This window comes from Enterobacter sp. UPMP2052 (assembly GCF_053709675.1).
The window spans coordinates 1-57,671 of record NZ_JBSKJR010000012.1 but is presented as its reverse complement, the minus strand read 5'-3'; the positions used below and the strand labels follow the sequence as shown (position 1 = coordinate 57,671).

Sequence of the window (57,671 nt, the reverse complement as noted above, 5' to 3'; positions counted from 1 at the left end):
ATAATGGCCATAAAGATCGTTTTAACCAATCAATGTGAATATATCGATCGATAATAGTTATGTATTTTTTCCAAAAAAATCATGATTGATTTCATCGATCAATATTTATTATTCGATCGACTTTGACAATCAAAAAGTGAGCAGGTACCCTTTGTCTTCAGCGTTATTTTTACTCGTTGTTAACTGTTTGTAGTTCAGAGCCATTATCCCAACGCATTTAAACATTTCCTCAACGAGTTGCCATTATCCCGCTAAGTACATACCTCTTGTTTGGTATAACGAGAATGATCCGGAGTTATCAGTGATCGACAGTTTGAATTTCAGAAGGCCGTTAAATATTTGTTTCGCCGTACTTGCTGTGACGTTTATTGTGGTCGGTACGCTGGTTGCCCTTTCGCAATGGACCGCCACGCAGGAAGCGAATAAAAGACATAACCGTCTATATATCAGCAATGTCGCATCTTTCCTTGATAAATATCTGGATGGTTACGAGCGTATCGTGCGGGAAATGACGCGCATCGCCGCCGATCAGCATAAATTCGACAAAATACACGAAAACGACAGGACGCTGCGCAACTGGATGATCGAACGCCTGCGCATTATGCCGGACGCCCTCTCAATCATTCACGTGGACAATAATGGCAGCTATATCCGCCTTCCTTATGTCCCGCTTAGCGACGATCAAGAGCAGAAATGGGACCCACGCAAAGAGTCGTGGTTTTCGATTTCCATCGAAGACTCGGACGAGGCGCACTACAGCGTCAGCCGGGACCCTTTCGCTCACAGAGAGCGCGTAATTACCATTTCGTTGCCCATCATTAACGGCTCGGACGGGTCGAATACGGGCGTTCTGGCGCTGAATCTGGACATGGAAAAAAGCACCGAGATCCTCAGCACCGCGCTGCCCCCCATGAAGAGCCGGACCTTTGTGATGAACCGTCAGGGCGAGCTGGTGATCAATCCGGGCTACCAGTTCGACCCGCAGAGGCTTAAAGCTATCGCGCTGAACGCCCGGGAGCATCGCGGCGACTTTGTGATGGACGACCGCTACTACACCTACCGCACGGTCGGCTCCCAGTCCTGGCTGCTGGTGCACGAAGTGGAGCAGAGCGAGCTAAACAACCTTGCCTTTCAACAGTGCCTGAGCACGCTCTGGGGAACGCTGTGCGCGCTTATTGCCCTGCTCTTCTGCTGGTGGTCGACCCGAGCCGCGCTTAACGCCATCTTTATGCGCATTGCGGCGAGCATCCGCGGCGGCACGATCAAGCCCGCCAGCGTGGAGGAGCTGATTTTCGAAGAGATCCACAGCTCGCAGCAGCGGCAGGAGAAAACGGCGCACGAGGCGCTGACCGACGGGCTTACCGGGCTGAAAAACCGTCGCGCGTTTGATGCCGATGCGGCGCGCTGTAACAGTGAGCCGAACACCCATCTGGCGATGGTGGATATCGATAACTTCAAGATGATTAACGATACCTGGGGGCATACGGTAGGCGATCTGGTGCTGAAAACCGTGGCTGAACTGGGCTCGCGGCTGCGCGGTCTGGAAAATATCACCCTCTACCGCTACGGCGGAGAAGAGTTTGCGGTTCTGTTCCAGGGAATTAGCGCTGAAAAAGCATTAAGCTACCTCGAAAAGTGGCGAATTACGGTGAATACGCGGTCTTTCAGAGAACACGATCTCAACGTCTCGTTTAGCGCGGGGCTGTGCAAGATGGGAGGCACCTCGTTGCCGGATACCCTGGGCCGTGCCGATAAACTGCTCTATCAGGCCAAGAAAAGCGGTAAAAATAAAATCATCGCCAGCTGATCGCCCGGTTAAGTTGGGCGGCGTTTGTGTCGTTTAAGGCTGTATTGTTGTGGCTACGAGGCTGGCATGGAAAAGAGTACGCATTTTGTCGTGCAGTGTGTCGAAAAAAATAAACTCGACTCGGGTATCGATTTCGTTATCCAGCCGATTTTCGATCTCTCACGGTTTGTCTGCATCGGCGGCGAAGTGCTGGTGCGAGGCACGCACAGGCGCAATATTGTGCCGCCTCATCTGTTCATCAGCGAGCTGGAAAAAACCGGCGGTATTCTGCCGATGGGGGATTACATCCTGGCGCAGGCGTTTAAATTTCTTGCCGGCCAGCCGCGCGAGCATCTTGATAACCGGCTTTTTACGTTCAATATCTCCTGGGTGCAACTTCAGGACAGCCACTTTGCTGCCCGCGTGCTTGCGCTGATTGCTGCGCACCCGCTCGCGCCACGCAATCTGGTGTTTGAGATCACCGATGGCGCTGACCAGCTTGATGAGACGGTGAAGCAGAACCTCGATATGTTGCACGATGCGGGGATCAACCTGGCCTGGGACGGGATTGATTGTCTGGAAAAGCTCCGGTCGCGGCTGGCGCTCTATTTGCCCGACTACATCAAGCTCGACAGAAGCTGTCTGGCCGCAAACCGCCTCGACAATACCTTCGCCATGCTGGCGTACGTGGAGGATGTCGACGTGGACGTGGTCATTGAAGGCATCGAAAACTACACCCATGTCTCCACCATGCTGCGTCACGGCGTGAAATACGGCCAGGGTTTCCTGTTCTCTCGCCCGGTGAGCAAAGAGGCCTTCCATCAGCAGTATATGCAGCCGGAACGCGCGTAAGGCGCACCACCATGTATCAGCAAAATTTTTTGCGTAAGACCAAAAACCGCGTACTGGCCGCCGGTATCGCATTTTTGCTTACGCTGGTGGTCACCACTACGCTGGCGATGATTAACGGGCTGGATAACCATCAAAAGCGCATGGCGGAGCAGGCGCGCTACGTGCAGTCGATTCTGGACAGCATGCTGCGGGATGCGCATGAAGCCTCCCGCCAGGCGTCTGCGCTGCTGGGCAAAGTCTGCAATTTTAACGTCGAGAAAGCGCTGAATATGCTGCCGGGCCGCTATATGCATATTTACTCGATAAACTTCGTTCACAATCAGCACATTAGCTGTTCTTCTCTGTTAGCGAATAAACACGCCAGCGTCACTTCCCGGCTTCCGCTGGATAAAACGGTGTGGATGTCGAACGCCCTTAGTGCCTCCGACATTAGCGTTATTTCACTGATAAGCCATTTTCCTCAGGGAACGCTTTACGTCGCGTCCGACCTGCGCTTTCTGCTGGAGGTAATGGGCAACGATCTGATTATTCAGGTATCAGGTAAAACGCTGAACGCCGCCGGGCTGCAAAAAGGGTCGCTCGCGACGGCACAATTTGCCGACTATGAACCGTTTCCGGCCCACTCCTCCTTGTACTCGCTGGCATGGAGAAGGCCGGAGATGGGTGAAATTATTGGGTTCGTGACCGCCTCATGGCTCTCTATCGCCTTTATTTTGTCGATGTCGACCATCATGGCGACCCTAACCTGGCTGCTGGCGCTCCGCCGCCATTCTCTGTACGCGCAGCTGGCCAGCGCCATCAGACAGCATCAAATTCACCCGCACTATCAGCCGCTGATTTGCGCCAGAACCAACACGGTGGCGGGCGCAGAGGTACTGGCAAGGTGGCATCACGCCGAGCTGGGCTTTATTCCTCCTGACGTTTTCATCCCGGTGGCGGAAAGCACCGGGCTGATTATCGACCTGACGGAAAGTTTGCTGGAACAGGTAGTTCACGACCTGCGGCAGGGTGATGCCACCTTTCAGCCGGGCTTTAAGCTCAACCTGAACATCAGCCATGCGCATGTGGTGGACAATTCCTTTGATCGGTTTATCGATGACTGGGCAGCCACGTTTGCGGAGCTTGGCATCACCCTGGTGTTTGAGATTACCGAGCGCGAAAACATTGATATCAGCGATGCGCTTGTGGCGAAGATTGCCCACATTAAGCGCAGCGGCATTAAAATCGCGCTGGATGATTTTGGCACGGGGTTTTCCAACCTGGCGTTTATCACCAACCTTAATCCTGACAGCATTAAGATTGACCGCATGTTTACCCGGCAGATTTCCCAGGACACCGCGACGCCGCTGATTGACTGCGTGATTGATATGGCAAAGCGGATGAATATCCTGACGACGGCGGAAGGCGTTGAGTATGACTATCAGGTGGCCTATCTCAAGGCGAATGAGATTGACTGTTTGCAGGGCTACTTTTTCTCGAAACCGCTCAGCTTTAGCGACTTCACCCGGTTTTTACAACGCTACGCGAGCCAGAAATAAAAAAGCCCCTTTCGGGGCTTTTTTTACGACTAAGCGCGAAAGGCTTAGAACGGGATGTCGTCGTCGAAGTCCATTGGCGGTTCGTTAGACGGTGCCGGTGCGGACTGCTGCTGCGGACGAGACTGCGCGCCGCCGCTAAACTGGTTGCCACCCTGTGGCTGCTGAGGCTGACCCCAACCGCCCTGCTGCTGGTTCTGGCCGCCACCTGCCGGTGCGCCACCGCCCTGACGGCCACCCAGCATCTGCATGGTGCCACCAACGTTTACCACCACTTCAGTGGTGTACTTCTCGGCACCGGACTGATCGGTCCATTTGCGGGTACGCAGCTGGCCTTCGATATAGACCTGAGAACCCTTACGCAGATATTCACCAGCCACTTCAGCCAGTTTGCCAAACAGCACAACGCGGTGCCATTCAGTCTGCTCTTTCATCTCACCGGTCGCTTTATCACGCCAGGATTCGGACGTAGCCAGCGTAATGTTGGCAACTGCGCCACCACTCGGCATGTAGCGTACTTCCGGGTCCTGGCCCAGATTACCGACGAGAATCACCTTGTTTACGCCTCTGCTGGCCATGTTCGTGTCTCCTGAATACGTTTCTTAATAGTGTAAACGCGCGAGTGTACCATTTCCATACGCTACTTTGATAGTTGCGTAGCACGTTCCAGAGTTCTCACGCTAACGCGACATTGTTACACAGTGAATCAGAAATTGCATTCCAATACTGTATATCCAGACAGGTTAAATTGTGTCATAATTAGCCGTTTCTGCCGGTTGTCCTTCAAACATACCAGGCATCCGAGTTTCTACCGGGAAAGGTGAATGGATAAGATCGAAGTACGGGGCGCTCGCACCCACAATCTCAAAAATATCAACCTCGTCATCCCTCGCGACAAACTCATCGTCGTGACCGGGCTTTCGGGGTCTGGCAAATCCTCACTGGCTTTCGACACCCTGTATGCCGAAGGGCAGCGTCGCTACGTTGAATCACTCTCCGCGTACGCGCGCCAGTTTCTGTCGCTGATGGAAAAACCGGACGTTGACCATATTGAAGGGTTATCACCGGCTATCTCCATCGAGCAAAAATCGACCTCGCATAACCCGCGTTCAACGGTCGGTACCATTACTGAAATTCATGACTACCTGCGTCTGCTGTATGCCCGCGTGGGTGAGCCGCGCTGTCCGGATCACGACGTGCCGCTGGCGGCGCAAACCGTCAGCCAGATGGTCGATAACGTGCTGTCTCAGCCGGAAGGCAAACGCCTGATGCTGCTTGCGCCCATCATCAAAGAGCGTAAGGGCGAGCACACCAAAACGCTGGAGAACCTGGCAAGCCAGGGCTATATCCGCGCCCGTATCGATGGCGAAGTGTGCGATCTGTCCGATCCACCGAAGCTGGAACTGCAGAAGAAACACACCATCGAAGTGGTGATTGACCGCTTTAAAGTGCGTGAAGATCTGGCAACACGTCTGGCGGAGTCGTTTGAAACCGCGCTGGAGCTTTCCGGCGGTACGGCGGTGGTCTCCGATATGGACGACACCAAAGCGGAAGAGCTGCTCTTCTCCGCCAACTTTGCCTGCCCGATCTGCGGCTACAGCATGCGCGAACTGGAACCGCGCCTGTTCTCCTTCAACAACCCGGCGGGCGCGTGCCCGACGTGTGACGGCCTGGGCGTGCAGCAGTATTTCGACCCGGACCGCGTGATCCAGAACCCGGAGCTGTCCCTGGCGGGCGGTGCGATTCGCGGCTGGGATAAGCGTAACTTTTACTACTTCCAGATGCTGAAATCGCTGGCAGAGCACTATAAGTTCGACGTTGAAGCCCCCTGGGCCAGCCTGAGCGCAAACGTGCACAAAGTGATCCTGTTCGGTTCCGCTAAAGAGAACATCGAGTTCAAGTACATGAACGATCGCGGTGATACCTCCGTGCGCCGCCATCCGTTCGAAGGGGTACTGCACAACATGGAGCGCCGCTACAAAGAGACCGAATCCAGCGCGGTACGCGAGGAGCTGGCGAAGTTCATCAGCAACCGCTCCTGTGCAACCTGTGAAGGCACCCGTCTGCGTCGCGAGGCGCGCCACGTGTTTGTCGAAAACACGGCGCTGCCGACCATCTCAGACATGAGCATCGGTCACGCGATGGACTTCTTCACCAACCTGAAACTCTCCGGCCAGCGGGCGAAAATCGCTGAAAAAGTGCTGAAAGAGATTGGCGATCGTCTGAAATTCCTGGTGAACGTCGGCCTGAACTACCTGACGCTTTCCCGCTCTGCGGAAACGCTCTCCGGTGGTGAAGCGCAGCGTATCCGTCTGGCAAGCCAGATTGGCGCGGGCCTGGTGGGCGTAATGTACGTGCTGGATGAGCCGTCCATCGGCCTGCACCAGCGCGACAACGAGCGACTGCTTGGCACGCTGGTTCACCTGCGCGACCTCGGCAACACGGTGATTGTGGTCGAGCACGACGAAGACGCTATCCGCGCCGCTGACCACGTTATCGATATTGGTCCGGGTGCGGGTGTGCACGGCGGCCAGGTCGTGGCTGAAGGGACGCTGAAAGACATTATGGCGGTACCGGACTCGCTGACCGGCCAGTACATGAGCGGCAAGCGCAAAATTGAAGTGCCGAAACAGCGCGTGCCTGCCAACCCGGAAAAAGTGCTGAAACTGACCGGCGCGCGCGGGAACAACCTGAAAGACGTGACCCTGACGCTGCCGGTTGGCCTGTTTACCTGTATTACCGGCGTGTCCGGTTCCGGTAAATCGACGCTTATCAACGATACGCTGTTCCCGATTGCGCAGACGCAGCTCAACGGCGCGACGCTCGCTGAGCCTGCACCGTATCGCGAGATTCACGGGCTGGAGCATTTCGACAAGGTTATCGACATTGACCAGAGCCCGATTGGACGCACACCGCGTTCCAACCCGGCGACCTATACTGGCGTGTTCACGCCCGTACGTGAGCTGTTTGCTGGCGTGCCGGAATCACGCTCGCGCGGGTATACGCCAGGACGTTTCAGCTTTAACGTTCGCGGTGGTCGCTGTGAGGCCTGTCAGGGCGACGGCGTGATCAAGGTCGAGATGCACTTCCTGCCGGATATCTACGTGCCGTGCGACCAGTGCAAAGGCAAGCGCTATAACCGCGAAACGCTGGAGATTAAGTACAAGGGCAAAACCATCCACGAAGTGCTGGATATGACCATCGAAGAGGCGCGCGAGTTCTTTGACGCCGTCCCTGCGCTGGCGCGTAAGCTGCAAACGTTGATGGACGTGGGCCTGACCTATATTCGCCTTGGGCAGTCTGCCACCACGCTCTCCGGCGGTGAGGCGCAGCGCGTGAAGCTGGCGCGCGAGCTGTCCAAGCGCGGCACCGGCCAGACGCTGTACATTCTCGATGAGCCAACCACCGGCCTGCATTTTGCGGATATTCAGCAACTGCTCGACGTTCTGCATCAGCTTCGCGATCAGGGCAACACCATCGTGGTGATTGAGCACAACCTGGACGTGATTAAGACGGCAGACTGGATCGTCGATCTGGGTCCGGAAGGCGGCAGCGGCGGCGGTGAAATCCTCGTCTCCGGCACGCCAGAGACCGTTGCTGAGTGCGAAGCCTCGCACACCGCGCGCTTCCTCAAGCCGTTGTTGAAGTAATCATACCGACAGCTGCTGTCTGACCTGTTCAGGCAGCAGCTCTATTGCCTGCTGATAAGAGGCATCCACCAGGTAGTAAATCTGTGAATCGGGAATCGAACCGTCGAGATACACGGTGCTCCAGTGTGCCTTATTGAGATGCTGGCTCGGCCTCACATCATGATGCTGCTGACGCAGCAGATCGGCCAGTTCCGGGCTGGTTTTCAGCGCTGCCGCCGGGCGGCCTTCAACCTCTTTGACCATAGCAAAAAGCACGTCGCCGACCTTTATCTGCGTGGCTTTCCAGTCGTTGTGGACGCTTTGCTCCGCGCCTGATTTGTTCATGCAATACTGAAGTATCTCCGAAATTGTCATCTTTATTCCCCTTGTAGCGTAGCGATAATTTTACGCGGACCACCGTGAATGCGATGCTCTCCCAGCCAGATCCCTTGCCACGTGCCCAGCATCAGCCGCCCCTGGTGTACCGGCAACATCAGCGATACCCCCAGCAAAGAGGATTTGATATGCGAAGGCATATCGTCCGCCCCCTCATAGTCATGCTCATAGGCGGCGTTGTCGGGCACGGTTTTGAGAAAATGCCGTTCCATATCAGACCGGACGGTGGGATCGCAGTTTTCGTTTAACGTGAGAGAGGCGGACGTGTGCTGAAGCAGCAGGTGCAGCAAACCCGTTTTGACGCGCGATAAATCGCGGATTTGCCCGACGACTTCGTCCGTCACCAGGTGAAATCCGCGCGATTTTGCGCTCAGGGTCAGGGTCTGTTGATACCACATTGGCTGCTCCGTTAAGAAAGATGAATCTTTCTAAGTGTGCAGCAAGAAGGCGAAAGGTAAAACCCGCGGCGGCAAGATTTGATTAAAAAAGGATCCGGTCCGCCGCGCGGCCATTAATACTCTGAGTTAACAATCACCTCTTCGCCAAACTTTCCGGCCATCGGAAGCGGGCGATAGGTTGAGTTCGAGGCGCGTAACACCCGAATCCCTCTGGCCCCCACGTCGTGCGCGGCGGTGATGTCATTGTCAGAATCCCCGTAGAACACTTTGATATTTTTCTGCTCAAGCCACTGGGTTTTAGTGTTTTGCCCCTCTTTATCACCCGCAAAAATCACCGGGTTCATGCTGGCCGCCGGGATCAAAAAATCGTCCTGCAGGGTTTTAGAGACGGTCTCGGTTTTGGTCTGGCTACGACCGGTGACGAAGTAGATGCTGTCGCCGCGCTTAACGTGCATGGCGATCAGCGCCCGGGCAACCTCTTTCGGAATGCTGAACTCGTCCCAGCCGTTATTCATTTTTTCCCAGAACTCCGGGTTTTGCAGATAGGCTTCGCTGTCCGGCGAGAAGGTTTTCTTGCCGCGCCAGAAGCCGGGGCTGGAGAACAGCACGGTGTCGTCGATGTCGAAGCCGACGGCCATGGGTGCCCGGCCCATCAGGCTGTTTTCAATTTGTGCCACGGAGACCCAGTGAATGGGGGCTTGCTCGGCCAGGATGGCGGCGGTGGTGCCGGTGTAAAGCGGCGTCGGCGCAGATGCGCGTGCAACTACGACACTGTTAAGTGAGAACAATAAGCAGGCGGCGCTGAGCGCCAGTGTGATCTTGCGCATATTTCCCCTGAATATTCAGTTTGTTATCGTTTTATTTTGTGTGAGTGGTCAAAAAACTATCCGACCATAACCCCAGCGGCAGGGGAAGAAAAGGAGTTTTTGCTTATCAATCTGAAGAAAAAGAAGACGATCACAAAGCGAGACATCGACCTGAGTAGCCTGATGCCCTCACCCCGGCCCTCTCCCACAGGGAGAGGGAGAACACCCAGCCCATAGGCCCGGTAAGCGGAGCGCCACCGGGCGATCAGGCTGCACGGCGGCCTGATACCCTCTCCCACAGGGAGAGGGAGAAACGGTAGTGAGTGCTTACATTACAGCAGCAAACGCCTGCGCCACGCGCTGGACGTTATTGGCGTTCAGGCCCGCCACGCACATGCGGCCACTGGCGATCAGGTAGACGCCGAACTCCTCGCGCAGACGATCGACCTGTGCGGCGCTCAGGCCGGTATAACTGAACATGCCGCGCTGTTTCAGCAGGTAGTCGAAATTATGCCCCGGCACCGCCTCTTTCAGCACGTTCACCAGCTCCTGGCGCATCGACAGGATACGCTTGCGCATCGCTTCCACTTCCGCAAGCCAGTTGGCTTTCAGCTGTTCGTCACCGAGCACCGTTGCGACGACCTGCGCCCCAAAGTTCGGCGGGCTGGAGTAGATGCGGCGCACCGTGGCTTTCAGCTGCCCAAGCACGCGCCCGGCCGCTTCGGCATCTTCACACACGACCGACAGGCCGCCCACGCGCTCGCCGTACAGGGAGAAGATTTTAGAGAAGGAGTTGCTGATAAGTGCAGGCAGCCCGGCGTGGGCCACGGCGCGAATGGCGTACGCATCGTCTTCCATCCCTGCGCCAAAGCCCTGATAGGCGATGTCGAGGAACGGGATGAGATCGCGCGCCTTCAGCACCTCAATGACCGCATCCCACTCAGAATGGGTCAGGTCCGCCCCCGTTGGATTGTGGCAGCACGGATGCAGCAGAACAATGCTGCGCGCCGGCAGGGTGTTCAGTTTTTCAAGCAGGGCATTCACGCGCACGCCGTTGGTTTCGCTGTCGAACCACGGATAGGTCTCGACCTTAAAGCCTGCGCCTTCGAAAATGGCCACGTGGTTTTCCCACGTCGGGTCGCTGACCCATACGCCGGAATCCGGGAAGTATTTTTTCAGGAAGTCCGCCCCGACCTTCAGCGCGCCCGAGCCGCCCAGCGTCTGGATCGTCGCCACGCGCTTTTGCGCCAGCACCGGATGATCGTCGCCAAACAACAGCGGAGCGACGGTGTTACGGTAGCTGTTCAGCCCTTCCATCGGCAGGTAAAGCGAGGCGCCATGCGGTGTCGCGTTAAGACGCGCTTCGGCGTCGGCTACCGCCTGCAGCTGAGGAATAATGCCCTCCTCGTTGTAATAAAGGCCAATGCTGAGGTTCACTTTATCGCTGCGGGGATCTTCTTTGAAACGCTCCATCAAGGAGAGAATGGGGTCGCCAGCGTAGGCGTCTACTTTCTGAAACACGCGATGGTTCTCCGGATTATTATCAGGCAGGGAATTCAACAATAAACCGGAAGCAGAATAAGATCGAGGGGATGTTATCGTTGCGGGGGAGGCGCGCCGGGTCTCCCCCCTGAGGGTGTCAGTCTATGTACTTCATCGCGACGCGTGACGTCAGGCGCGTAATAAGTTCGTAAGCACTTACTCCCGTCATTTCCGCGATGCGCTCGACGGGCAGACCCTCGCCCCACATCACCACGTCGTCGCCCGCTTTGTCCTGGGCATCTGGCCCAAGGTCAACGCAGATCATGTCCATCGCCACGCGGCCTACCAGCTTCACTTCGCGGCCATTAACCAGTACAGGCGTGCCGGACGGCGCGGCGCGCGGGTAGCCATCGCCGTAGCCCATCGCCACCACACCCAGACGGGTATCGCGCTCGCTGGTCCAGGTGCCGCCGTAGCCCACCGGCTCCCCGGCTTTGTGCTCGCGCACGGCGATCAGGTTAGAGACCAGCGACATCACCGGCTGGAAGCCAAAATCAGGCCCCCACGGCTTATGCTCCAGCGGCGATACGCCGTAAAGAATAATCCCCGGACGCGCCCAGTCGAAATGGGACTGCGGCCACAGCAGAATGCCGCCGGAAGCCGCAATAGAGCGCGCGCCGGGCTTGCCTTCGCAGAAGGTGTTGAAGATATCAAGCTGCTGCTCGGTTGCGCCGCATTCAGGTTCGTCGGCGCGGGCAAAGTGGCTGACGATGTTCACCGGCTGGCGGACGTTTTTGCACTGGCACAGGCGCTGGTAGAACGTTTCTGCATCTTCCGGGCGCACGCCGAGGCGGTGCATACCGGTATCAAGCTTCATCCACACGGTGACCGGCTCGCTCAGCTTGGCCGTTTCAAGCGCCACCAGCTGTTCTTCGTTATGAACCGAAGTATGCAGATGCTGTTCGGCAATGGTCGGCAGATCGGCGGCTTCAAAAAAGCCTTCGAGCAGTAAAATCGGCTGGGTAATCCCGCCCGCGCGCAGGCGGAGTGCTTCTTCGAGACGGGCAACGCCAAAAGCGTCGGCATCGGGGAGCGTTCGCGCGGTCTCCAGAAGACCGTGTCCGTAAGCGTTCGCTTTCACGACTGCAACGAGCTTGCTGGCAGGTGCCAGTTCACGCAGACGTTGCAGGTTGTGTCGCAGAGCGCGGCGGTTAATAACAACAGTTGCCGCTTGCATTTGAATTCCTTATTCGTCGTCGTACTGCGGTCCCGCATAGTTATCAAAGCGTGACCATTGTCCATTAAAGGTCAGACGTACCGTACCGATTGGGCCGTTACGTTGCTTACCAATAATAATTTCAGCGATCCCCTTCAGGTCGCTGTTCTCGTGATACACCTCATCACGATAGATAAACATGATTAAGTCGGCATCCTGCTCGATGGAGCCGGATTCACGCAGGTCGGAGTTGACCGGGCGCTTGTCAGCACGCTGCTCCAGAGAGCGGTTAAGCTGGGAAAGCGCCACCACCGGCACCTGCAACTCTTTGGCTAACGCCTTAAGCGATCGGGAAATTTCAGCGATCTCCAGCGTACGGTTGTCGGAGAGCGACGGCACGCGCATCAGCTGGAGGTAGTCGATCATGATGAGGCCGATCCCGCCATGTTCACGCGCGATACGGCGCGCGCGGGAGCGCACTTCCGTTGGCGTCAGCCCGGAGGAGTCATCGATATAGATGTTACGTTTTTCCAGCAGTATGCCCATGGTGCCGGAGATACGCGCCCAGTCCTCGTCGTCAAGCTGGCCGGTACGGATGCGGGTCTGGTCCACGCGGGACAGCGATGCCAGGGAACGCATCATGATCTGTTCCGAGGGCATCTCAAGACTAAAGATAAGCACCGGTTTATCCTGCAACATCGCCGCGTTTTCGACGAGGTTCATCGCAAATGTCGTTTTACCCATCGACGGACGCGCGGCAACGATAATCAAATCCGACGGCTGCAGGCCAGCGGTTTTCTTATTGAGATCGTCATAGCCCGTGTTGACGCCGGTTACGCCATCGTGCGGCTGCTGGAAAAGCTGTTCAATACGCGCGACGGTGGCATCGAGCACCTCGGCGATGTTCTTCGGGCCTTCGTCTTTATTGGCGCGGCTTTCGGCGATTTTAAAAACGCGAGACTCGGCGAGATCGAGCAGGTCTTCGCTGGTGCGCCCCTGCGGATCGAAACCGGCCTCGGCGATTTCATTCGCCACCGAGATCATCTCGCGCACGACCGCACGTTCGCGCACAATGTCTGCATATGCGCTGATGTTGGCCGCACTTGGCGTGTTTTTCGAGAGTTCTGCCAGATAAGCAAAGCCGCCGACGCTGTCCAGCTGCCCCAGGCGCTCCAGCGATTCCGCGAGCGTGATCAGGTCAATCGGGCTGCCGGACTCCTGCAGGCGCGCCATTTCAGTGAAGATATGGCGGTGCGGGCGGGTATAGAAATCCTCTGCGACGACGCGCTCGGCGACATCGTCCCAGCGCTCGTTATCCAGCATTAAACCGCCCAACACCGACTGTTCCGCTTCAATCGAGTGCGGCGGGACTTTTAACCCGGCTACCTGAAAATCACGGTCGCGGGGTTCAGTCTGTTTGTTGAAGGGTTTGTTTCCTGCCATAGTGAATGGAGTTACCGAGATAAAGAGTGGGTCGAAAGATTACCATATTTTTCTGACGGAGGGAGCATGGCAACGCGCATTGAATTCCAGAAACATGGCGGACCAGAGGTGCTTAAAGCGGTGGAGTTTACCCCCGGCGCGCCTGGCGAAAATGAAGTCCAGGTTGAAAACAAAGCTATCGGTATTAACTACATCGATACCTACATTCGCGGCGGTCTCTATCCGCCACCGTCCATGCCGAGCGGGCTGGGAACCGAAGCGGCGGGCGTGGTCATCGGCGTCGGCAGCGCGGTTAAGCATCTTAAAGAGGGCGATCGCGTGGTGTACGCCCAGTCGGCGCTCGGCGCGTACAGCTCTGTCCACAACGTTCCGGCGGATAAAGCCGCCCTGCTGCCGAATGCGATCTCCTTTGAACAGGCCGCGGCCTCATTCCTGAAAGGGCTGACGGTCTATTACCTGCTGCGCAAAACCTACGAAATCAAACCGGACGAGCAGTTCCTGTTCCACGCCGCCGCCGGGGGCGTAGGGTTAATCGCCTGTCAGTGGGCGAAGGCGTTAGGTGCGAAGCTGATTGGCACCGTAGGCAGCGCGCAAAAAGCCCAGCGCGCAAAAGAGGCGGGCGCGTGGCAGATCATTAACTACCGTGAAGAGAGCCTCGTCGAGCGTTTAAAAGAGATCACCGGCGGCAAAAAAGTGCGCGTGGTGTATGACTCGGTAGGCAAAGACACCTGGGAATCGTCGCTGGACTGCCTGCAGCGCCGCGGCCTGATGGTCAGCTTCGGTAACGCCTCCGGGGCCGTGACCGGCGTTAACCTTGGGATTTTGAACCAGAAAGGGTCGCTGTACGTGACGCGTCCTTCCCTGCAGGGCTACATCACCAACCGGGAGGAGCTGGAGGAAGCCAGCAACGAATTGTTCTCGTTGATCGCCAGCGGCGTGATTAAGGTGGATGTGGCAGAAGCGCAGAAATATCCGCTGGCCGATGCGCAGCGTGCGCACGAGGTGCTGGAGAGTCGGGCGACACAGGGGTCAAGTCTGCTTATTCCCTGATCCCTGAAAAGAAATTGGGCTTCCCGTGGGAAGCCCTTTCTTTTTTTAGTTCGGCTGTATGTAGGGTACAGCTCGATGAATTCTGTAGCGGCAGCCATAGTGACAGATTCGATAAGTAAATCCTATTCTGTTCTAAGCCCCGTCGCCGGAAAAGTTGCAGGTATGTGACGAACCCCTCAATACCTTAGTAACGGAACCGGTTATTACGCTGATAAGTGGGGAGTTTTGGCGATTTAATGGCCCGTATAGCCCACACGACGGCAACCGCCAGCAGCAGCCACGGCAGCAGCTTGATCGTCAGGGCAAACAACCCGCCGATAAACATCACCACCGTTGCGACGACCAGCGCCGCGAGAATGCCGAGTAACGAGACGCCCGTCACCATCAGCATGACAAAAAAGCCAATCACAAAAAGTAGTTCCAGCATGGTGCTCTCCCACGAGTTCCCGAATAATGCGTTAACCATTACAAGAAACGTGCCAAAACTAACCCGTTGTTCTGAAAGCAAAACGCCCCGCAGGATTTTGCGAGGCGTAGTGAATTTGACTATCTTTTAGCGAAATTTATCGCTTATCGGCAACCAGACGCAGGGCGTGCTCAAGCACGTCAATATCGGCCCCCGCTTTGTGCGCATTTTCACTGAGATAGCGTCGCCACTGGCGCGCCCCCGGAATCCCCTGGAACAGGCCGAGCATGTGACGCGTAATGTGGCCGAGCCAGGTTCCGTTGCTCAGCTCGCGTTCAATGTAAGGGTACATTGCGCGTACGACGGATACGGGGTCAGTATCAGCACCCTCGACGCCAAAGATTTCGCGATCGACCGTCGCCAGGATGCCAGGGTTTTGATACGCCTCGCGACCAACCATCACGCCGTCCATATGCGCCAGATGCGTTTTGGCCTCTTCAAGCGATTTTATGCCGCCGTTAATCGACATCGTCAGATGCGGGAAGTCACGCTTCAGCTGGTATACGCGCGGGTAGTCCAGCGGGGGGATTTCACGGTTCTCTTTCGGGCTAAGGCCGGAGAGCCAGGCTTTACGCGCGTGGATGATGAACATCTCGCACTCCCCTTTGCCTGAGACCGTGTCGATGAAATCGCACAGGAATTCGTAGCTGTCCTGGTCGTCAATGCCGATACGCGTTTTCACCGTGACCGGAATCGAAACCACGTCGCGCATGGCTTTGATACTGTCGGCAACCAGCTGCGCGTTCCCCATCAGGCATGCGCCAAACATACCGTTTTGCACGCGATCGGACGGGCAGCCTACGTTGAGGTTGATCTCGTCGTAACCGCGCGCTTCGGCAAGCTTCGCGCACTGCGCCAGCGCCGCCGGATCGCTCCCGCCCAGCTGCAGCGCAACCGGATGCTCTTCGTCGCTGTAGGCCAGATAGTCCCCTTTTCCGTGGATAATCGCCCCGGTGGTCACCATTTCGGTGTACAGCAGCGTATGGCGGGAGAGCTGGCGCAGGAAGTAGCGGCAGTGTCTGTCCGTCCAGTCAAGCATCGGCGCTATGGAGAAACGGTGAGCGGGGAAAGCAGTCTGTAATTCTGACGACATGGCGAAGTTTTAAGCATCTGGTGGAAAAGGGGCGCTACTATAGCACAAAGAAACACCGGAGGCGGAGTGCCTCCGGTGCACTTTAGAAGGTCATGCTGAGCTGCGCGCCTGCGCCCCAGGTTTCATCTTCCCCATACAGTCCCATCAGGTCTACGTGGACCGTGTTGAACGGCGCAAAGCCCAGACCGCCGGTAAAGACATTGCTGTCGTTACCCTTCACGTCGGCACGGTAACCCGCACGCACCGCCAGCCAACTCAGCGGCGTGACTTCAGCACCTACGCCGACGTACTGAGAGGTATCTTCACTCTTAAAGCCTTTGGTTTCGGTCAAGTCACCGTCGGCGGTCAGCGTCACCAGATCGTTATGCCAGGCGGCACCGGCGGTGACCAGCGGGCGGATCTGATAGGTATCTTTGTAGCTCACCACTTCACCCGTGCGGCCATTGCGGATGCGAACATCTTTGGTGTCGATATCGCGCGACATCAGGTTCTGCCCGCTCACGCCCACCGTCCAGTGTTCACCGAAATCGGCGGCAATACCCGCATCAACGTTAAAACCGGTGTCGTCCGTACGGTAGCGGCTATCATTCCACTTGTTGCTGTCGTAATCGTAAATCGATGTGGTGTAGTTATAGACCCAGGTTTTCTGCAATTTTGGCGTCACGCCCACGGAGACCGGTACGCCGCCCAGGTCGAACTGACGGGCAACGGCGATACCGTAGTCGGAGACAATCGCCGCGCGGCCAGAGGCCGTGGAGTTGAGGTTTTTGGTGATTTGGTCAGTACCGTTCAGCGCAGCATCCAGCGCCACGCCTGCGGCCACCGCATCACTTCGTTGGATCCCGCGCAGGTAATCAATATCCTGCTGATCGATAGAGGAGCTGACGCGCCCGTGGGCATAACCTTTAGCCATAAACGCCACGGAGAGCACGTCGTTAGGAATGCTGACGGCAATCCCTGCACCGGCTGAAGCACGGGCGGTTTTGCCTTTAAGGTAATCCAGCTCGTCAGCGAGATCTTTCGCCGCGCCCTGGAACTGATTAATTGAGCCTAACGGATTGGTAATGATGTCGATGGGGGTGAGATTATCAATAACATCCTGATAGCGATTGATCTTATCGTTGATGTTATCAATTTCGTCCTGAAGGTTGTCTTTATCCGTAATTTGCGCGCCAACGGACGGTAATATTACCGTAACATCGTCCTCGGGTTTTGCCTTTGCTAATAACGCCGGGTTGATTAACGCCCCGCTGCCATAGCTCCCCGCCGCGACGCCCGTTCCACCCATTGCGTCGCTTCTCGCCTCCGCCCAGGTATTGGCTGCTCCCGCCTGATTTGCCATAAACAGGGAGACAGCGATGCTAACCACCGAAAATTTAAAATGTTTTTTCACAGTATGCTCGTCTTATAGTCTGTTATGAAATAACTCCCGTCTGTTATCACCCAAACAGGAACGAACTATTGCTGTGAATAAGAACGAAAAGACCCGCTATTTCTTTCCCTAAATAAAATTCCGTGAGGGCCTGTTGTTATGTGTGACGGCCCTCAATATTTATAGAAGAGGAAATTATTTTCGCCCAACTTTTCCATCGTGCGGGCCAAAAAACTGCGGAGGATGGTCAACCCAGCGGTCTTCACGCGTGGCGGCATACACCGGGTTGAGCGGATAGTAGATGCGGTTGTGCTTTTTATTGGCCTCTCCCACCACCAGTAACCGTACCTCCTCCTCGGTATTGTTGATAAAGGTATGGCAAACGCCGGTTCCGGCAGGAAAACCCACGCTGTCGCCCGGTTCCAGCTTCCACAGATAACCGTTGATCCAGGCTTCCGGGTAGCCTTCCAGCACGTAAACAAACTCCTCTTCATCGCTTTCCGCATGCGGATAAGAGGTGCGTCGGCCCGGCGGTAAACGCTCATGATGAATACCCATGCGGCTCAGCCCAAGCCTGCGGGCCAGCGGTGCGCCGATGGAAAACAGTTCGTTGCTATCGGGATAGGTTGCGTCGTCCGGGCCTTCAACGTCGCGCCAGTGTCGAATGCAGTCAGGTCTTTTCATGGTTAATGTCCGCTGTTGCAATGCGACAGGTATAGCACAGCCTGGGGAAACTCGGTGTTTTTAACAGAACATGATAAAGTGAGGGTTTTCCGCCCTATTACACCCGAGGTGCTTCATGGATAAGTCCACAACAGAGCTGTTAGTGCAGGCTGAAAAGCTGTGCGCGCAACGCAATGTGCGCCTGACTCCGCAGCGCCTTGAGGTACTGCGTCTGATGAGCCTGCAACAAGGTGCCATCAGCGCGTACGATCTGCTTGACCTGCTGCGTGAAAGCGAACCGCAGGCAAAACCGCCCACCGTCTATCGCGCGCTGGATTTTCTGCTTGAGCAGGGCTTTGTGCATAAGGTGGAATCGACCAACAGCTACGTGCTGTGTCACCTGTTCGATCAGCCCACCCACACGTCCGCAATGTTTATCTGCGATCGCTGTGGCGCGGTGAAAGAAGAAGGTGCGGAAGGGGTTGAAGACATCATGCATACGCTGGCGGCCAAAATGGGCTTCGCGCTGCGCCATAACGTCATTGAAGCACACGGGTTATGCTCCGCCTGCGTGGAAGTGGAATCCTGCAGCCATCAGGACGCATGTCAGCATGACCACTCCATCCTGGTGAAGAAAAAACCCCGCTAGCGGCAAAAGAAAAGGCGGCTCATGGCCGCCCTCAGGAGTACTTCCGTGTTCGCACGGGTGGTAATCAATTACCAGCGATAGTCGTTACGGGTTTCCCAGTCTTTGACTTCGGTTTCCGCCTGATCTTTCTCGTAACCGTAACGCTCCTGGATTTTACCTACCAGCTGGTCACGTTTACCTTCGATGACGGTCATGTCGTCATCGGTGAGTTTACCCCACTGTTCTTTCGCTTTACCTTTGAATTGCTTCCAGTTGCCGCCGATTTCGTCTTTATTCATAATCGTGTCCTCGTATTAAGCGTAAATTCGTATCGTCCGGTACGTGCATTTCTGCTGGACGTGATAATTATTATAGTCAGGGATTCGGCAGCCCGATTTATATTCAGAATCTTTAACCGTCACGATATATCAGAACGGGCAGGAAACCAGGTGTTGTTTCGCCAGTGACGGTGCCAGATAAAGGCCAGCGAGAGGCCCCGCAGGGAGAGGAATACCGCGAGCGCCAGCCACAAACCATGGTTACCCAGGTACGGCAGCGTAAAGAGCGTCAGACCAAAACCGGCCGCCGCAACTGCCATGCTGTTGCGCATTTCCGCGCCTCGCGTTGCACCAATAAACATACCGTCCAGCAGATAACACCAGACCCCCACCACCGGCAGGATCACCTGCCAGATGAGGTAATGGCTGGCCAGTTCACGCAGCGCCGGGAGTGAGGTGAGCTGCGCGATGATGTGCCCACCGAAACAGGCGTAGATCAGTGCAAATGCCAGTGCGACCAAACCCGACTGACGACACGCCGCCCGCCATACTTCGCGAAGCTGGCCGCTTTCACGCGCACCGTATGCCTGCCCGGAATGGGCTTCAACCGCATAGGCAAAACCATCCAGCGCGTAGGCGGTAAAGGTCAGGAGCGTCATTAACACCGCATTGACGGCAACAATTTCTGGCCCAAGGCGCGCCCCGAAGACCGTCAGCGCACCGAAGCAGAGCTGTAACAGCAGCGAGCGCAGCATGATATCCCGATTGAGCGCCAGCAGCTTACGCATATTGCCCCGCCAGGCGGTTTTGAGCAGCGCAACCGAGATCCCGCGCATCGCCAGAGCGCGCCAGACCATCCACAAGCCAATCAAAAATGTCCCGTACTCGGCGATTGCGGTTGCCAGCGCCGCCCCCCGCACGTTCATATGCAGGCCCATGACCAGCCAGAGATCGAGCACAATGTTGAGCAGGTTACCGACCACCAGCAGGATCACCGGCGCGCGGGCGTACTGCACGCCCAGCAGCCAGCCAAGCAGAACCAGGTTTGCCAGCGAAGCGGGCGCACTCAGCCAGCGGATTTCGAGGAAACGCCGCGCCTGCTCCAGCACTGCTTCGCTGCCGCCCACGATATGCAGCGCCAGGTCTATCAGCGGCGTGCGCAGCAAAACGATCAGCGCGCCTGCACCGAGCGCCAGGAATAAAGGTTGAACCAGCGCACGCGCCAGCCGCAGCGGATCTTTCGCGCCGTAGGCCTGGGCCGTCAGCCCTGTGGTGCTCATGCGTAAAAAGAGCAGCAGCATAAAGAGGAAGCTGGTTGCCGTGGCGCCAATCGCCACGCCGCCCAGATAGACGGGGGAATCCAGATGACCAATAACCGCCGTGTCCACCAGGCCGAGCAGAGGAACGGTAATATTGGAAAAAATCATCGGCAGCGCGAGACGCCAGAGTGCCTTATCAGAAGCAGTCAGCAGTGACATGGGAGAATACCGGGGACGATAAAACGAGACGGGCCGCGGAGAAACCGCAGCCCGTCAGGAAGAGATTACAGCCATTCGCCGTTGCGGATAACGCCAACGGCCAGCCCTTCAATGGAGAAGCTGTGTTCTCGCAGGTCTACCACAATAGGCGTGAATTCGTTGTTTTCCGGCAGCAGCTGCACGGTATTGCCTTGTTTCTTCAGGCGCTTAACGGTCACTTCATCATCAATGCGCGCAACCACAACCTGGCCGTTGCGTACGTCCTGCGTTTTGTGAACCGCCAGCAGATCGCCATCGAGAATACCGATGTCTTTCATCGACATCCCGCTAACGCGCAGCAGGAAATCAGCGCTCGGCTTAAACATACCGGGGTCCACCTGATAGTGGCTTTCGATATGCTGCTGTGCCAGCAGCGGTTCACCCGCCGCAACACGGCCAATCAGCGGAATACCCGTCTCTTCTTCAACAAGCAGGCGAATACCGCGTGATGCGCCAGAAACAATCTCAATGACGCCTTTACGCGCCAGCGCTTTGAGGTGTTCCTCAGCCGCGTTTGGAGAGCGGAAACCCAGACGCTGCGCGATTTCTGCACGCGTGGGTGGCATACCCGTCTGGCCGATATGATCCCGAATGAGATCAAACACCTCTTGCTGCCTGGTCGTTAACGCTTTCATTCCGCCCCCTGGGTGTATATACAGTTATGCTGTGAGTATATACAGTCAAAGGCGATTTTGGAACCAAAAACTGCACAAAAAACCAGGGACTTAATTATTCCTCGAGGCTCATCGGAAATGTGACCAAAGCAGCGTGACCCAGGTGATGGCTGCGATGATAATCGCCAGCAGCACGGCAGCCGATCCCATATCTTTAGCGCGACCCGAAAGCTCATGAAATTCTGAACCAATTCGGTCTACCACTGCCTCAATAGCGCTATTGATAATTTCCACTATCATCACCAGAAGTACGGAACCAATGAGGAGTACGCGGGTTATGGCATCAACATCAAGGAAACACGCGATGATAACCGCGACAATCGCGGCAACCGCTTCCTGGCGGAAAGCAGCTTCATTGATCCATGCGGCGCGGAAACCTTTCCATGAATAGCCTGCAGCTTTGATGATTCGGGTTAACCCAGTGGTATTATTGGCCATTAAAAGAACCTTATAGTGGAAATAGCGTCAGTAACTATACACAAAATCATTCATGCTGCCTCAGGCGAGCCTGAAGGATGCAGTGTATATAGCCGCAGCGCGTTTTGCTGCAGCCTGAAGTATGACGGGTAACAACAGAAATCTTGCGCGCTTTCTGTTATCCTTGCGCCGCAATTGCATTATTAACCAGAGGCTTTACATCGTTTATGTCCGGCTGGCCACGAATTTACTACAAGTTACTTAATTTACCATTAAGCGTCCTGGTAAAAAGTAAGTCTATCCCAGCAGAACCCGCGCTGGAATTAGGGCTCGATACGTCGCGCCCTATTATGTACGTTTTGCCTTATAACTCGAAGGCTGACCTACTGACGCTTCGCGCCCAGTGTCTGGCGCATGACCTTCCCGACCCGCTAGAACCGCTGGAAGTTGATGGCACATTGCTGCCACGCTATGTGTTTATCCACGGCGGGCCGCGCGTGTTCACCTATTACACGCCGAAAGAAGAGTCCATCAAGCTGTTCCATGACTATCTTGACCTGCACCGCAGCAATCCTGGCCTGGATGTGCAGATGGTGCCGGTCTCCGTGATGTTTGGTCGTCGTCCGGGCCGCGAAAAAGGCGAGGAGAACCCGCCGCTGCGCATGCTCAACGGCATCCAGAAATTCTTCGCCGTCTCATGGCTGGGGCGCGACAGCTTTGTCCGTTTCTCCCCTTCCGTTTCGTTGCGCCGCATGGCAGACGAACACGGCACCGACAAAATCATTGCGCAAAAACTGGCGCGCGTGGCGCGTATGCACTTTGCGCGTCAGCGTCTGGCCGCGGTTGGCCCGCGTCTCCCGGCGCGTCAGGATCTGTTCAACAAGCTTCTGGCGTCAAAAGCCATTGCTCGCGCCGTCGAAGACGAAGCGCGCAGCAAGAAAATCTCGCATGAGAAAGCCCAGCAAAACGCCATTGCACTGATGGAAGAGATCGCCGCGAACTTCTCTTACGAGATGATCCGGCTTTCTGACCGTATTCTCAGCTTCACGTGGAACCGCCTCTATCAGGGGATTAACGTCCACAACGCCGAGCGCGTGCGTCAGCTGGCACACGACGGCCACGAGATTGTTTATGTGCCCTGCCACCGCAGCCACATGGACTACCTGCTGCTTTCCTACGTGCTTTATCATCAGGGCCTGGTGCCGCCGCACATCGCGGCCGGTATCAACCTGAACTTCTGGCCAGCAGGGCCGATCTTCCGCCGTCTGGGTGCGTTCTTTATTCGCCGTACCTTTAAGGGCAACAAGCTTTACTCCACCGTGTTCCGTGAATATCTGGGCGAGCTGTTCAGCCGCGGTTATTCCGTTGAGTACTTTGTCGAAGGCGGACGCTCCCGAACCGGTCGCCTGCTCGATCCGAAGACCGGCACGCTGTCGATGACCATTCAGGCGATGCTGCGTGGCGGCACGCGTCCGATTACGCTGGTGCCTATCTACATCGGCTATGAGCACGTCATGGAAGTGGGCACCTACGCAAAAGAGCTGCGCGGTGCGACCAAAGAGAAAGAGAGCCTGCCGCAGATGCTGCGTGGGCTGAGCAAACTGCGCAACCTCGGTCAGGGCTACGTGAACTTCGGCGAACCAATGCCGCTGATGACCTACCTTAACCACCACGTTCCGGAGTGGCGCGAATCTATCGACCCCATCGAAGCGGTACGCCCGGCCTGGCTGACGCCAACGGTAAACGGCATCGCCTCGGAGCTGATGGTGCGCATTAACAACGCAGGTGCGGCGAACGCCATGAACCTGTGCTGTACGGCGCTTCTGGCCTCGCGCCAGCGTTCTCTGACTCGTGAACAATTGACCGAGCAGCTCGATTGCTACCTCGACATTATGCGTAATGTTCCGTACTCCACCGACTCTACCGTGCCTTCTGCCACCGCCAGCGAGCTTATCGACCATGCGCTGCAGATGAACAAGTTTGAAGTCGAAAAAGATACGATCGGCGATATCATCATTCTGCCGCGCGAGCAGGCCGTGCTGATGACCTACTATCGCAACAACATCACGCATATGCTGATGCTGCCGTCGCTGATGGCTGCCATCATTACCCAGCATCGTCGTATTTCTCGCCAGGAACTGCTGCGCCATATTGCGGCCATCTACCCGATGCTGAAAGCGGAGCTGTTCCTGCGCTGGAGCAAAGATGAGCTGGCGGCAGAGCTGGATAAATTAACGGAAGAGATGCGTCGTCAGGGGCTGGTGACCGTCACCGAAGACGAGCTGAACATCAACCCATCACGTTCCCGGACGCTGCAACTGCTGGCGGCAGGCGCGCGTGAGACGCTTCAGCGCTACGCTATTACCTTCTGGCTGCTGAGCGCGAACCCGTCCATCAACCGCGGTACGCTGGAAAAAGAGAGCCGGACGCTGGCCCAGCGCCTGTCCGTTCTGCACGGCATTAACGCGCCGGAATTCTTCGACAAGGCCGTGTTCAGCTCTCTGGTGCTGACGCTGCGTGATGAAGGGTTTATCAGCGACACGGGCGATGCCGAGCCGGAAGAGACGATGAAGATCTACCAGATGCTGGCAGACCTGATTACCTCAGACGTGCGTTTAACGATCGAGAGTGCGACGCAGGGCGAATGATGTTAAAGCCGGGTGGCGCTAACGCTTACCCGGCCTACATGTTCCGCTAAATCGTAGGCCGGGTAAGGCGAAGCCGCCACCCGGCTTTTTTATGACCAGTAACTCATCGCCAGCCCGATAAACAGCACCAGGCCAACGTAGTTATTGTTCAAAAACGCCTTAAAGCAGGCTTCACGTTCACGCTTCGCAATCAGCTTTTGCTGGTACGCAAACAGCAGTCCGGCCACCAGCACGGACCAGTAAAACTCCCAGTTCAGCCCGTTCAGGCGACCAATGGCGACCATCAGGGCCACAACCGCGACCTGCATAATGCCGATGATCAGCTTGTCATGACGGCCAAACAGGATCGCCGTTGATTTGATGCCAATCTTGAGGTCATCGTCACGGTCGACCATCGCATATTGCGTATCGTACGCCACGGCCCAGAGAATATTGGCCAGGAACATGAGCCAGCAGCTGAGCGGTACGGATTCGCTCACCGCCGCAAACGCCATCGGGATCGACCAGCCAAACGCCGCGCCCAGCACCACCTGCGGAAGATGGGTATAGCGCTTCATAAACGGATAGACCCACGCCAGTGCCAGTGCGGCCACGGAGAGCAGGATCGTCATGGTGTTCAGGGTTAACACCAGCAGGAAGGAGAGCGCAATCAGCACCACGAACAGCGTGCGGGCCTCTTTCTCGGTAACCTGACCACTCGGCAGCGGGCGGTTGGCCGTACGCTTAACGTGGCCGTCAAATTTTCTGTCGGCATAATCGTTGACCACGCAGCCTGCGGCGCGCATCAGCCAGACACCTGCCACAAACACCGCCAGGATCCACAGCGGCGGTAAGCCCGGGGTGGCTACCCACAGCGCCCATAACGTTGGCCACAGCAGCAGCAACGCGCCAATGGGCTTATCGGTACGCATCAAGCGGTGATAGGCCAGCAGCTTGTCCTGCGTCAGACTCCACTCCATTTTTTTCTTCCTCTTAGTACAACGGCGATGCGGGTAGAAACAGCTCCGTCAGTATTAACGGTTTACCACTCAGGCGAAGACGGGAACGGCGTCCCCACAGATCGGCATCGCGACCAATCTCAATAAAATCTCGGGTTAACTCGGACGAAGTAAAAAGATAGCGCCCCAGCGGCGTTTTTCCCAGTCGTTGCAGTGCGAGCTCAGGCCCGGAAAGCGTTGATTCAGGCACCACTGTCCGCCCGGCAAGCCACGGCTCGCCGTCGGCACACAGTAAAATTTCACGTAACCAGTAGCGTTCTTCACGCGGCAGCAGCGGCAGTTCATCGGCAATCTCATCAGATGAGACAAATCCTTCCTGAATCAGCGTCACCGTGACCGTTTTTCCCTGTTGTTCAAAACGTTTTGTCATGGAATCTTCCAGCAGCAGCCAGTCAAGCTGCGCCGGGTCAAGCGCGGGTATGTGGTCTAAATAGCGCAGCGCACGCAGGTGCATAAGCGCAGGGTGTGACATGCCAGACTCTCCGATACATAACGTTATCGCATTGTATCGCAGAAAAGCAGATTGAGGGCGGCCAAACGATATTTAGCGATCACTATCGCAACAATGGCGCAACAGCACGGGCGGTACGAAAAAAAGTGCGCCCACTCAGGCGCACTAAAACGAACAAATCAGCACTGTGGGGAGACGGTCACCCCTTGCCTTTTACACTGCTGATAAAGGTGGAACGGGCAGTGGTCGAACCTAAACGCTCGGCTTCATCAAGCAGTTTCAGCGCTTTGTCGACGTCGCCATTTTTCACCGCCTGCTTAATGGCGTTGTTGAAATAGGTTTCGGTATCGTTCAGTACTGGCTCAGCTTTTTTCGCCGGTGCCGGCGCTGGCGCAGCGGCCGCTGGTGCTGCCGCGACAGGCGCTGCGTATACCGGCGCCGCGGTGTTACCTACCGTCACCGGACCTGGTCCAGACGAGCCGAACAATGGGCCAACGAGCACGCTGGACGCGCTGTTCGTAGACACTTTCAGTTTGACCAGGCCATCGGTGGTGTGGCGGGCAAGCGGGTCCGGAATATCAGGAACCGCGTTTCCGGTACCTTTTGCATAGGCTTTTGCCGGGTCAACCAGCTTCGTGGTTTGCTGGAGATCGTTGTCGGTGGTAAAGACCAACACGTAAATTTTTTGCTGCCCCAGCGCTGGCGTCAGGCGCATAACCCCTTCCAGGCGGTCCGCGCTCATTACGCCCGGTTCCTGATAGTTAAAGTAATTGCTTGGGAAGAACGCTGACGGCGTCATGTTTTGGTCGAGGATCAGCACGTTAGGGGCAAAAACGCTGGTCTGCTTGTTCACTTCGCTGGTCAGCGTCAGGGTTAATTCACCGATGTTGGCCGGCACGCTAAACGCGGCAACCGGGCCGCTGATGCCCGGCACGTTCAGTGACTGACCGCCAGCGGAAAGCTGTGTGGTTTGTACTTTCGATTGATCAACCGGCGTCCACACCAGCTGCTGAAGTGCCGCCGCCGGGATCGCTGGCGCAGCACTGGTATTCTGAGGAACGAAATTGACATCTGCAAAGGTGATGGCTGGCGCACTAGCCAGCAGGCCCGCAGAGAGGCACAGCGCGACGAGACTTTTCTTCATTTTCATTGTTATTACCTCTGATAGCGTGAACGCTGCGGTGGCCAGGCAATAGCGCGCAGCGCCCTAAGGAGAGAGGGGTTTGCGCCCCTCTTTTCGGTCATTACGTCAGGTCTTGCGAATTACCACCAGATTTCCATCTGGGCACCGAAGGTCCACTCGTCGTTATCACCACGACTGAAGGTCTTCGCGGAAGTATCGTTATACGCCACGCCAGAGGTGTAACCAGCGTCGTCGTTGGTTGCATAACCCCACTTCTCATCCCACTTCGCGTAGGTTGCGAAGACGCGGATTGCCGGACGAGACCAGATGCTGTCGCCTGCCTGCCACTGCTGGGCAAGGGTGATTTTGTACTGGCTGTTTCGGTCGTCGGTTTTCTGCGATTTAACGTTGTCGTAGCCCACTTCCAGCAAGGTGCTCATGATCGGCGTCCATTTGTACATTGGACGAACACCCACGGTCCACCACTCGGTACCGTTGTTATTGTCACGGTCGATATTCTGATACATACCGACGTACATCAGGTCCCAACGCTCAGCCAGGGTGATTGCACCGTGGTCCAGCACACGCCACATGGAACCATCGTTATCAATGCTTCCGCCTTGCGGGATGCCTTTACCGTTAGAGGTCATGGAGTCCGTACCGTACTGCAGAACGAACTTGTTGAAGCCTTTCATCATGCTCTGGGTATGTTCGGCGGTTAAGAGCCAACCATCTTTAGAAGCGCCAGGCTGCAGGTAGTAGTCATCAGGAATGTTGGTGTGACCGTAGTCAACACCCAACTCCAGCGTACCGCCTGGGTTGATTTCCATACCGGCTAAACGCACGTCGAACACGTCGTTTGGTACAACGTTGTCATAAACACGGTCACCGTTCGCGTCACGATCGGCGAAGGTTGCAGAACCGCCTGCTTCAGAAGAGCGGGTGGCTGCCAGAGAGAGTTTACCGAAGCCCAGATCGATGTTTTCGATACCCGCACCAGGACCTGAGATATCCCAGTAGTAGAAGTCGATCATGTGAACGTCATGACGCTGATAGAAACGCTTACCGGCCCAGATGGTGGAGCCTGGCAGCCATTCAATCAGGTTTTTACCCTGCACGTTTGCTTCACGGAAGGCCGGACTGGTGGATTCCCAGTCGTTCTGCTGAGACACGGAATAGGCAACGTTAGTGTCGAAGTAGAAGCTCTTGTCGCCTTCTTTCCACACTTCCTGACCCAGTTTCAGTTCCGCATAGGTTTCACATTCGTTACCGAGACGGTATTTACTTTGAGCACCGGTTGCCTGGAAACACTGTTGTTCACCGCCACTTCCGGTCCAGCCAATGCCGGAACGAGCATAACCTTTAAAGTCTACGGCACCCGCCTGGGCAGACAGGATGCCTGCCGCAATGGCGACTGCCAGGGGGACTTTGCGCAGAGTAATCATCGTTCTATCTCCTGAGATCATTGCTTTTCTTTGAACACTTCACCTGTCGGTTTCGTGCTTATTATTGGGATTGCTTAGACGCCTGGCTCTTTATGCAGCCGACGACATGCGGTGCCATCTTCACGGAACAGATGACAGCGCTCTGGCGGCAAACCGATAGCGAATGTGGCACCCTCTTCTACCAACACCACGTCATTCTGGCGGTAAACCAGGTTCTGACGGATGGCGGGGATCTGGATATGAATCTGTGTTTCGTGACCAAGTTGTTCGACGACCTGAACAATCCCTTCCAGCGTCACATCGGCGATGTGGCTTGGCAGTAAATGCTCAGGACGAATGCCGAGGGACATATTTGCCCCGACCTGTACGTTAGCGCTGTCGACCGGCAGCCACACTTGCTGACGGTTTGGCAGCTCCACCTGTACCTGTTCAATCGCCGTGGCGGTCACTTTAACGGGCAGGAAGTTCATCTTCGGCGAGCCAATAAAGCCCGCGACGAAGCGGTCTGCCGGGTAGTGATACAGCTCCAGCGGTTTGCCCACCTGCGCGACGCGACCGGCGTCCAGCACCACAATTTTGTCGGCCAGCGTCATCGCTTCGACCTGATCGTGGGTGACGTAAATCATCGTGCGGCCAAGGCGCTTGTGCAGACGGGAGATTTCGATACGCATCTGGACGCGCAGGGCGGCATCCAGGTTAGAAAGTGGTTCATCCAGCAGGAACACGCGCGGTTCCGCCACCAGCGTACGGCCAATTGCCACGCGCTGACGCTGACCACCGGAGAGCGCTTTTGGTTTACGCTCCAGCAGGTGCGCCAGCTGTAATACTTCGGCGACCTGGGTCACGCGCTGGTTGATGATCTCTTTTTTCGCCCCTGCCAGCTTCAGGCCAAAGGACATGTTTTCGGCAACGGACAGATGGGGATAAAGCGCATAGGACTGGAAGACCATGCCGACGCCACGTTCGGCGGGCGGGATGTCGTTCATCCGGCTTTCACCAATAAACAAATCACCGCTGGTGATGGTTTCAAGACCGGCAATCATACGCAGCAGAGTCGATTTACCACAGCCAGATGGACCGACGAACACCACGAACTCGCCCTCGTTGATGTCCAGATTGATGTCTTTTGACACCACTACGTCGCCCCAGGCTTTCGTTACATTACGCAGCTGTACGCTCGCCATGCCCTTCTCCCTTCGTTACAACCTGTCACCGACAGAAACATTCAAGATAAGTTCACTATGCGTCTTCCATTACTTTCGTGAATCCTCCACCCCCCACCTTTTTCATGGGGGAGGAGGCGGGAGGATGAGAGAGCAGGCTCTGCGACCAGCGCCGGTGGGCTTAGGCGAAAATCGTGAAGCAGCCTGCAAAAATCAGTGGGCTTTTGTGTGCGCCAGCACTCATAACTTAAATTTATGCAACGGAGATCACATTAACAGGGGGTGGGGCGTAGGGCTCAGGAGGATGGAAAGAGGATGTCAAATAAGGAGACTGAGTCACGTTGAACCACTGCAGACGTACCCTGAGCACATCACCAAAAAGGATGGCAGATATGAAGATCAAGACTGGCGCACGCGTTTTCGCATTGTCCGCCCTGGCAGCAATGATGATTTCCGCACCGGCTCTCGCCAAAATTGAAGAAGGTAAGCTGGTTATCTGGATTAACGGCGACAAAGGCTATAACGGCCTGGCCGAAGTGGGTAAAAAATTCGAGAAAGACACCGGCATCAAAGTGACCGTTGAACACCCGGACAAGCTGGAAGAGAAATTCCCGCAGGTTGCGGCGACCGGCGACGGCCCGGACATCATCTTCTGGGCGCATGACCGTTTCGGTGGTTACGCCCAATCAGGCCTGCTGGCTGAAGTGACGCCAGACAAAGCCTTCCAGGACAAACTGTTCCCGTTCACCTGGGACGCGGTTCGTTATAACGGCAAACTGATCGCCTACCCTGTTTCGGTTGAAGCGCTCTCGCTGATTTACAACAAAGACCTGGTGCCAAACCCACCGAAAACCTGGGAAGAGATCCCTGCCCTGGATAAAGAACTGAAGGCGAAAGGTAAGAGCGCCCTGATGTTCAATCTGCAAGAGCCGTACTTCACCTGGCCGCTGATTGCTGCCGACGGCGGTTACGCGTTCAAGTTTGAAAACGGCAAGTACGACGTGAAAGACGTGGGCGTGGACAACGCCGGCGCGAAAGCTGGTCTGGGCTTCCTGGTTGATCTGATCAAGAACAAACACATGAACGCGGATACCGACTACTCCATCGCGGAAGCGGCGTTCAACAAAGGCGAAACCGCAATGACCATCAACGGTCCGTGGGCCTGGAGCAACATCGACAAGAGCAAAATCAACTACGGCGTCACGCTGCTGCCAACCTTCAAAGGCAAGCCGTCTAAACCGTTCGTTGGCGTGCTGAGCGCGGGCATCAACGCCGCCAGTCCGAATAAAGAACTGGCGAAAGAGTTCCTGGAAAACTACCTGCTGACCGATCAGGGTCTGGAGGAAGTGAACAAGGACAAACCGCTGGGCGCCGTGGCACTGAAATCGTTCCAGGACACGCTGGCGAAGGATCCGCGTATCGCGGCAACGATGGATAATGCCCAGAAAGGCGAAATCATGCCGAACATCCCTCAGATGGCCGCATTCTGGTACGCCACCCGTACCGCGGTAATCAACGCCGCAAGCGGTCGCCAGACCGTCGACGCAGCACTGAAAGATGCGCAGGGTCGTATTACTAAGTAATGCCGTAGTTCCCTCTCCCTTTGGGAGAGGGTTAGGGTGAGGGTTGTCGCGATCCGCGCGCCCTCACCCCGGCCCTCTCCCCCAGGAGAGGGAGAAAAGATCACACGCTGTAGAGGAAGAACCCCATGGATGTCATTAAAAAGAAACGCTGGTGGCAAAGCGACGCGCTGAAGTGGTCAGTGATTGGTCTGCTCTGTCTGCTGGTGGGTTACCTTGTTGTTTTAATGTACGTACAAGGGGAGTACCTGTTCGCCATCATGACGCTGATTTTAAGCTCTGCTGGCCTGTATATTTTCGCCAACCGTAAAGCTTACGCCTGGCGCTATGTCTATCCGGGCGTGGCCGGGATGGGGCTGTTCGTACTGTTCCCGCTGATCTGCACCATCGCCATCGCCTTCACCAACTACAGCAGTACCAACCAGCTCGCGCAGGAACGCGCGGTGCAGGTGCTGATGGACCGTTCTTATCAGGCGGGTAAAACCTTTAACTTCGGCCTGTATCCTGAAGGCAATAAGTGGAAGTTAGCGCTCACTGACCAGGAAACCCAAAAGGTCTTTATCTCCGACGCGTTCACATTTGGCGGCGAACAAAAGCTGCCCCTGAAAGAGGCCGCAGCCCTGCCGGAAGGTGAACGTGCAAACCTGCGTATCATCACCCAGAATCGTCAGGCGCTGACCCAGCTCACCGCCGAACTGCCGGATGAAAGCAAAGTGACCATGAGCTCGCTGCGCCAGTTCTCCGGCACCCAGCCGCTTTATACCAAAGAGGATGACGGCACGCTGACCAACAACCAGAGCGGCGTGAAGTACCGTCCGAACAACGATATCGGTTTTTATCAGTCGGTGAATGCCGACGGCAGCTGGGGCGACGACAAACTCAGCCCGGGCTACACCGTGACCATCGGCTGGGATAACTTCACCCGCGTCTTTACCGACGAAGGGATCCAGAAACCGTTCTTCGCCATCTTCGTCTGGACAGTGGTCTTCTCGGTGCTGACCGTGATCCTGACCGTCGCCGTGGGCATGGTACTGGCGTGCCTGGTGCAGTGGGAATCCCTGAAGGGCAAAGCGATTTACCGCGTGCTGCTGATCCTGCCCTACGCCGTGCCGTCGTTTATTTCAATTCTGATTTTCAAAGGGCTGTTTAACCAGAGCTTCGGTGAAATCAACATGATGCTGAGCGCGCTGTTTGGCATCAAACCGGCCTGGTTCAGCGACCCGACGACCGCCCGATCGATGATTATCATCGTCAACACCTGGCTGGGCTATCCGTACATGATGATCCTGTGCATGGGGCTGCTGAAGGCTATCCCGGACGACCTGTACGAAGCCTCGGCGATGGACGGCGCAGGCCCGTTCCAGAACTTCTTCAGAATTACGCTGCCGCTGCTCATCAAGCCGCTGACCCCGCTGATGATCGCCAGCTTTGCCTTTAACTTTAACAACTTCGTGCTGATTCAGCTGTTGACCAACGGTGGGCCGGACCGCCTGGGCACTACCACCCCGGCAGGCTATACCGACCTGCTGGTGAGCTACACCTACCGCATCGCCTTTGAGGGCGGCGGCGGTCAGGACTTCGGCCTGGCGGCGGCAATTGCCACGCTGATCTTCCTGCTGGTGGGCGCGCTGGCGATTGTGAACCTGAAAGCCACACGCATGAAATTCGACTAAGGAGGGCACAGAATATGTCTATGGTCCAACCCAAATCTCAAAAGCTGCGCCTCTTCGCAACGCACTTAGGCCTGCTGATATTTATCGCGGCAATTATGTTCCCGCTGCTGATGGTCATCGCGATTTCCCTGCGTTCGGGCAACTTCGCAACCGGCAGCCTGATCCCGGATGAAATCTCCTGGGAGCACTGGAAGCTCGCGCTGGGCTTTAGCGTCGAGCACGCGGATGGCCGCGTCACGCCGCCGCCGTTCCCGGTGCTGCTGTGGCTGTGGAACTCCGTGAAAGTGGCGACCATCACCGCAATCGGTATTGTGACGCTGTCCACCACCTGTGCTTACGCCTTTGCCCGCATGCGTTTCCCGGGCAAAGCAACGCTGCTGAAAGGGATGCTGATTTTCCAGATGTTCCCCGCGGTGCTTTCGCTGGTGGCGTTGTACGCCCTGTTTGACCGCCTGGGCCAGTACGTGCCGTTTATCGGTCTTAACACCCACGGCGGCGTGATCTTCGCCTATCTCGGCGGTATCGCCCTGCACGTGTGGACCATCAAAGGGTATTTCGAAACCATCGACGGCTCGCTGGAAGAAGCGGCGGCGCTGGATGGCGCAACCCCGTGGCAGGCGTTCCGCCTCGTGCTTCTGCCGCTGTCGGTGCCGATTCTGGCGGTGGTGTTTATTCTGTCGTTTATCGCCGCGATCACCGAAGTTCCGGTCGCTTCCCTGCTGCTGCGTGATGTTAACAGCTACACGCTGGCGGTCGGGATGCAGCAATACCTCAACCCGCAAAACTACCTGTGGGGCGACTTTGCCGCTGCGGCCGTCCTTTCCGCTATCCCGATTACCGTCGTGTTCCTGCTGGCACAGCGCTGGCTGGTTAACGGCCTGACGGCGGGCGGTGTGAAAGGTTAAGTTTCAATGTGTTATGCCACTGCAACCCTCAACTTTGACGTATTGTATTGAACCAACTTGTGACTGTTAGGCGCTCCCCGGAGCGCCCTTTTTTTATTCGCGTTTCAGCCGCTTCGAGTTGCACAGCCAGAGGGTGATCACCAGCAGCAGGATCGCCGCCGAGTAGATCAGCACGTCGAGCGGGGATTTGTGATCGACGATGATCAGCCGCACTATCGCGGTGATCCCGATATAGACAAAGTAGCGCAGCGGGAAGTGAAAGCCGGACTGAAAATACTTCACAATCAGGGCGATAAATTCAAAGTAGAGAAAGTAGACCACCAGGCCTTCCACCAGCGCATACTTGCTGGTTTGCTCAGGGGCGAAGAGCACATCCGCCAGATGCACCGTCTCTTTGCCGAGAAAGACGACCAGAATCAGACCAAGGCTCAGCAGACCGAGGTTCAGCACGGTCTGGAGGATGGTTGAGATAAACTCAACGCGTGGGCGAGTCAGGGATGTCATACAGCACCTCATTCTCCAGGACGAGGTTCCTGTATAATGCAAAAATGTGACGGGGATCTATATTTTTTGTTTATGTTTGGCTCGCAGCAGCATTCCTGCCGGGCGGCACTGCGTTTGCCCGGCCTACAAAAAAACTATCGTAGGCCCGGTAAGCGCAGCGCCACCGGGCAATCATGCATCAACGGAAGTTAATGTTCTTATCGCTGGTCATGTCATACAGCTGGAACTTACGTCCAAGCTGCTGGCCCCCGTCGCGCGTCAGCGGCGTCCAGCCCACGGCGGCACGGCTGCGGGTTGGGCCTGACGAGAAGAGATCCAGCGGAATCGAGACATACACGCCTTTGGTGAAATCCCCTTCCCCGTATTCGTCCGGCGAAACGTTGGTGATGGTGGCATAGCCGCCCACGACCACGCCGCTGTCGAAGTGTTTCGAGATGTCCAGCGTGCCGCCCTTGTCGCCTGCCAGATACTGGCCGACGCTGGCTTTGACCAGCACATCCTGGGCGAACGACGGCGTCCAGTAGGCGGTGAGATGGCCCGTTTTGACGCTGTAGTCGGTGAACTTCATCATGTCCTGGGCGCTGCGCCAGTCACGCTGTTTGACATAGTTGGCGTCAATGCCGAACGCCCAGTTGCTGTCGACAGGGCGGTAAAGCACCTCCGCCCCCGCGCCGCCGTACATGGTTTCCAGATAGCCGCCGTACACCTGGCCGTAAAAACCGTTGCCGAAGTACTGGAAGTAGTTGGCCTGCAGGTTGTTCACGTAGGCGTTGTTCTGCACATATTCACGCACGCGGGTACGCACGCGCGGCAGCTTCGAGTCGTTCGGCGGGTTGGTGTAGTTGAACTTGTCGTAGTTGTTGGCAATGTTGCCGAACAGGCTGCCGGTGGTCAGCAGGTGGTCGGTAACCCACAGATCCGCGGTTGCCATCACGCCAAGCTGGTACATGTAGAAGTTTTCCGGCCCGCCGACGGACTGGTTCAGCACCGGGTCGATGTGGAAATCAAAGCGCGATTTATCAATGTACCAGCCCTGCTCGGTCGATTCCGGCACGACCGGCTCGATGCGTTTTTGCACCAGCTCGGTTTCATGCCCCAGCGGTTCGCCCTCAAGATGACGACGCAGGCTGGCGACGTCGGTTTCCGTGGTCACCTGCGGCAGGTTAAGGCGGTTTTCCGTAACGCGGATCGTGCGGATCCCCTCGGGCAGATCGTTCATAACGATCCGGTTAGCGCGTTCGATCCCTTCGCGCGAGTCGCGATATTTCACCTGCTCGCCGGTAACGTAGAGCGTGTCGCCCTTAGTCTGGATCTTCGGATCGGCAAATCCGGCGTTGTACTTCAGCAGCGTCAGCTGGTTGGCGACGACGGAGTGCTGGATGATGGCGTCCTGCGGCTCCGGCTGGTACGCAGGCCGGGCATTGTCGTTATAGTGCGGACGCATGTCGTTAAAGTTGGTGCGCAGCGTGAAGCCAAACATCACGGTATTGCCGCGCTCGTAGCTGAGGTTAACGTCGGCCCAGTCGGTGACGCGGTAAATGGCGCCGACGTTAAACTTGCTCTTCTGCTCAATCTTCCCGGCAAAATCTTCGCTGTAGTTATTCCCTTCATACTCCAGCTTCAGGCGCAGCGGTTGCCACGGCGTTTGGTATTCGATGCCGCCAAACAGCGAGGCCGGGCCGTGGAACATCTGGTCGCCGTTGATGGAGCCGGCTTTTTTATAGCTGTTATCCCTGTAGCAATATTTGTCGCTGTAGGAGCAGAACGGGTTTTTGACGTTGCCGCTGGTTCCGAGGTAGCCCCAGCCGAGGCCGAGTGAGAAATCAAACGGTCCCCAGGCTTTGCTGGCCACAACGTATTCAGCATCAAACAGGCCGGTACCGCCGATATCTTTCGCGCCGACGGAGACCTGTGGCATCCAGTAGCTCTCTTCCCACAGGCGCAGCTTCACATCGAAGGCTTTGTCTTTATAGGTTTGATCGCCGGAGAATGCGTCGACGCTGCTGTACTGTTTCGTGCGCACGTCGGTATAGCGCAGCGTGGTTTCGAGCCATGGGAACAGCTGCACCGACGCAGAGTAGTAGCGATACTGATCGTTATCGCGGTAGTTAAGGCTGATTTCACCTTCACGCGCCATCCGCGCGGTAGGCGTTTGCAGTAAACCGACGCCGCCAAAGTCGGATTGCGACGGGCCGATGGGCGCGGGCCAGGTTTCTGCATGGCAGGCGGCGCTGACGCACAGTGCCAGCATGCTGTAGAGATAGGTTTTTTTCATTAATCCGGGATCCGCTGCGTCAGGGAATGAAGGATATCGGCATTCAGCCCGTCATACGCCTTCGTCCAGAAATGGTCGGCAAAACCGACAAAAATCACGCTGCCGGGCATGGGTTCGATATGGCGCTTATTCCAGTACGCCACGGGCGCTTTTTGGGTATGCCCGTCCGGATAGACGATCCAGGCGTAGCTGTTATCCGCCCCGCTGAGCAGGCTTTGCTCGTCGAGATAGCTCGCCACGTCGCGGCCCGGCGTAAAAGGCTTTTTGCCCGGGCTGCTGATGAGCCCCATTACGGTGACGGTTGACGGTTGCGTCGGCAGCCAGAGCGTGTATTCCCCTTCCAGCGCCGGATTCCCCTTTTCCGCCACGCGCACGACATCGGGATCGAGGTTTATCGTCTGGCGTCCGGTGACCTTCAGCGCCTGAAGCTGCTGACGTACGCTGTTGATAGCGGCGGCGTCATCGCCATCTTCCTGACCAGCTAACCCGGTCAGTTGGGCGAGGAGCGCGTTATGCTTTTGTTCGGCCTCAACCGTCGCCTGCCGCTCGCCGATCACCGCGCCGGGCCACCAGCTGTTGGCCAGCCTCGGTTGCCCGACGAGATCGAGCAGGTGTCCGGCGTTGGTTAAGGTTTTAGGCTGCGCGTTCTCCGGCGTGTATACCTCCACGGTGCCCGCAGACCAGGCCAGCGGCGCGGCAAAGCCGGCGAGCAGCACGATGGCGATAACGGTATTTTTCATGATTTCGCCGCCTTGATCAGGGTGGTTTTCACCGGGAAGAAACCGGCGCCGAGGAACTGCAGGGACTGACGGATCTGCCCCTCTTCATCCACCCAGTAGCGGTTGTGCCAGGTCGCCTGATCGGTTTTCACCTCTTCATCCAGCACGCGAACCTGCGTTTCGTCGCTGCCCACCTGCACGCTGTCCGTACCGTCCCAGCGGAAGGTAGAGCGGGCCGTGGCGTAGCGCACCTGCTTGTGCTCGGTCCAGCCCATCGTGCGCGTCCAGCTTGCGCCGTCGGTGACCTGGTCAGGCTTGATGAGCGGATCGGCTGCGAGATTGTTCACCTCCAGCAGGTTGTCACCGCCGAGCAGCGTTTTCACAATCCGGCCATGCTGCGTCACGATGGTGGCCTGATCCTGCGTCACCCATTTCTGCTGCCCGTTTTCATCGAAAGCGAGCACCACAAACAGCTGCGGGCCATCGTTTAACTGCATGTACTGGCTGGCATAGGGCATGTTTTGCAGTTCGTCATCGGTCAGATGCACGCCCGGCGTGCCAAACATGCTGTCCCACAGGGAATGTCCCAGCCCTTTAGTGGTGGCCGAGCACGCCTGCAACAGCAGGCAAATCAGGATGATTGCAGGTCGCTTCACGACTCTTCTCCGAAGGGGCGAAATAACCACACCGAAGTGTGGTTATGATTAAAACACCCGATATTACTGGGTGCTGGTCGTCGTAGTGGTCGTGGTTCCGGTATTGGAGCCATCACCGCCACCGGTTGCCGCCAGCGCGACACCCACGGCTGAACTTACGGTGCTCGTGCTGGATGCGGTAGAACTCCCCGCAGACGCAGACGTCGCTGCCGACCCTGCCGCTTCTCCGACCTGAACCGGAGCCGCATAGACAGATGTCGCCGCAAGCGCAGATATGGTAAAAATGCCATACAGTACTTTCTTCATAACAATTTCCCTTCAATGAATGAATGGAGATTTGCCCGAAAAGAAATTCAGGCGGAATCGAGTATACACAACTAAAGCAGAGGGATTACCGCATGAGGAAATAGCAGAAGGGTTTTCAGATTATTGGTTAAAACGGATGGTTAAGAATAATTAATCTAATATAAAAATGTTTAAAAACATGAAGATATAATTAATGCAATAATAACGCACCTGCGTATATTCCTAAAATAAACCGCAGTAACTAAATGGTTTACAGCCTTTTTCAGATTAAACTCACAGCAGGAATTTGAGTTAACTAACAGACATGCGGAATTATCCGATAAAAAAGCCGGCATTACGCCGGCTTTTTTCATGACATATTAATTACGCACGCCATGCTTTATAACGGTTAATCAAACCATTCGTTGAGCTGTCGTGGCTGTCGACGTTTTTATCATCACCCAGCTCCGGCAGAATGCGGTTTGCCAGCTGTTTGCCCAGCTCTACGCCCCACTGGTCAAAGGTGAAGATGTTCAGGATCGCGCCCTGCGTGAAGATTTTGTGCTCATACAGCGCAATCAGCGCCCCCAGGCTGAACGGGGTGATTTCGCGCAGCAGGATGGAGTTGGTTGGGCGGTTGCCTTCGAACACCTTGAACGGCACAACGTGGTCCAGCGTCGCCGGATCTTTACCCTGATCGCGGTATTCCTGCTCTACCACCTCGCGTGATTTGCCGAACGCCAGCGCTTCAGTCTGCGCGAAGAAGTTAGACAGCAGCTTTGGATGGTGGTCGGACAGCGGGTTGTGTGTGATAGCCGGGGCGATGAAATCGCACGGTACCATTTTGGTGCCCTGGTGAATCAGCTGGTAGAACGCGTGCTGGCCGTTGGTGCCCGGTTCGCCCCAGATGATTGGGCCAGTCTGGTAATCCACCGCGTTGCCGTTACGGTCAACGTATTTACCGTTGGATTCCATGTTGCCCTGCTGGAAATAGGCCGCAAAGCGGTGCATATACTGATCGTACGGCAGGATCGCTTCGGTTTCAGCGCCGAAGAAATTGTTGTACCAGATGCCAATCAGCGCCAGCAGCACTGGCAGGTTTTTCTCAGGTGCGGTGGTGGCGAAGTGTTGATCCATCGCGTGTGCGCCGGAGAGCAGCTCAACGAAGTTGTCGAAGCCAACGGACAGGATGATGGACAGGCCAATCGCGGACCACAGAGAGTAGCGGCCGCCAACCCAGTCCCAGAACTCAAACATATTCGCCGTGTCGATGCCGAACTCGCCCACCGCTTTACCGTTGGTAGAAAGCGCTGCGAAGTGTTTCGCCACGTGCTTGTTGTCGCCCGCGGTTTTCAGGAACCAGTCGCGCGCGCTGTGGGCGTTGGTCATGGTTTCCTGGGTGGTGAAGGTTTTGGATGCCACCAGGAACAGCGTGGTTTCCGGGTTAACCGTCTTCAGCACTTCGGCAATGTGGGTACCATCTACGTTCGAGACAAAGTGCATGTTGAGGTGGTTTTTGTACGGACGCAGCGCTTCGGTCACCATGAACGGACCGAGGTCAGAACCGCCGATACCGATGTTGACCACGTCGGTGATGGCTTTCCCGGTGTAGCCTTTCCAGCTTCCGGAGATGATGGATTCGGAGAAGGTTTTCATCTTCTCCAGTACCGCGTTGACTTCTGGCATCACGTCTTTGCCATCAACGATAATCGGCGTGTTGCTGCGGTTACGCAGCGCAACGTGCAGTACGGCGCGGTCTTCGGTACGGTTAATTTTCTCACCGGAGAACATGGATTTGATGGCGTCAGCCAGCTCAGTCTCTTTCGCCAGATCCTGCAGCTTTGCCAGCGTCTCTTCGGTGATGCGGTTTTTGGAGAAATCCACCAGCATCAGGTCATCGAAGGTCGCGGAGAACTTACTGAAACGAGCGGCATCTTTCGCGAACAGATCCGCGATGGTGACGTCTTTCATTTCATCAAAATGTTTCTGTAATGCCTGCCAGGCAGAGGTCTGCGTTGGGTTGATGTTTTTCATTAGCAATACTCTTCTGATTTGAGAATTGTGACTGCGGTCGATTGTAGCGCCTGCAAATAAAAATTGTGATGGTTTTTATGCCATTGCCCTGGTCTGCATCAAACGCAGGTGAAAAGACCCGAAAAGTATAGCTGCTGGATGGCCCCTCTGGGGTGGGTAAATATGCCCCCCGTTGCGGCAAAACGAAGCATAAAATATGGCCCTGTTATTAGTCCTGTTACTGAGGGGTACCCCCCCATAAAAAATCCGCATAATCCCAGCATTGACAGGACCTCCCCCGCATTTTATTTATAGGGCCGTATTTTGCGCCTGCACCTGCTTTCGTTTCACTCTTGTGCCAAGGTCGCTTTATTCATTCCCTGACACGAGGTTGTTATGACGAGTTTTGTGGTCGCCAAGTTTGGCGGCACCAGTGTGGCGGATTACGACGCCATGAACCGCAGCGCCGATGTGGTGCTGGCCGATCCGAATACCCGCATGGTGGTGCTTTCTGCCTCCGCTGGCGTGACGAACCTGCTGGTTTCTCTGTCTGAAGGACTGGAAGCGACGGAACGGTTCGTGAAGCTGGACGCGCTGCGCAAAATTCAGTTCGATATTCTTGAACGTCTGCAGAACCCGAACGTCATCCGCGAAGAAGTGGAACGCCTGCTGGAAAATATCACCACGCTGGCGGAAGCCGCCTCTCTGGCGACCTCAACCGCCCTGACCGATGAACTGGTCAGCCACGGCGAACTGATGTCGACTCTGCTGTTCGTTGAGATCATGCGCGAGCGCAATATCCAGGCGCAGTGGTTTGACGTGCGTAAAGTACTGCGCACCAGCGACCGTTTTGGCCGCGCCGAGCCGGATGTGGAAGCGCTGGCCGAACTGACCAGCCAGCAGCTTGCGCCGCGTCTGGAAGAGGGTATCGTCATCACTCAGGGGTTTATCGGCAGCGAGGCCAAAGGCCGCACCACGACTCTGGGCCGTGGCGGCAGCGACTACACCGCCGCCCTGCTTGGCGAAGCCCTGCATGCCACCCGCGTGGATATCTGGACGGACGTGCCGGGTATCTACACCACCGACCCGCGCGTGGTATCCGCTGCGAAACGCATTGACGTCATTGCCTTTGAAGAGGCCGCCGAAATGGCGACCTTCGGCGCGAAGGTGCTGCACCCGGCAACCCTGCTGCCCGCGGTACGCAGCGATATTCCGGTGTTCGTGGGCTCCAGCAAAGATCCACAGGCGGGCGGAACGCTGGTCTGCAAAAAAACCGAAAACCCGCCGCTGTTCCGCGCTCTGGCCCTGCGTCGCCGCCAGACGCTGGTCACGCTGCACAGCCATAATATGCTGCACTCCCGTGGTTTCCTGGCGGAAGTGTTCGGCATCCTGGCGCGCCATAATATCTCCGTAGACCTGATCACCACTTCCGAAGTGAGCATCGCGCTGACGCTGGACACCACCGGCTCCACCTCCACCGGTGACACCCTGCTGACCCAGTCGCTGCTGATTGAGCTGTCGGAGCTGTGCCGCGTTGAAGTAGAAGAGGATCTGGCGCTGGTTGCCATCATCGGCAACAAACTGTCCCGCGCCTGCGGCGTAGGCAAAGAGGTCTTCGGCGTGCTCGACCCGTTCAGCATCCGCATGATTTGCTACGGCGCGTCCAGCTATAACCTCTGCTTCCTGGTGCCTGCGGATCAGGCGGAGCAGGTGGTGCAAAAACTTCATCAGAATTTGTTTGAATAAAATTCGTTAGCACGTTAAACAATATCGATAAGCCGGGCTCAGACCCGGCTTTTTTATAACTAAACAACACGACAATACTGCAAGGAATTCATTATGTTATCCGCCATCACCCGGCTATTCCCGTTATGGGCGCTGCTGCTGTCTGTACTCGCGTATTACACCCCTGGCACCTTCACTGGCATTGGCCCGTGGGTCACCACTCTGCTTATGCTGATTATGCTCGGCATGGGCGTGCACCTGAAAATTGACGATTTTAAGCGCGTGCTGTCGCGCCCCGCCCCTGTCGCCGCAGGGATTTTCCTGCACTATCTGGTGATGCCGCTCGCCGCGTGGCTGCTGGCCATGGCTTTTAAGATGCCGCCCGACCTCTCCGCTGGAATGGTGCTGGTGGGAAGCGTCGCCAGCGGTACGGCATCCAACGTGATGATCTATCTGGCAAAAGGTGACGTCGCGCTCTCGGTAACCATTTCGTCCGTTTCCACGCTGGTAGGGGTGATTGCCACGCCGCTGCTCACCCGCCTGTACGTGGACGCGCACATTCAGGTTGACGTGATGGGCATGCTGCTAAGCATTCTGCAAATTGTGGTGATCCCGATTGCGCTGGGTCTGGTGATTCACCACCTGTTCCCCCGCGTAGTGAAAGCGATCGAGCCGTATCTTCCCGCCTTTTCGATGGTCTGCATTCTGGCGATCATCAGCGCTGTGGTGGCCGGTTCCGCCTCGCACATTGCGTCCGTGGGCTTTGTTGTCATCATCGCGGTGGTGCTGCATAACACCATCGGCCTGTTAGGCGGCTACTGGGGCGGTAAGCTGTTTGGCTTTGACGAGTCGACCTGCCGCACGCTGGCGATCGAGGTAGGGATGCAGAACTCCGGCCTGGCGGCGGCGCTCGGTAAGATTTACTTCTCGCCGCTGGCGGCCCTGCCGGGCGCGCTGTTCTCCGTCTGGCATAACCTGTCCGGCTCGCTGCTGGCGGGCTACTGGTCAGGAAAGCCGATTGATGAACCCGCGAAAAAAGATGTGGTGGAACAACGTTAATTGACGTCACATGCTTTACACTGGAGCCTCCCCATCAGGAGGTTCCAGCAATGGCGACACCACGACTGACCCAGAAAGACATGACGGAAGCCGAGCAGCGCGAACTCAAAACGCTTCTTGACCGCGCCCGCATCGCGCGTGGCCGCACGCTGACCAATGCCGAAACCAATCAGGTTAAAAAAGAGTACATCGACAAGCTGATGGCGCAGCGCGACGCCGAAGCAAAAAAAGCCCGCAAACTGAAAAAAGAGCAGGCGTATAAACCCGATAAAGAGGCGACGTTTTCCTGGTCTGCCACAACCTCGACACGCGGAAGGCGCTAATTAGCGCCCTTTCTTTTTACGGCCCGGCTGCGCGAAGCGTTTCCCGTTCGCCGGCTTGCCTCGCCCTTTCTCTTCCGCTGGCGGAGCCTTTACCACCGGGCGTTTAATGGCCTGGGTTTTCGGTTTGGCTTTGGCCTTCGGCTTCGCTTCGGACGACGAATTTTCGATAAGCCTGAACAGCTCGATCAGCTCGTCATCCGTTAAATCACGCCACTCGCCCAGCGGAATGCCGGACAGGCTCACGTTCATGATGCGGGTGCGCTCCAGCTTCGTCACGTCATACCCAAAGTGCTCGCACATGCGGCGGATCTGACGGTTCAGACCCTGCACCAGGGTAATACGAAACGCAAACGGCGCTTCTTTCTTAACCTTGCACTTCTTCGTTACGGTGCCCAGAATCGGCACCCCCGCGCCCATACCACGGATGAACTCGTCCGTGACCGGCTTGTTCACCGTCACGATGTACTCTTTCTCGTGATCGTTACCGGCGCGCAGAATTTTGTTCACCAGGTCGCCGTGGTTGGTGAGAAAAATCAGCCCCTGAGAGTCTTTATCCAGACGCCCAATCGGGAAGATGCGGCTGCTGTGGTTAACAAAATCCACAATATTGTCCCGCTCGCCATCTTCCGTGGTACTGACGATACCAACCGGTTTGTTCAACGCGATAAATACCAGGTCTTCTGCATCACGCGGTTCAATGAGCTGACCATTCACTTTGACCACATCGCCAGGAACAACCTGGTCGCCGATGGTGGCGCGTTTGCCGTTGAGGAACACGTTACCTTGTTCAATGTAACGGTCCGCCTCGCGACGTGAGCAGATCCCGCTCTCGCTAATGTATTTGTTTAATCGGGTTGATTGAGTTGGCAGCATAGTTTCTCCTGTGAAGGGCGAAATATACCTTAGGTTTGGGCTGGTAAAAAGATTAGCCCACGGTAACTGAGACAGGTTTTCCAAGTTTACTCAGCATCATGACCAGCGTATCAAGCGTAAACTTGCTCGTTTTAAGGTTCACAACATCGGAGATACGTGGGCGGGAGACGTTCAGTCTTGCCGCTGCGTCAGCCTGGCGCAGCTTGTTTTCAGCGATCCACGTGGAGATTTCCAGCATAAGCTGTCGCTTGATCGCCAGCAGTTGCTCCACTTCCTTGCCAGCTTTTTCCCGTAACCGTTCAGCCTCATCCCTGTCAAACCCCAGCTCGGCAAAAATGTTGGCGTCTGCCGCCGTCACATGGCGAATTTTAGTATCAATGTTCTTTCCCATCTTTAACCCCTCCGGGCATCAAGCACCGCATGCAAACGTACCTTTGCAATCTGTTTATCCTGGCCTGATGTCCGCTGTGTTTTCTTGTTAAAGCAATGAAGTACATACACAGCGTCGTCAAAACGGGCCAGGTAAAGAATACGAAATGCCCCTGTATTTCCCCGAAGCCGAATTTCAGCAACGCCTTTGCCAATCTCTGACATGGGCTTCCAGTCTGCGGCCTCCAGACCAGACTGCAGGCGGTGCAGTTGATAACCCGCGTCTCTTCGAATCTCTTCCGGGAAGCCGAGCAAATCGTCGTACGCACTTCCCATCCATGCGATAGGCCGCATTGCCGGCCTTTGTGAAAGCATACCACATCCTTGTATAAAATTTTATACACCCAAAAACATAAAAACGTCGCAGCGCGGATAAGTGCTTTACCCGCGATGCAACGTTACAGTTGGGAAAGGATGTCGTCACGCCTGACAAAAGCAAACTGCGAGGCGCTTTCAGAGATTAATACTCATCCCGCTCGTCATCTTCGTCCGGCTGCTCCATTACGCTGTAGGCCACCGCGCAGAACAGCGAGTTAAGACGTTTCATATCGCCCAGCAGCCCCAGGTGCAGGGAGCTGGTCTCAATGCTCTGCACGTTTTGCTGATGCAGACGCTCAACGTGGGCGTGCGAATAGCGGCGGTTGAGAATGCGGAAGCGGTGCTTGTTGCGCCGCAGCCGACGCGCGCTCGGTACGTCGCTGGAGAAGAAGACCGACAGCGCCAGCTTCAGGTTGCTGACCAGCTGCTCATGCAGTGCCTCCAGCTCCTTAAGCCCTTCTACGGAGAAGGCGCGACGCGCGGCAAGGGATTTATCCGCAATTTCACTGCCCATGCGCTCGACGATATCTGAGGCCTGCTCCAGGTTGAGGGACATTTCGATGATTTCCGCCCAGCGGCGGGACTCCTCTTCCGCCAGTTCGTCCTGCGGGATGCGCGCCAGATAGAGCTTGATGGCGGTATAGAGCACGTTGATGTCGTCCGCCAGCTTTCGCAGCTCTTTCTCCTCGCGCGGCTCGCCATGCATCACTTTTTGCAGCCCTTCGAGCATAGTTTCCATCGCATCGCCCATGCGCAGCGTTTCGCGGGCGGCGTTGGCAATAGCCAGCGCCGGGGTATCCAGCACGGAGGTATCAAGATGCTTCGGTTTCAGGCGGGCGTCCAGCTCGGGTTCATCCCGAATGAGGCGCTCGCAGAAACGGGCCATCGGCGCGGCGAAGGGGACCATCGCCAGGCAACGCACCAGGTTGTAGAAGACGTGGAAATAGATCACCAGCTCGGCTTTCGGCAGCGGCAGGTTGTCCATCAGGTTCGCCAGCGGATGGACAAACGGCAGGATAATCAGGCTGCCCACCAGCTTAAACAGCAGGCTGCCGAGCGCCACGCGGCGTGCGGCGGCGTTGGCGGCGCTGTTGTTGAGCATCGCCAGCAGGCCCGAACCAAGGTTGGCACCGATCACCAGACAGAGCGCCACCGGGAAGGAAATGACCCCTGCGGCGGTAAGCGTCGCGGTCAGCAGCACGGCAGCCAGGCTCGAGTAGCTGACGATGGCGAACACCGCGCCGATGAGCGCATCCAGCATGATATCGCCGGTCAGGGAGGCAAAGATGACCTGCACCCCGTTGGCCTGGGTGATCGGCGTCACCGCCTGCACAATCAGCTCCAGCGCAAGCAGGATTAGCCCAAGGCCAATGCCCACGCGGCCAAGCTGCCCGGCACGGCTCTGCTTACGGCTCAGGAAGAAAATCACGCCGATAAATATCAGCAGCGGCGACAGCCAGGAGAGATCGAAGGTCAGCACGCGCGCCATTAGCGCGGTCCCGACGTCGGCACCGAGAACAATCACCAGCGCCGGGGCGAGCGCCACCAGATCCTGCGCCACAAACGAGGTGACGAGCATGGTGGTCGCATTACTGCTTTGCACCAGCGCCGTTACGCCGATGCCCGCGCAAAAGGCGAGCGGCTTCTTCTCAACGCTGCCGCTGAGAACGGTGCGTAAACGCGCGCCAAACACGCGCATCACGCCGGTGCGGACAATATGAGTGCCCCACACCAGCAGTGCGACTGCAGAGAGCAGATGTAACAACGTCAGCACGGAAAGTGTTCCTCCTTATCGTTATCTGTTTTCCTGAGGTTTACTGCGCGCTGTCTTGCCGGATGGCGGTTACGCCTTATCCGGCCTACGCACAGGACCGGTAAGCGCAGCGCCACCGGGCAATATGGCCAGAACCTTCTTCCAGTATAAGGGTTTAAATGTAAGAAAGAGACAGGGCGCCTGATGAGCGCCCTGTTTGTTGTAAGGAAAGGTGACGTCAGTCTGCGTCGTAGCCCAGATTAGGGGCTAACCAGCGCTCCACTTCCGACACGCTCATCCCTTTGCGCAGGGCGTAGTCTTCTACCTGATCGCGCTGAAGCTGTGCCACCGCAAAGTATTTGCTGTCCGGATGGCTGAAGTACCAGCCGGAGACAGACGCGCCCGGCCACATGGCGAAGGACTCGGTGAGCTTCATCCCGGTATGCGCCTCCACGTCGAGCAGTTTCCAGATCGTCCCCTTCTCGGTGTGCTCCGGGCAGGCAGGATAGCCCGGTGCCGGACGAATGCCCTGATAGTTTTCGCGGATCAGCTCTTCGTTGCTGAGGTTTTCATTCGCCGCGTAACCCCAGTGCACCTTGCGCACGCGCTCGTGCAGATATTCGGCGAAGGCTTCCGCCAGACGGTCGGCAATCGCTTTGATCATGATTTTATTGTAATCATCGTGCTGCGCGTCGAACGCCTCTGCCAGCGCGTCCTCTTCCAGCCCACCGGTCACGGCAAACGCGCCGATATAGTCGGCTTTACCACTTAACTTCGGTGCGACGAAATCCGCCAGGCAGTAGTTGGCAAAGCCCACTTTCTCCGTTTGCTGGCGCAGGTGATGGCTCACTGCCAGCACGTGGGTGCGGGTTTCATCGCGATAAATTTCGATATCGTCCCCCACGCGGTTCGCCGGGAACAGGCCCACCACGCCGCGCGGGTTGAGCGTTTTCTCCGTGCTCAGCCTGTCGAGCATGTCGTTGGCATCGTTAAACAGGCGTTTTGCCTCTTCGCCCACCACCTCATCTTCTAGGATGCGCGGGTATTTGCCTGCCAGCGACCAGGTCATAAAGAACGGCGTCCAGTCGATGTAGTTGCGCAGCGTTTCAATGCTGGCAGTGACGTCCTGCACGCCCAGACGATGCGCCACCGGCGGCGTATAGGCTGACCAGTCGAATGCCAGATCGTTTTCACGCGCCGCCTTAAGCGAGACCGGTGGGGTGCGCGGTTTCTTGCGCCCGTGCTGGATGCGCACGGTTTCGTACTCTTTTCGGGTACGCGCCACGAACTCATCGCGCTGGGTGTCGGACAGCAGCGCGGACACCACGCCCACGGTGCGCGAGGCGTTCTGCACATACACCGTCGGCCCGCTGTAGTTCTGTTCGATTTTCACCGCCGTGTGCGCTTTTGAGGTGGTCGCCCCGCCGATCAGCAGCGGAATAGTAAAGCCCTGACGCTCCATCTCTTTGGCAACAAAGACCATCTCGTCCAGCGACGGGGTAATCAGCCCGGAGAGGCCAATCAGGTCGGCGTTCACTTCCCGCGCGGTTTTGAGGATTTTATCCGCCGGGACCATCACCCCAAGGTCGATAATCTCGTAGTTGTTACACTGCAAAACCACGCCGACGATATTCTTGCCGATGTCGTGCACGTCGCCCTTGACGGTGGCGATCACCATCTTGCCGTTGCTGGAGCCTTTCTCTTTGCTGGCTTCGATGTACGGCTCAAGGTAGGCCACCGCCTGTTTCATCACGCGTGCGGACTTCACCACCTGCGGCAGGAACATTTTGCCTTCGCCAAACAGGTCGCCGACCACGTTCATGCCGTCCATCAGCGGGCCTTCAATCACTTCTATCGGGCGCGTTGCCTGCTGGCGGGCCTCTTCGGTGTCGAATTCAATAAATTCGGTGATGCCTTTAACCAGCGAATACTCCAGACGTTTTTTCACGTCCCAGGCGCGCCACTCGGCCTGCTGAACGTTTACCGCCTCATCGGATTTACTGCCGCGGTATTTCTCGGCCAGATCCAGCATGCGTTCGGTAGCGTCGTCGCGACGGTTAAGGATCACATCCTCCACCGCGTCGCGCAGTTCGGCGGGCAGGTCGTCATAAATGGCCAGTTGCCCGGCGTTGACGATGCCCATGTCCATCCCGTTACGGATGGCGTAGTAAAGGAACACGGCGTGGATCGCCTCGCGTACCGGGTCGTTACCGCGGAACGAGAACGAGACGTTGGAGACGCCGCCGGAGATCAGCGCGTGCGGCAGCTCGCGTTTGATGTCTTCGCACGCGCCGATAAAGTCCTGCGCGTAGTTATTGTGTTCTTCAATGCCGGTTGCCACGGCGAAGATGTTCGGGTCGAAGATGATGTCTTCCGGCGGGAAGCCCACCTCTTCGGTCAAAATTTTGTACGCGCGGCGACAGATCTCAATTTTGCGCTCGCGGGTATCGGCCTGGCCGACTTCGTCAAAGGCCATCACAACCACGGCGGCGCCGTAGCGACGCACCTGCTTCGCATGATGGATAAAACTCTCGACGCCCTCTTTCATCGAAATCGAGTTAACGATGCCTTTGCCCTGAATACACTTCAGCCCTTTTTCGATGACGTCCCATTTGGAGGAGTCGATCATGATCGGCACGCGGGCGATGTCCGGCTCACCGGCGATCAGGTTCAGGAAACGCACCATCGCCGCTTCGGCGTCGAGCATCCCCTCATCCATGTTGATATCGATAATCTGCGCGCCGCTCTCCACCTGCTGACGCGCCACGTCCAGCGCTTCGCTGTATTTTTCTTCTTTAATCAGCCGCTTGAACTTTGCAGAACCGGTCACGTTAGTACGCTCGCCCACGTTCACAAACAGGCTGTCGTCGCCGATGGTTAACGGCTCAAGACCGGAGAGACGGCAGGCAACCGGAAGCTCAGGCAGCTTACGCGGCGGTAGCCCTGCCACCGCGTTACTCATGGCGGCGATGTGCTCCGGCGTGGTGCCGCAGCAGCCGCCAACGATGTTCAGGAAGCCAGACTCGGCCCACTCGCGGATTTGCGACGCCATAGTGTCGGCGTCCAGATCGTATTCGCCAAAGGCGTTTGGCAGCCCGGCGTTCGGGTGCGCGGTGACGTAGCACTCCGCGATGCGGGACAACTCCTGCACATACTGGCGCAGTTCGTCTGGCCCCAGCGCGCAGTTCAGGCCAAAAGTGAGCGCGTCGGCGTGGCGCAAAGAGTTGTAGAACGCCTCCGTCGTCTGGCCGGAGAGCGTGCGCCCGGAGGCGTCGGTGATGGTGCCGGAAATCATGATCGGCAGGTCCACGCCCAGCGCCTCGAACTCCGCTTTCACCGCGTAGATGGCGGCCTTGGCGTTAAGGGTGTCGAATACCGTTTCAATCAGGATCAGGTCGGACCCGCCTTCCACCAGCGCTTTGGTCGATTCCCGGTAGGCGACCACCAGCTGGTCAAAAGTGATATTACGAAACGCCGGATCGTTCACATCCGGTGAGATCGACGCGGTGCGGTTCGTCGGGCCAAGCACACCGGCAACGTAGCGCGGTTTGTCCGGCGTGCGGGCGGTCCATTCATCGGCGCAGGCGCGCGCCAGCTTTGCCGCCTCGAAGTTAATCTCCGCCGACAGGGATTCCATCTTGTAATCCGCCATGGCGATGGTTGTCGAGTTAAAGGTGTTGGTTTCAACGATATCGGCACCCGCCTCAAAGTAGGCGTTGTGGATATCGGCAATCACCTGCGGTTTACTTAACACCAGCAGGTCATTGTTGCCTTTGAGATCGCATGGCCAGTCGGCAAAGCGTTCGCCGCGGAAATCGTCTTCACTGAGGCGATAGCCCTGGATCATGGTGCCCATGCCGCCGTCCAGCACCAGAATTCGTTCATTTAACTGCGCACGCAGTTGCTCTACTTTGCTGCTCACACTTGCTCCCGACAACGCTCAACATGGCCAAAAGGCTGCGGTCCATACTGGCATATTCTCGCAGGGCGGAAAAGTCACTCAGCGGTAACATGAGACATGTTCACCATCACTCCTCCGATCAGTCAGGATACGGTTGCAAATTCACCAAATAAAACGAAAATGATTTCCACGATACAGAAAAAGGAGTTGCCCATGGTCGCGACCGTTCCCGCTAAACGCGGCAGAAAACCTGCTGCCACCCCCTCAGCGCAACCCGGCGGACAGGTTCAATCGCTGACGCGGGGTTTGAAGCTGCTGGAATGGATAGCCGAATCGCACGGCAGCGTGGCCCTGACGGAACTGGCGCAGCAGGCCGGGCTTCCCAACTCCACCACACACCGCCTGCTGACCACCATGCAGCAACTGGGCTTCGTCCGCCAGGTCGGCGAGCTGGGGCACTGGGCGGTGGGCGCACATGCGTTTATCGTGGGGAGCAGCTTCCTGCAGAGCCGTAATCTGCTGGCGATTGTCCACCCTATTCTGCGCAAGCTGATGGAGGACTCCGGCGAGACGGTGAACCTGGCCGTGCTGGACCAGAGCGATCATCAGGCGGTCATTATCGACCAGGTCCAATGTACGCAGCTGATGCGCATGTCCGCCCCGATTGGCGGCAAGCTGCCGATGCACGCCTCCGGCGCGGGAAAAGCGTTTTTATCGCAGCTCAGCGAAGAGCAGGTGACGGGGTTGCTGCACCGCAAAGGACTACACGCCTACACCCACGCCACCCTGGTTTCGCCGGTGCACCTGAAAGAAGATTTAGCCCTGACACGTAAGCGCGGCTATTCGTTTGATGACGAAGAGCACGCCCTGGGTCTGCGCTGCCTGGCGGCCTGTATTTTTGACGAGCATCGCGAGCCGTTCGCCGCTATTTCGATTTCCGGGCCGATCTCACGCATGACCGACGACCGCGTAACGGAGCTGGGCGCGCTGGTGATTAAGGCGGCGAAAGAGGTGACGCTGGCGTACGGTGGGATCCGTTAAGATTGGTTTGCCGGGTGGCGGCTACGCCTTATCCGGCCTACATTCGAACCCTTCTCCTGGAGAAAACCGGATGCTAAACCGCTGCTTGCGGCGGTAGGCGTAAACATCTTCAACGTGCCCGTTCTTGATCCGCGTTTGCAGTTCGCGCCAGTAGTCGGCGCGGAACAGGTCGGCGTGCATCTCCTCAAATATTGGCCTGATACGCGGGTCAGCGCACAGCCAGTGGCGAAACTCCTCGGGAAACACATCGCCCGGCGAGACGCTGTACCACGGCTCACCGGACAGCTCATCCTCCGGGTGGCGCGGCGGTGGAATATCGCGGAAATTCACCTCAGTCATATAGCAAATTTCATCGTAATCGTAGAACACCACCCGACCGTGGCGCGTCACGCCAAAGTTTTTAAACAGCATATCACCAGGGAAAATATTGGCGGCGGCAAGCTGGCGGATGGCGTTACCGTACTCTTCAATCGCATCACGTAGCGCCTGGCCTTCTGACTGCTCAAGCCAGATATTGAGCGGCACCATGCGGCGCTCGATATAAAGGTGGCCAATCACGATTTTATCACCCAGATCGGTGATCTTCCCCGGCGCTTCCTGCATTAACAGCGCCATCAGCGCCGGATCGATCTGCTGTTTATCCAGCACGAAATTTTCGAACTCCTGGGTATCGGCCATGCGTCCGACGCGGTCGTGCTCTTTCACCAGCTGATAGCAGGCGCGGACGTGGGCGGCGGTCATCTCTTTCTGCGGGGCGAATGTGTCTTTGATGATCTTAAACACGCGGTCAAAGCCCGGCAGGGTGAAAACCAGCATCACCATCCCGCGGATGCCGGGGGCTTCGATAAATTGCTCATCCGCGCTGGCGATATAGTGAAGGTATTCCCGGTAACTTTCGGTTTTGGCGTGTTTCTGACAGCCAATCGCCATGTACAGCTCGGCGGTGGTTTTACCCGGCAGGATCTCGCGCAGCCATTCAACCAGCGCCGCAGGCAGCGGAGCGTATACCATGAAATAGGACCGGGCAAAGCCGAACACAATGCTGGCCTCTGCGCTGGTGGTCAGGCAGGTATCGATAAACAGTTCACCTTCATCGGTGCGGTGAATGGGCAGCAGAAACGGCACGGTGGCGGAGGGCGTAACCAGCTTGCCGACCAGCCAGGCCGCTTTATTGCGGTAGAAAAGCTCGTTGGCCACCTGTAAATAGCTGTTCCTGAGCACCTCTGCGCCAAAGGTTTCGATGAGATGCGCGATGATATAGCCGATATCCCGGGTTTTATTTTCCCAGGGCAAACGCAGGGGCAGGTCCGTTAACACGCGATGGAGCAGCGGTTCCCAGCCGCGATCGGGAAAAAAATCTTTCGCCAGCGGGCGCGGGATAGTACGAAATCGGCGCTCCGGCTGGGAGCTGAAAATAAATAGCCGCTCGGGAGATAACGAGCGGTGGTCAAATAACCGGCAATAAACAGAGTTAAAAAAGCTCTCTGCAATCTCGAAGCGAGGGTAATCGGGCAACAACTGGGTGTATTGCTCTTTCACGCGCAGCAGAAACGCCGCGTCTGGGCTTTTGCCGTCGGTGATACAGCGCAGCTGCTCCACCACAAGCCCTACGTGATGATCGTAGAGATGAATACGCTGCTTCATGGCCTGCTGAACCGCATGCCAGTCGGCCTGCTCGAAGCGCTGCTGCGCGCCCGAGGTGACCTCCAGAAAACGACCATACTGGGCGTCGAAGCCCTGCAAAATAGTCTGTGCTATCAGTAATTCCAGGCCACGCGGCATATTTTCCTCCAGTACCCCTCACCCTAACCCTCTCGCCCGGAGAGGGCCGGGATGAAGGGGAAATATCAGAACTGGGCTTCTTCAGTTGAACCCGTTAACGCGGTGACGGAGGAGGTTCCGCCCTGGATAATGGTGGTGACGTTATCGAAGTAGCCGGTTCCCACCTCCTGCTGGTGCGACACAAAGGTATAGCCGTCTTTGCCGGCGGCGAACTCTGGCTGCTGAACCTTCTCAACATAGTGCTTCATGCCCTCGCCCTGCGCGTAAGCGTGCGCCAGGTCGAACATGTTGAACCACATGCTGTGGATCCCCGCCAGGGTGATGAACTGGTATTTGTAGCCCATATCCGAGAGCTGCTGCTGGAAGCTGGCGATCGTCTCGTCGTCCAGTTTCTTCTGCCAGTTGAAGGACGGCGAGCAGTTGTAGGCCAGCAGTTTGCCCGGATATTTGGCATGGATGGCATCGGCAAAACGTTTAGCCAGCGCCAGGTCCGGCGTGGAGGTTTCACACCAGACCAGGTCAGCGTAAGGCGCATAGGCCAGGCCGCGGCTGATGGCCTGCTCTATACCCGCATGGGTGCGATAGAACCCTTCGCTGGTGCGCTCGCCGGTAATAAACTCGCTGTCGTACGGGTCACAGTCAGAGGTGATGAGATCAGCCGCGTCCGCATCGGTACGGGCGATTACCAGCGTGGGCACGCCAAGCACGTCGGCTGCCAGACGCGCTGCAACCAGCTTCTGAATCGCTTCCTGTGTCGGAACCAGCACCTTGCCGCCCATGTGCCCACACTTCTTCACCGACGCCAGCTGGTCCTCGAAGTGAACGGCCGCTGCACCGGCTTCAATCATCGATTTCATCAGCTCGAATGCGTTGAGCACGCCGCCAAAACCGGCTTCTGCATCCGCAACGATCGGCAGGAAGTAGTCAACAAAGCGCGGATCGTTTGGCTCGATACCTGCCGCCCACTGGATCTGATCCGCACGGCGGAAGGTGTTGTTGATCCGATCCACCACCGACGGCACGGAGTTCGCCGGGTAGAGCGACTGATCCGGATACATACTGGAGGCCAGGTTGGCATCTGCTGCAACCTGCCAGCCTGAAAGATAGATGGCTTCAATCCCGGCCTTCGCCTGCTGCAGCGCCTGCCCCCCGGTCAGCGCGCCCAGGCTGTTGATGTAGCCTTTTTTGGCACCGCCGTGCAGCAGTCCCCACATTTTTGCCGCACCATGCTGTGCGAGCGTGCATTCCGGGTTGACCGAGCCGCGTAATTTCACCACTTCCTCTGCGCTGTAGGGGCGACGGATGCCTTCCCAGCGCGGTTGTGTCCACTCTTTCTGTAACTCTTCGATCTGTTGGGTACGGGTTTTCATGTGCAGATGCTCCATATTGTTATGTGGGGAATTACGCCAGGAAGCGGTAGCCCGGCAGGGTAAGGAAGTCGATTAAGTCATCTGAAGTGGTGATTTGCTCCATCAGGCGGGCAGCCTCGTTAAAGCGTCCGCTGCTGAAGCGGTGCTCACCCAGCTCGTCCTGGATCACCCGCATCTCCTCAGCCAGCATCTGACGGAACAATTCTTTAGTGACGGGCTTACCGTTGCTGAGCGTTTTTTGGTGATGGATCCACTGCCAGATAGAGGTGCGTGAGATCTCCGCCGTAGCCGCATCTTCCATCAGGCCGTAGATTGGGACGCAGCCGTTACCGGAGATCCACGCCTCGATGTACTGCACGGCAACGCGAATATTGGCACGCATGCCCTCTTCGGTGCGTTCGCCCTCGCACGGGGCGAGCAGCTGCTCTTCAGCCGTGGGAGCATCGTTTTCACGGGTGACAAACAGCTGATTTTTGTTGTCGCCGAGCACGCGATTAAATACCTCCATCGCCGTATCGGCCAGGCCTGGGTGGGCAATCCACGTACCGTCGTGGCCATTGAGGGCTTCCAGCTCTTTATCGGCTTTTACCTTGTTGAGCACCTGATTGTTGCGCTCAGGATCTTTACTCGGGATAAACGCCGCCATACCGCCCATCGCAAAGGCGCCGCGCTTGTGGCAGGTCTTGATCAGCAGGCGCGAGTAGGCGCTCAGGAAGGGTTTATCCATGGTGACGACCTGACGATCCGGTAACACGCGGTCGGGATGGTTTTTCAGGGTTTTGATATAGCTGAAGATATAGTCCCAGCGCCCGCAGTTCAGGCCAACAATATGGTCACGCAGCGCGTGCAGGATTTCATTCATCTGGAATACGGCAGGCAGCGTTTCGATCAGCAGCGTGGCTTTGATGGTGCCGCGAGGCAGGTCGAAGCGATCCTCCGCATAGCTGAACACCTCACTCCACCAGGCGGCCTCCTGCCAGGCCTGCGTTTTCGGCAAATAGAAATAGGGGCCGCTGCCTTTCGCCAGCAGCTTTTTATGGTTGTGGAAGAAATAGAGTGCAAAATCGAACAGGCTGCCCGGGATGGCTTCTCCGCGCCAGGTAACATGCTTTTCAGGCAGGTGTAAACCGCGTACACGGCAGATCAGCACGGCTGGATCGGGTTTAAGCTGATAGATTTTCCCGGCTTCGGTGGTGTAACTGATGGTGCCATTCACGGCGTCGCGCAGGTTAATCTGCCCCTCGATCACCTTACGCCAGTCGGGAGCCAGCGAGTCTTCGAAATCGGCCATAAACACTTTAACGTTGGCGTTCATGGCATTGATCACCATCTTGCGCTCGACCGGGCCGGTGATCTCGACGCGACGATCCTGTAAGTCGTCAGGGATACCGCGGATCGTCCACTCGCCGCGACGAATGGAAGCAGTTTCCGAAATAAAACCAGGCAGCTTCCCGTTATCAATTTCCTGCTGCTGGTGAACGCGTGCCGCCAGCAGTTTATTACGCTGCGGCGCAAAGCGTGTCACCAGCTCGGTCAGGAACTCGACGGCCTCCGGGGTCAATATCTGCTGTTCCTGCTCACCCTGCGGCTGGTTAAAGGCCAGTTCATCGGCTGTGGTTGCCTGCTCAGTCATCATTCTGCTCCTCATTAAAGATCCAAAAAACACACCCCCAATGCGAACGAAAGATCGTTGTGCGGTTTTCGCTCAGCAGAATTAAGACTATCTGTAATTTTTCTAAAATCAAAAACAATTTCCATTTTTAATTTTAAAGTTCCTTAACTACTTGATTAAATTGATATTAAAGTTTTATTTATAGATGGTTTGGATTTCGGAAATAAAAAAGGCACCCGAAGGTGCCTGATATGGACAGCTGAAACGCTTTAGGATCGTTTCAGGTAGCGGATTACTCTAACGTCGGATTCATATGACGCAGATCGTATGGCGTGATCTGGTAGACGTAATAGTTGAGCCAGTTGGTGAACAGCAGATTTCCGTGGCTGCGCCAGGTCGCCCGGGGCGTGTTCTGCGGATCGTTTTTTGGGAAGTAGTTGTACGGGACATCCGGGTTAAGGCCCGCCTCGAGATCGCGGAAAAATTCAGATGCGAGGGTATCGGGATCGTATTCAGGATGGCCCGTGACAAAGGCGATACGTTTGTCTTTACTGGCGAACAGGTACGCATCCCCGTCTTCCGTTTCAGCGAGGATCTCAAGATCGGTATAATCGCGGATCAGCTGCGCCGGGAAGTCTGCGTAACGGGAGTGCGGCGCGAGGAAAGAATCGTCAAAACCGCGCGTCAGCAGCGCATGAGGGTGCAGGATATGGTGTTCGTATACGCCAGAGAGTTTTTCGGTGCGGGTTTGTTTAGGAATACCGTAGAGGATATTCAGTGCAGCCTGAACCGCCCAACAGACGAAAAGCGTGGAGGTGACGTGATCTTTTGCCCACTCCAGCACCTGTTTGATCTGCGGCCAATAGGCAACGTCATTGAACTCCACCAGACCCAGCGGCGCGCCGGTGACAATCAGCCCATCGAAGTTTTCATCGCGGATATCATCGAAGTTGCAGTAGAAGTTATTCAGATGCTCAGAAGGCGTGTTGCGCGACTCGCGGGCATCGATACGCAGCAGTTGGATATCAACCTGTAACGGAGAGTTGGAGAGCAGGCGCAGGAACTGGTTTTCTGTTTCAATCTTCTTTGGCATCAGATTGAGAATGAGCACCTTCAGCGGGCGAATTTCCTGACCTGTCGCGCGTGAAGCCGTCATGACAAAGACGTTCTCTTCACGTAAGAAATTGACGGCTGGTAGCTCGTCCTGCACCCGTATCGGCATATCGTTGAATCCTCAAAGCATACGTATAAACGTTTAGACATCCAGACAGCTAACGATACCGAGATCCGGCCCGAATGTCGAGTCTGCAAGAGGAAGGTGAGAAAGTTTCACGGAGAGAAATAAA

49 protein-coding genes and 1 pseudogene are annotated in these 57,671 nt (G+C 56.5%); 14 read left to right on the top strand and 36 right to left on the bottom strand.

Annotation, left to right across the window (positions count from 1 at the left end):
- The first annotated feature begins 358 nt into the window (after nucleotides 1-358).
- From ACWKX3_RS20785 to ACWKX3_RS20775, 3 genes are all read left to right on the top strand, one after another.
- On the top strand, nucleotides 359-1,807 hold the full coding sequence (locus tag ACWKX3_RS20785) for a sensor domain-containing diguanylate cyclase (protein ID WP_140418828.1): 1,449 nt from the start codon (nucleotides 359-361) through the stop codon (nucleotides 1,805-1,807).
- A gap of 66 nt (nucleotides 1,808-1,873) precedes the next feature.
- A complete protein-coding gene (locus tag ACWKX3_RS20780) occupies nucleotides 1,874-2,638 on the top strand; it encodes an EAL domain-containing protein (RefSeq protein WP_137273372.1) in 765 nt (254 codons plus the stop codon).
- An 11-nt stretch (nucleotides 2,639-2,649) separates the two neighbouring features.
- Nucleotides 2,650-4,176 carry an EAL domain-containing protein gene (locus ACWKX3_RS20775; protein ID WP_454542368.1) on the top strand — a complete coding sequence of 509 codons (1,527 nt, stop codon included), beginning with the start codon at nucleotides 2,650-2,652 and terminating at the stop codon, nucleotides 4,174-4,176.
- Nucleotides 4,177-4,220: 44 nt separating this feature from the next.
- On the opposite strand, the gene ssb1 is transcribed toward ACWKX3_RS20775, so the two are convergent.
- The gene (gene ssb1 / locus ACWKX3_RS20770) at nucleotides 4,221-4,751 is read right to left on the bottom strand and encodes a single-stranded DNA-binding protein SSB1 (protein WP_006177466.1); all 531 of its coding nucleotides are present in this window, start codon (nucleotides 4,749-4,751) and stop codon (nucleotides 4,221-4,223) included.
- Between the two features lie 246 nt (nucleotides 4,752-4,997).
- On the opposite strand from ssb1, the gene uvrA reads away from it, so the two are divergent.
- Nucleotides 4,998-7,823 carry an excinuclease ABC subunit UvrA gene (uvrA, locus tag ACWKX3_RS20765; RefSeq protein WP_006177467.1) on the top strand — a complete coding sequence of 942 codons (2,826 nt, stop codon included), beginning with the start codon at nucleotides 4,998-5,000 and terminating at the stop codon, nucleotides 7,821-7,823.
- Here uvrA and ACWKX3_RS20760 read toward each other — a convergent pair whose 3' ends face one another.
- The 6 genes from ACWKX3_RS20760 to dnaB form a co-directional block, all read right to left on the bottom strand.
- On the bottom strand, nucleotides 7,824-8,177 hold the full coding sequence (locus ACWKX3_RS20760) for an MmcQ/YjbR family DNA-binding protein (protein WP_006177468.1): 354 nt from the start codon (nucleotides 8,175-8,177) through the stop codon (nucleotides 7,824-7,826).
- A 2-nt stretch (nucleotides 8,178-8,179) separates the two neighbouring features.
- Nucleotides 8,180-8,596, bottom strand: coding sequence for a secondary thiamine-phosphate synthase enzyme YjbQ (locus ACWKX3_RS20755; RefSeq protein WP_006177469.1), 417 nt, complete (start codon nucleotides 8,594-8,596; stop codon nucleotides 8,180-8,182).
- A 113-nt stretch (nucleotides 8,597-8,709) separates the two neighbouring features.
- Entirely contained in the window at nucleotides 8,710-9,423 is a 714-nt protein-coding gene (gene aphA / locus ACWKX3_RS20750; protein ID WP_202561505.1) for an acid phosphatase AphA, read from the bottom strand.
- A 306-nt stretch (nucleotides 9,424-9,729) separates the two neighbouring features.
- Nucleotides 9,730-10,923, bottom strand: a complete 1,194-nt coding sequence (gene tyrB, locus ACWKX3_RS20745) for an aromatic amino acid transaminase (RefSeq protein WP_058610091.1) — start codon at nucleotides 10,921-10,923, stop codon at nucleotides 9,730-9,732.
- Nucleotides 10,924-11,041: 118 nt separating this feature from the next.
- Entirely contained in the window at nucleotides 11,042-12,121 is a 1,080-nt protein-coding gene (gene alr, locus ACWKX3_RS20740; protein WP_282484834.1) for an alanine racemase, read from the bottom strand.
- 9 nt (nucleotides 12,122-12,130) lie between these two features.
- Complete coding sequence (gene dnaB, locus ACWKX3_RS20735; protein ID WP_006177474.1) at nucleotides 12,131-13,543, bottom strand: replicative DNA helicase; 1,413 nt, start codon at nucleotides 13,541-13,543, stop codon at nucleotides 12,131-12,133.
- 66 nt (nucleotides 13,544-13,609) lie between these two features.
- On the opposite strand from dnaB, the gene ACWKX3_RS20730 reads away from it, so the two are divergent.
- On the top strand, nucleotides 13,610-14,593 hold the full coding sequence (locus ACWKX3_RS20730) for a quinone oxidoreductase (RefSeq protein ID WP_102891686.1): 984 nt from the start codon (nucleotides 13,610-13,612) through the stop codon (nucleotides 14,591-14,593).
- Nucleotides 14,594-14,777: 184 nt separating this feature from the next.
- On the opposite strand, the gene pspG is transcribed toward ACWKX3_RS20730, so the two are convergent.
- From pspG to ACWKX3_RS20710, 4 genes are all read right to left on the bottom strand, one after another.
- The gene (gene pspG / locus ACWKX3_RS20725; protein ID WP_042321165.1) at nucleotides 14,778-15,020 is read right to left on the bottom strand and encodes an envelope stress response protein PspG; all 243 of its coding nucleotides are present in this window, start codon (nucleotides 15,018-15,020) and stop codon (nucleotides 14,778-14,780) included.
- 136 nt (nucleotides 15,021-15,156) lie between these two features.
- On the bottom strand, nucleotides 15,157-16,152 hold the full coding sequence (gene dusA / locus ACWKX3_RS20720) for a tRNA dihydrouridine(20/20a) synthase DusA (RefSeq protein ID WP_042321168.1): 996 nt from the start codon (nucleotides 16,150-16,152) through the stop codon (nucleotides 15,157-15,159).
- 82 nt (nucleotides 16,153-16,234) lie between these two features.
- Nucleotides 16,235-17,494, bottom strand: coding sequence for a conjugal transfer protein TraF (traF, locus tag ACWKX3_RS20715; RefSeq protein WP_153682138.1), 1,260 nt, complete (start codon nucleotides 17,492-17,494; stop codon nucleotides 16,235-16,237).
- A gap of 225 nt (nucleotides 17,495-17,719) precedes the next feature.
- Nucleotides 17,720-18,208: a cupin domain-containing protein gene (locus ACWKX3_RS20710; protein WP_006177479.1), complete on the bottom strand. Its 489-nt coding sequence runs from the start codon at nucleotides 18,206-18,208 to the stop codon at nucleotides 17,720-17,722.
- 115 nt (nucleotides 18,209-18,323) lie between these two features.
- Between ACWKX3_RS20710 and zur the strand changes: the two genes are divergently transcribed.
- Complete coding sequence (gene zur, locus ACWKX3_RS20705) at nucleotides 18,324-18,836, top strand: zinc uptake transcriptional repressor Zur (protein ID WP_088209299.1); 513 nt, start codon at nucleotides 18,324-18,326, stop codon at nucleotides 18,834-18,836.
- A gap of 68 nt (nucleotides 18,837-18,904) precedes the next feature.
- On the opposite strand, the gene ACWKX3_RS20700 is transcribed toward zur, so the two are convergent.
- The 5 genes and pseudogenes from ACWKX3_RS20700 to ACWKX3_RS20680 form a co-directional block, all read right to left on the bottom strand.
- A complete protein-coding gene (locus ACWKX3_RS20700) occupies nucleotides 18,905-19,114 on the bottom strand; it encodes a CsbD family protein (RefSeq protein ID WP_042321172.1) in 210 nt (69 codons plus the stop codon).
- Between the two features lie 48 nt (nucleotides 19,115-19,162).
- Nucleotides 19,163-19,237 (bottom strand): annotated as a pseudogene (locus ACWKX3_RS20695) (hypothetical protein); the annotation flags it as partial.
- Nucleotides 19,234-20,571 carry an MATE family efflux transporter DinF gene (gene dinF / locus ACWKX3_RS20690; protein WP_454542367.1) on the bottom strand — a complete coding sequence of 446 codons (1,338 nt, stop codon included), beginning with the start codon at nucleotides 20,569-20,571 and terminating at the stop codon, nucleotides 19,234-19,236. The pseudogene ACWKX3_RS20695 and the gene dinF, both read right to left, overlap by 4 nt.
- 65 nt (nucleotides 20,572-20,636) lie before the next feature.
- Complete coding sequence (gene lexA / locus ACWKX3_RS20685; protein WP_088209297.1) at nucleotides 20,637-21,245, bottom strand: transcriptional repressor LexA; 609 nt, start codon at nucleotides 21,243-21,245, stop codon at nucleotides 20,637-20,639.
- Between the two features lie 108 nt (nucleotides 21,246-21,353).
- The gene (locus ACWKX3_RS20680) at nucleotides 21,354-21,722 is read right to left on the bottom strand and encodes a diacylglycerol kinase (protein ID WP_006177484.1); all 369 of its coding nucleotides are present in this window, start codon (nucleotides 21,720-21,722) and stop codon (nucleotides 21,354-21,356) included.
- 206 nt (nucleotides 21,723-21,928) lie between these two features.
- Here ACWKX3_RS20680 and plsB point away from each other — a divergent pair, with 206 nt between their 5' ends.
- Nucleotides 21,929-24,349, top strand: coding sequence for a glycerol-3-phosphate 1-O-acyltransferase PlsB (gene plsB, locus ACWKX3_RS20675; RefSeq protein WP_042321176.1), 2,421 nt, complete (start codon nucleotides 21,929-21,931; stop codon nucleotides 24,347-24,349).
- 89 nt (nucleotides 24,350-24,438) lie between these two features.
- On the opposite strand, the gene ubiA is transcribed toward plsB, so the two are convergent.
- From ubiA to malK, 5 genes are all read right to left on the bottom strand, one after another.
- On the bottom strand, nucleotides 24,439-25,308 hold the full coding sequence (ubiA, locus tag ACWKX3_RS20670; RefSeq protein ID WP_006177486.1) for a 4-hydroxybenzoate octaprenyltransferase: 870 nt from the start codon (nucleotides 25,306-25,308) through the stop codon (nucleotides 24,439-24,441).
- 13 nt (nucleotides 25,309-25,321) lie between these two features.
- The gene (ubiC, locus tag ACWKX3_RS20665) at nucleotides 25,322-25,819 is read right to left on the bottom strand and encodes a chorismate lyase (RefSeq protein WP_454542366.1); all 498 of its coding nucleotides are present in this window, start codon (nucleotides 25,817-25,819) and stop codon (nucleotides 25,322-25,324) included.
- A gap of 178 nt (nucleotides 25,820-25,997) precedes the next feature.
- Nucleotides 25,998-26,948: a maltose operon protein MalM gene (malM, locus tag ACWKX3_RS20660; RefSeq protein ID WP_102891690.1), complete on the bottom strand. Its 951-nt coding sequence runs from the start codon at nucleotides 26,946-26,948 to the stop codon at nucleotides 25,998-26,000.
- 113 nt (nucleotides 26,949-27,061) lie between these two features.
- Nucleotides 27,062-28,387 carry a maltoporin gene (locus ACWKX3_RS20655; protein ID WP_454542365.1) on the bottom strand — a complete coding sequence of 442 codons (1,326 nt, stop codon included), beginning with the start codon at nucleotides 28,385-28,387 and terminating at the stop codon, nucleotides 27,062-27,064.
- A 53-nt stretch (nucleotides 28,388-28,440) separates the two neighbouring features.
- Entirely contained in the window at nucleotides 28,441-29,550 is a 1,110-nt protein-coding gene (gene malK / locus ACWKX3_RS20650) for a maltose/maltodextrin ABC transporter ATP-binding protein MalK (RefSeq protein ID WP_088209293.1), read from the bottom strand.
- Between the two features lie 371 nt (nucleotides 29,551-29,921).
- Between malK and malE the strand changes: the two genes are divergently transcribed.
- The 3 genes from malE (at nucleotide 29,922) to malG (ending at nucleotide 33,687) form a co-directional block, all read left to right on the top strand.
- Nucleotides 29,922-31,112, top strand: coding sequence for a maltose/maltodextrin ABC transporter substrate-binding protein MalE (gene malE / locus ACWKX3_RS20645; RefSeq protein WP_042321183.1), 1,191 nt, complete (start codon nucleotides 29,922-29,924; stop codon nucleotides 31,110-31,112).
- Nucleotides 31,113-31,237: 125 nt separating this feature from the next.
- A complete protein-coding gene (gene malF, locus ACWKX3_RS20640) occupies nucleotides 31,238-32,782 on the top strand; it encodes a maltose ABC transporter permease MalF (RefSeq protein ID WP_454542364.1) in 1,545 nt (514 codons plus the stop codon).
- A gap of 14 nt (nucleotides 32,783-32,796) precedes the next feature.
- Entirely contained in the window at nucleotides 32,797-33,687 is an 891-nt protein-coding gene (gene malG, locus ACWKX3_RS20635) for a maltose ABC transporter permease MalG (protein ID WP_006177494.1), read from the top strand.
- A gap of 93 nt (nucleotides 33,688-33,780) precedes the next feature.
- Here malG and psiE read toward each other — a convergent pair whose 3' ends face one another.
- The 6 genes from psiE to pgi all read right to left on the bottom strand — a co-directional run bounded on the left by psiE (nucleotide 33,781) and on the right by pgi (nucleotide 40,160).
- Nucleotides 33,781-34,191, bottom strand: a complete 411-nt coding sequence (psiE, locus tag ACWKX3_RS20630) for a phosphate-starvation-inducible protein PsiE (RefSeq protein WP_000202963.1) — start codon at nucleotides 34,189-34,191, stop codon at nucleotides 33,781-33,783.
- A gap of 178 nt (nucleotides 34,192-34,369) precedes the next feature.
- Nucleotides 34,370-36,466 carry a YjbH domain-containing protein gene (locus ACWKX3_RS20625; protein WP_006177496.1) on the bottom strand — a complete coding sequence of 699 codons (2,097 nt, stop codon included), beginning with the start codon at nucleotides 36,464-36,466 and terminating at the stop codon, nucleotides 34,370-34,372.
- The gene (locus ACWKX3_RS20620) at nucleotides 36,466-37,209 is read right to left on the bottom strand and encodes a capsule biosynthesis GfcC D2 domain-containing protein (RefSeq protein ID WP_454542379.1); all 744 of its coding nucleotides are present in this window, start codon (nucleotides 37,207-37,209) and stop codon (nucleotides 36,466-36,468) included. Before ACWKX3_RS20620 ends, ACWKX3_RS20625 begins: the two co-directional genes overlap by 1 nt.
- On the bottom strand, nucleotides 37,203-37,841 hold the full coding sequence (locus tag ACWKX3_RS20615) for a YjbF family lipoprotein (RefSeq protein ID WP_006177500.1): 639 nt from the start codon (nucleotides 37,839-37,841) through the stop codon (nucleotides 37,203-37,205). The genes ACWKX3_RS20620 and ACWKX3_RS20615 overlap by 7 nt, the downstream gene beginning before the upstream one ends.
- A 63-nt stretch (nucleotides 37,842-37,904) precedes the next feature.
- Nucleotides 37,905-38,147, bottom strand: coding sequence for an exopolysaccharide production protein YjbE (gene yjbE, locus ACWKX3_RS20610; RefSeq protein WP_454542363.1), 243 nt, complete (start codon nucleotides 38,145-38,147; stop codon nucleotides 37,905-37,907).
- 363 nt (nucleotides 38,148-38,510) lie between these two features.
- The gene (gene pgi, locus ACWKX3_RS20605) at nucleotides 38,511-40,160 is read right to left on the bottom strand and encodes a glucose-6-phosphate isomerase (protein ID WP_454542362.1); all 1,650 of its coding nucleotides are present in this window, start codon (nucleotides 40,158-40,160) and stop codon (nucleotides 38,511-38,513) included.
- 375 nt (nucleotides 40,161-40,535) lie between these two features.
- Here pgi and lysC point away from each other — a divergent pair, with 375 nt between their 5' ends.
- The 3 genes from lysC (at nucleotide 40,536) to ACWKX3_RS20590 (ending at nucleotide 43,246) form a co-directional block, all read left to right on the top strand.
- Nucleotides 40,536-41,885, top strand: a complete 1,350-nt coding sequence (gene lysC, locus ACWKX3_RS20600; RefSeq protein ID WP_454542361.1) for a lysine-sensitive aspartokinase 3 — start codon at nucleotides 40,536-40,538, stop codon at nucleotides 41,883-41,885.
- Nucleotides 41,886-41,978: 93 nt separating this feature from the next.
- Complete coding sequence (gene panS / locus ACWKX3_RS20595; protein WP_058610082.1) at nucleotides 41,979-42,923, top strand: ketopantoate/pantoate/pantothenate transporter PanS; 945 nt, start codon at nucleotides 41,979-41,981, stop codon at nucleotides 42,921-42,923.
- 50 nt (nucleotides 42,924-42,973) lie between these two features.
- Complete coding sequence (locus ACWKX3_RS20590) at nucleotides 42,974-43,246, top strand: DUF3811 domain-containing protein (protein ID WP_442779990.1); 273 nt, start codon at nucleotides 42,974-42,976, stop codon at nucleotides 43,244-43,246.
- Here the strand turns inward: ACWKX3_RS20590 and rluF are convergent, their stop codons facing one another.
- The 5 genes from rluF to metH all read right to left on the bottom strand — a co-directional run bounded on the left by rluF (nucleotide 43,247) and on the right by metH (nucleotide 50,541).
- Nucleotides 43,247-44,119 carry a 23S rRNA pseudouridine(2604) synthase RluF gene (gene rluF / locus ACWKX3_RS20585; protein WP_006177527.1) on the bottom strand — a complete coding sequence of 291 codons (873 nt, stop codon included), beginning with the start codon at nucleotides 44,117-44,119 and terminating at the stop codon, nucleotides 43,247-43,249. It lies immediately after the preceding gene.
- 52 nt (nucleotides 44,120-44,171) lie between these two features.
- Complete coding sequence (locus ACWKX3_RS20580; protein WP_101736821.1) at nucleotides 44,172-44,510, bottom strand: helix-turn-helix domain-containing protein; 339 nt, start codon at nucleotides 44,508-44,510, stop codon at nucleotides 44,172-44,174.
- Between the two features lie 2 nt (nucleotides 44,511-44,512).
- On the bottom strand, nucleotides 44,513-44,863 hold the full coding sequence (locus tag ACWKX3_RS20575; RefSeq protein ID WP_101736820.1) for a type II toxin-antitoxin system RelE/ParE family toxin: 351 nt from the start codon (nucleotides 44,861-44,863) through the stop codon (nucleotides 44,513-44,515).
- Nucleotides 44,864-45,008: 145 nt separating this feature from the next.
- Nucleotides 45,009-46,640: a Na/Pi cotransporter family protein gene (locus tag ACWKX3_RS20570; protein WP_006177529.1), complete on the bottom strand. Its 1,632-nt coding sequence runs from the start codon at nucleotides 46,638-46,640 to the stop codon at nucleotides 45,009-45,011.
- A 217-nt stretch (nucleotides 46,641-46,857) separates the two neighbouring features.
- Entirely contained in the window at nucleotides 46,858-50,541 is a 3,684-nt protein-coding gene (gene metH / locus ACWKX3_RS20565) for a methionine synthase (protein WP_454542360.1), read from the bottom strand.
- A 192-nt stretch (nucleotides 50,542-50,733) separates the two neighbouring features.
- Here metH and iclR point away from each other — a divergent pair, with 192 nt between their 5' ends.
- Nucleotides 50,734-51,561 (top strand): glyoxylate bypass operon transcriptional repressor IclR, encoded by an 828-nt coding sequence (gene iclR, locus ACWKX3_RS20560; protein WP_042321214.1) that lies wholly within the window; start codon nucleotides 50,734-50,736, stop codon nucleotides 51,559-51,561.
- 21 nt (nucleotides 51,562-51,582) lie between these two features.
- Here iclR and aceK read toward each other — a convergent pair whose 3' ends face one another.
- From aceK to metA, 4 genes are all read right to left on the bottom strand, one after another.
- The gene (gene aceK, locus ACWKX3_RS20555) at nucleotides 51,583-53,343 is read right to left on the bottom strand and encodes a bifunctional isocitrate dehydrogenase kinase/phosphatase (protein ID WP_153689099.1); all 1,761 of its coding nucleotides are present in this window, start codon (nucleotides 53,341-53,343) and stop codon (nucleotides 51,583-51,585) included.
- A 65-nt stretch (nucleotides 53,344-53,408) separates the two neighbouring features.
- On the bottom strand, nucleotides 53,409-54,713 hold the full coding sequence (gene aceA, locus ACWKX3_RS20550) for an isocitrate lyase (RefSeq protein ID WP_153689100.1): 1,305 nt from the start codon (nucleotides 54,711-54,713) through the stop codon (nucleotides 53,409-53,411).
- 31 nt (nucleotides 54,714-54,744) lie between these two features.
- Nucleotides 54,745-56,346: a malate synthase A gene (gene aceB, locus ACWKX3_RS20545; protein ID WP_042321218.1), complete on the bottom strand. Its 1,602-nt coding sequence runs from the start codon at nucleotides 56,344-56,346 to the stop codon at nucleotides 54,745-54,747.
- A 271-nt stretch (nucleotides 56,347-56,617) separates the two neighbouring features.
- Nucleotides 56,618-57,547, bottom strand: a complete 930-nt coding sequence (gene metA / locus ACWKX3_RS20540; protein WP_006177535.1) for a homoserine O-acetyltransferase MetA — start codon at nucleotides 57,545-57,547, stop codon at nucleotides 56,618-56,620.
- Between the last annotated feature and the right edge of the window lie 124 nt (nucleotides 57,548-57,671).

What these genes read in the sequence shown, in the direction of transcription:
- ACWKX3_RS20575 (WP_101736820.1), bottom strand. Translation starts at nt 44,863, where the DNA reads ATGCTTTCACAAAGGCCGGCAATGCGGCCTATCGCATGGATGGGAAGT.
- ubiC (WP_454542366.1), bottom strand. Translation starts at nt 25,819, where the DNA reads ATGTCACACCCTGCGCTTATGCACCTGCGTGCGCTGCGCTATTTAGAC.
- ACWKX3_RS20710 (WP_006177479.1), bottom strand. Translation starts at nt 18,208, where the DNA reads ATGAAAAGACCTGACTGCATTCGACACTGGCGCGACGTTGAAGGCCCG.
- lysC (WP_454542361.1), top strand. Translation starts at nt 40,536, where the DNA reads ATGACGAGTTTTGTGGTCGCCAAGTTTGGCGGCACCAGTGTGGCGGAT.
- lexA (WP_088209297.1), bottom strand. Translation starts at nt 21,245, where the DNA reads ATGAAAGCGTTAACGACCAGGCAGCAAGAGGTGTTTGATCTCATTCGG.
- malM (WP_102891690.1), bottom strand. Translation starts at nt 26,948, where the DNA reads ATGAAAATGAAGAAAAGTCTCGTCGCGCTGTGCCTCTCTGCGGGCCTG.
- ACWKX3_RS20680 (WP_006177484.1), bottom strand. Translation starts at nt 21,722, where the DNA reads ATGGCCAATAATACCACTGGGTTAACCCGAATCATCAAAGCTGCAGGC.
- dusA (WP_042321168.1), bottom strand. Translation starts at nt 16,152, where the DNA reads ATGTCGTCAGAATTACAGACTGCTTTCCCCGCTCACCGTTTCTCCATA.
- metA (WP_006177535.1), bottom strand. Translation starts at nt 57,547, where the DNA reads ATGCCGATACGGGTGCAGGACGAGCTACCAGCCGTCAATTTCTTACGT.
- ubiA (WP_006177486.1), bottom strand. Translation starts at nt 25,308, where the DNA reads ATGGAGTGGAGTCTGACGCAGGACAAGCTGCTGGCCTATCACCGCTTG.
- pgi (WP_454542362.1), bottom strand. Translation starts at nt 40,160, where the DNA reads ATGAAAAACATCAACCCAACGCAGACCTCTGCCTGGCAGGCATTACAG.
- rluF (WP_006177527.1), bottom strand. Translation starts at nt 44,119, where the DNA reads ATGCTGCCAACTCAATCAACCCGATTAAACAAATACATTAGCGAGAGC.
- yjbE (WP_454542363.1), bottom strand. Translation starts at nt 38,147, where the DNA reads ATGAAGAAAGTACTGTATGGCATTTTTACCATATCTGCGCTTGCGGCG.
- ACWKX3_RS20755 (WP_006177469.1), bottom strand. Translation starts at nt 8,596, where the DNA reads ATGTGGTATCAACAGACCCTGACCCTGAGCGCAAAATCGCGCGGATTT.
- dnaB (WP_006177474.1), bottom strand. Translation starts at nt 13,543, where the DNA reads ATGGCAGGAAACAAACCCTTCAACAAACAGACTGAACCCCGCGACCGT.
- zur (WP_088209299.1), top strand. Translation starts at nt 18,324, where the DNA reads ATGGATAAGTCCACAACAGAGCTGTTAGTGCAGGCTGAAAAGCTGTGC.
- pspG (WP_042321165.1), bottom strand. Translation starts at nt 15,020, where the DNA reads ATGCTGGAACTACTTTTTGTGATTGGCTTTTTTGTCATGCTGATGGTG.
- traF (WP_153682138.1), bottom strand. Translation starts at nt 17,494, where the DNA reads ATGGCAAATCAGGCGGGAGCAGCCAATACCTGGGCGGAGGCGAGAAGC.
- plsB (WP_042321176.1), top strand. Translation starts at nt 21,929, where the DNA reads ATGTCCGGCTGGCCACGAATTTACTACAAGTTACTTAATTTACCATTA.
- aphA (WP_202561505.1), bottom strand. Translation starts at nt 9,423, where the DNA reads ATGCGCAAGATCACACTGGCGCTCAGCGCCGCCTGCTTATTGTTCTCA.
- malK (WP_088209293.1), bottom strand. Translation starts at nt 29,550, where the DNA reads ATGGCGAGCGTACAGCTGCGTAATGTAACGAAAGCCTGGGGCGACGTA.
- malE (WP_042321183.1), top strand. Translation starts at nt 29,922, where the DNA reads ATGAAGATCAAGACTGGCGCACGCGTTTTCGCATTGTCCGCCCTGGCA.
- malF (WP_454542364.1), top strand. Translation starts at nt 31,238, where the DNA reads ATGGATGTCATTAAAAAGAAACGCTGGTGGCAAAGCGACGCGCTGAAG.
- ACWKX3_RS20780 (WP_137273372.1), top strand. Translation starts at nt 1,874, where the DNA reads ATGGAAAAGAGTACGCATTTTGTCGTGCAGTGTGTCGAAAAAAATAAA.
- psiE (WP_000202963.1), bottom strand. Translation starts at nt 34,191, where the DNA reads ATGACATCCCTGACTCGCCCACGCGTTGAGTTTATCTCAACCATCCTC.
- ACWKX3_RS20580 (WP_101736821.1), bottom strand. Translation starts at nt 44,510, where the DNA reads ATGGGAAAGAACATTGATACTAAAATTCGCCATGTGACGGCGGCAGAC.
- aceB (WP_042321218.1), bottom strand. Translation starts at nt 56,346, where the DNA reads ATGACTGAGCAGGCAACCACAGCCGATGAACTGGCCTTTAACCAGCCG.
- iclR (WP_042321214.1), top strand. Translation starts at nt 50,734, where the DNA reads ATGGTCGCGACCGTTCCCGCTAAACGCGGCAGAAAACCTGCTGCCACC.
- ACWKX3_RS20625 (WP_006177496.1), bottom strand. Translation starts at nt 36,466, where the DNA reads ATGAAAAAAACCTATCTCTACAGCATGCTGGCACTGTGCGTCAGCGCC.
- aceA (WP_153689100.1), bottom strand. Translation starts at nt 54,713, where the DNA reads ATGAAAACCCGTACCCAACAGATCGAAGAGTTACAGAAAGAGTGGACA.
- alr (WP_282484834.1), bottom strand. Translation starts at nt 12,121, where the DNA reads ATGCAAGCGGCAACTGTTGTTATTAACCGCCGCGCTCTGCGACACAAC.
- malG (WP_006177494.1), top strand. Translation starts at nt 32,797, where the DNA reads ATGTCTATGGTCCAACCCAAATCTCAAAAGCTGCGCCTCTTCGCAACG.
- panS (WP_058610082.1), top strand. Translation starts at nt 41,979, where the DNA reads ATGTTATCCGCCATCACCCGGCTATTCCCGTTATGGGCGCTGCTGCTG.
- ACWKX3_RS20590 (WP_442779990.1), top strand. Translation starts at nt 42,974, where the DNA reads ATGGCGACACCACGACTGACCCAGAAAGACATGACGGAAGCCGAGCAG.
- dinF (WP_454542367.1), bottom strand. Translation starts at nt 20,571, where the DNA reads ATGTCACTGCTGACTGCTTCTGATAAGGCACTCTGGCGTCTCGCGCTG.
- ACWKX3_RS20655 (WP_454542365.1), bottom strand. Translation starts at nt 28,387, where the DNA reads ATGATCTCAGGAGATAGAACGATGATTACTCTGCGCAAAGTCCCCCTG.
- aceK (WP_153689099.1), bottom strand. Translation starts at nt 53,343, where the DNA reads ATGCCGCGTGGCCTGGAATTACTGATAGCACAGACTATTTTGCAGGGC.
- ACWKX3_RS20730 (WP_102891686.1), top strand. Translation starts at nt 13,610, where the DNA reads ATGGCAACGCGCATTGAATTCCAGAAACATGGCGGACCAGAGGTGCTT.
- ACWKX3_RS20775 (WP_454542368.1), top strand. Translation starts at nt 2,650, where the DNA reads ATGTATCAGCAAAATTTTTTGCGTAAGACCAAAAACCGCGTACTGGCC.
- ssb1 (WP_006177466.1), bottom strand. Translation starts at nt 4,751, where the DNA reads ATGGCCAGCAGAGGCGTAAACAAGGTGATTCTCGTCGGTAATCTGGGC.
- ACWKX3_RS20700 (WP_042321172.1), bottom strand. Translation starts at nt 19,114, where the DNA reads ATGAATAAAGACGAAATCGGCGGCAACTGGAAGCAATTCAAAGGTAAA.
- ACWKX3_RS20760 (WP_006177468.1), bottom strand. Translation starts at nt 8,177, where the DNA reads ATGACAATTTCGGAGATACTTCAGTATTGCATGAACAAATCAGGCGCG.
- uvrA (WP_006177467.1), top strand. Translation starts at nt 4,998, where the DNA reads ATGGATAAGATCGAAGTACGGGGCGCTCGCACCCACAATCTCAAAAAT.